Consider the following 57,671-nt stretch of genomic DNA (forward strand, 5'->3'; position numbering starts at 1 on the left):
AGACAATGACTTCTGAGAAGTACCGGCAGCATTTGACAACTCACCTACAAACGGGTTGTAGAGGTGGTCGTTGTAACCATAGTGATATTGCTCCTTGTAATTGTACTGCTCGTAACCTGCAAGAATAGCAATGTCATGCTTGCCGAATGCCTTGGCATAGTTGGCAAGATACTGCTGGTTGGTAGTGAAATAGCGGTAGGATGTAATTGCAACAGCTCCGTCAACGGAAGAACCTCCACCGAATGTGCTCTGAAGGTTACTGCGGCGGTTGGTTATGTTAGAAACACTGAAGTTTGCAGTAAGGTTAAGACCGTCGATGGGAGTCAGAACGGCTGCCCACTGACCTGTGAACACATCCTGGTATATCTTGTTCTGGTTGTATTCGTTGTCACGAACAGCATTACCTACAACTGCAGGACGCTTCTGGTTGGTCTGGTTGGAGTCATATACAATGCGGCCCTTGTCGGTCTTGATTGTTCCGTCGGCATTACGTACATAAAGAGGATAGATAGGAGCCATCATATTGCAGATGTAGAACACGTTGCCCGAGCTTGCCCATTCGTCTATAATGGCGGCCTTCTGGCTGTCGGTGTGAGTGAATCCGAGGTTAGTTGTGAACTTAATCCATGGCTTAGCCTGATACTCCACGTTTGTACGACCTGTATAACGGTTGTAGTCTGAGTTGTTTACGATACCACCATCGTTCAGATAACCAACGCTGGCAAAATAGCGCAGACGGTCGGAACTTCCTGATACAGAGAGGTTATACTCCTGACGGAATGAGTTGTGGAATGTCTCGTCATACCAGTTGTCGGCTGTATAGAAATATTCACCATCGCTATATCCCATCTTTGCGTTGGGGTTGAGCTTGAAGTTGGTACCGATGAGATTCTCTCCTTCAGGCACAGTGTAGATGTTGTAACCAAGACCACCGTTAGCCCCATTGAAGAGGTTGGCGTTGGCAAATGCGTATGCCTCCTCCATTGTCGAACCATTGTAGTACTTAGAGTTGAACATCGCACGATAATGTGTCTCGTAGTACTGAGCAGGATCGTCGATTACATCATACTGAGGAACAAGGCGTGAGTTAGAACCCCATTTAGCGTCGAAGGTAACCTGTGCATCCTGTCCGGCCTTTGCCTTCTTGGTTGTGATGATGACAACACCATTGGCACCACGTGCACCGTAGATGGCACTTGCCGAGGCATCCTTCAACACAGAGATTGACTCGATATCCTGAGGGTTGATGTTGGCAATTCCAGCCTCATAAGGTGCACCATCTACAATATAAAGAGGTGCAGAGCTTGCGCTCAGCGAACCGATACCACGAATACGGATAGTCGGGGCAGAACCAGGCTCGCCTGAAGATGTGGTTGCCTGAATACCAGCCACCTTACCTACAAGAGCACTTGTACCTGTTGAGCTAACATGGTTAGTAATGTCTGTCGTTTTGATTTCTGCTGCAGAACCTGTAAAAGCAGACTTTTTTGATGTACCATAAGCAACAACGATGATTTCGTCGAGCTTTTCGGCATCACTCTTAAGGATGATGCGCATGTTGGCGCGTGCACTTACCTCAATAGGTTCCATACCAATATATGAAACACTGAGGGTGTTCTTGCCTTTTGGGCAAGTGATGCTGAACTTACCGTTCGAGTCAGTTACGGTACCCGCATTGGTACCCACCACTTTAACAGTCGCACCGATTACTGGCTGTCCGTCCTCGTCGGAGATGACAGTACCCTTAACCTGCGTCTGTGCCACTGCCATTCCCACGCAAAGGAACAGAGTGGCAAAAAGCATTTTGATTCTTTTTTCCATAAAATCTCTCTCTTTTGACTTAAAAAAAATAAAATTCGGCGCAAATTTATACTAAATAAATTTAATAGCCAAACAATTTTATAAGAAAATGCAAAAAATAGTGCATTTCTTGTCATATTTCTACTATTTTCCATGAATTGACTCCATTTTTTTACACTTTTCGGGCACAAAGTAACAAATTTCAAATGATAGAAGAAAACAAAAATTTATAAAACGCGTGCGTGCGCGCGTAAGCGAAAGTGAATGGGTATTGTTATGGTATGTGGATAGCAGTAGTGTATGTTTGATAACAGTTGTTATAAAGTAATCACTATAGCCATCATAATTATGTTAGGGCAGGCTTTTGTTTTATATTCCGCACTGCGGTATGTACATTCCCCACTGCGGAACATATATTCCCCACTGCGGAATGTACATACCGCAGTGGGGAACATAACACAAACAGGGGCTTCACTTTAATTAATAATAGCCTTTGTGATAAATACAGAGTAGCCTTAGTGAAATAATCAGTTCAATCTGTTCAGTACATACAACAACAGTCATTCCTTTGTGCCAAGTCGATCTAATATCTGTTTCTGCATTTCCATTATAGCCTTTTGGTTCTTGAGTATCTGCTTTCGTTCGAAATCCTCTTGTTGTCGCTTTTTTCGTCCAAACACCTTGTCAGAAGCCTTCGAGATAGTCTTGTCTGACTCAATCTCGCGTATATAAGTGTCGATATACTCAGAATTGCGCCCCATAAGTGTTGCCAGTTCGGATATATTGGCTTTCGGGTCGCGCAGATAAAGAGTGGCAAAGGTGTGACGGCACGAATAATAGCTTGTGTTTTTGATGTCGATGGGATAGCGCTTCAGTTGGGTTTTGTTGAGCTTGCGCCACCATTGTTTCAGTTTGCGGCTTAGATCACAGTTGAGCCTGTTCACCTTATTATATATAAAAAACTCATCGTCACCAAAAGTGTCCATCAACGGCAATATGTGAACTTGCCCATTGTTGACAGCAGCCTCATGGACGAGTGTGAAGAGTCGGTAACGATTGGTGTGACTGTCGGGAATAATAATCTTCACCCCTTTCCCCGTTTTGCGTCGATTGGTCTCTATGACATACATAGTCTCGCCGGATACCTTGCGGGATGTCACCTGCTCCACCTTCAGCGAGAGCACATCCACAAGTGCAAGCCCCTGAAGATAATAACCAAGCATAAAGCACATGCGGAAGAAGGCATCGCTCTTGGTGTCGGTGAGCATGGCTCGTTGCCATTCGCCGTTCTTCCCTGAATCAAATGAATGCCAGAAGTCATTTTCACATACTGACATCTGATAATCCGTAAGAGCCTGATGATGATGATGGCGGTTGAGGCGACATCGAGTATCGACTAAATTGCACGGATTGACGTTGATTAAATACTGTTTATCGGCAAAATTGAACAGTGACTTAATTATGCAATACACCACATAGCCTGAGTTTCCGGAGTACTTTTCACCGAGCCATTTAACAAAGTTTAGTAGCATCTTTGCGTCAATTTCATCGATAAACACAGAGTCTGTGCCGACAAACTCTATAAAAAGCCTAAAAGCATAGTCATATAATTTTGATGTGCTCACTCTTCTCTGACGATATTTCATAAATTCGTCATAAACATAACCGATAGAGAATCTAACACTATCAGTCTTAGTAGGAATTCTACCTTTTTCTTCCATAATTATTAGTATTAGTTGTAAACATATTTCAAAGTTAAAAATATATGCCATACAAATATACTAATAAGTGACTGATATATTGGATGTTATAGTTATATTTATTTAGTATAAATTTGCGCCGAATTTTATTTTTTTTAAGTCAAAAGAGAGAGATTTTATGGAAAAAAGAATCAAAATGCTTTTTGCCACTCTGTTCCTTTGCATGGGAATGGCAGTGGCACAGACGCAGGTAACAGGTACCGTCATCTCTGACGAGGACGGCGAACCGGTTATCGGTGCGACGATTTTAGTGGTCGGTACTAATGTCGGAACTGTTACCGACACAAATGGAAAGTTCAAGATTGCCTGCCCGGAAGGCAAGAGTGTTCTTAGCATTTCGTTCGTTGGCATGGAGCCTATTGAGGTCAGTGCTCGCGCTAACATGCGCATCATCCTCAAGAGCGATTCAAAGGACCTCGACGAAATCGTGGTTGTTGCATACGGTACTGCGAAGAAGCAATCAATCACAGGTGCAGTATCATCAATTGATGCGAAGGACATCGAGAAACGTATCACGACATCGGTTACAGGCGCACTCGAAGGTTCTGCGCCAGGTGTTCAAGTAAACAACACTTACGGCGAGCCAGGCTCAGAACCGATAATCCGTATTCGTGGTATTGGCTCCATCAACGGCTCAAACACACCTCTTTATGTTGTTGACGGTGTAATATACAGCGGAAACATCTCAGACCTTAACCCCAACGACATACAGAGTATTTCTGTGTTGAAGGACGCTGCCAGTGCAGCACTTTATGGTAACCGTGCCGCAGCTGGTGTGGTTATTATCACAACAAAGGCTGGACGTTCTTCCGCAAACTCACAGATCAGCCTGAAAATCAATCAAGGTTTCTACGGCAGAGGTATAAAAGAGTATAGCCGTCTTGGTGTGACCGACTGGATGGAAAGTTCATGGAAAGCAATGAAAAACTATGCCATGACCGGTTCTCTCGCCCTTGATGAGGCTGCAGCCGCTCAGTATGCCACAGAGCACCTTGCCACTGATGTCATACAGAACAACATCTTCGACAAAGATGCAACTGAGCTATTCGACAATGGTGGAAAACTTATTGCAAACGTAAAGCCAGGTTATTCAGACCTTGACTGGGAGGACAACATCGAACGTACTGGCAGCCGTCAGGAATATAATCTTGACGGAAATTACACAAGCGATAAGCTCAGCGTATATTCTTCTTTGGGTTATCTGAAGGAAAACGGTTATGTAGTGGGCAGTGACTATGAGCGCTACACAGGAAGAATAAACAGTTCTTACACACCTAATAAGTGGATTACATCTGGTCTAAACATCAACGCAACGATTTCCAAGCGCCACTTTAATGACAGTGCCACAGGTTCATACTACTCAAACCCATTCTATGTGGCACGTTATATGGCTCCTGTGTATCCTTACTATATGCATAATGCAGACGGCAGCATACAGAAAGACGAATTTGGTGAGCCTGTTTGGGATACCACATCCCCATATCTTGACAACCGTAATATTGCATACGAGCTTCGCAAGGATAAGGATGAGTCGAGACGTAACGTAATTGATGCCACTGCATTCGCGACAATCAACTTGCCTTATGATTTTTCACTGACAGTTAAGGGCAACATGGCTCACAGGACAAACAACCGCACTAGCTATAACAACCCTGAAATTGGTGATGGAGCGACAAACAACGGACGTTTGACAGCCTATAGTTATGAGTATAGCAACTATACGATGCAGGAACTCCTTAATTGGGGTCATGATTACGGTTTGCACCATGTTGACGCACTTCTTGGTCATGAGAATTACAAATATGAGAGTAAAGCCACTTACGGAATGAACACAAACATGGCTGTTGACGACATCTTCGTAATGTCGAACTTCCTGACCAACTCTTATTTCCAGGGTTATGACAACGAATATGCCACAGAGTCATATATGGCACGTGCTCGCTACAACTTTGACCAAAAGTATTTCTTCGATGCCTCTTGGCGTCGTGATGGTTCCTCACGTTTCCACAAGGACAACCGCTGGGGTAACTTCTTCTCCGTTGGTGCAAGTTGGAATGCCAAGAAAGAGAATTTCCTGAAAGACGTCAAATGGATTGACCAGGCTCGCTTGCGTGCCTCATACGGTGAAGTAGGTAACGATGCAGGCGTGAGCTATTATGCTTATCAAGCCTTATACTACATTGACAAGAACGGTGGCAACCCTGCTCTTATGAAACAAAGTCTTGCTGCAAATGACATTAAATGGGAGACAACACAAACATTTGACATTGCCCTGGAAGGCCGTCTGTTTGACAGACTAAATTTCTCTATCGGATATTTTGACAAGCGCTCAAAAGACCTCCTTTTCGCTGTACGCCTACCACTGTCAGCCGGCTCGTTCGCATACAATGAGTATGACTACAATATGACCATCTATAAGAATATTGGTACTATCAGCAACCGAGGTTTCGAGATAGCGCTCGACTATGATATCTTCAAAGGAAAGAACTTCAGTTGGAACGTAGGAGCAGACGCCACATTCCTCAAGAACAAGATTATAACACTTCCTAATGGTGACAATATCCTGTCAGGATTGCATAATTACACAGAAGGCCGTTCTCTTTATGACTTCTACACCTATCACTTCGAAGGAGTTGACCAATTGACAGGTAACTCTCTCTACACCTTGGACCCTGAAAAGGAAGAGAGTGCTGCCGCTGCTGGCGAGTTAGTTGAAATTAACGGTAAGAAATATACAACAGACACGGCTTACGGACTTCGTGATTTCCACGAGACTGCTCTTCCTACTGTTTACGGCTCGTTCCACACTAATTTGACATGGAAGGGTCTGTCTGCTAACATTCTTTTCACATATAGCTTAGGAGGAAAGGTTTACGATGCGTCATACCAGTCGCTGATGTCAACCAATGCAATGTCAAGCGGTTCTGCCCTTCATGAGGACGTGCTGAATTCATGGAACGGCGTTCCCTCAGGTATTACGGAAACATCAGCAAATAGAATTGACACAAACGGAATCCCTGCGCTCAGCTATGACCGTAGCAGTTACAACAACAACAACTCTGACCGTTGGCTGACCAATGCATCTTACCTTGTATGTAAGAATATCAGCCTTTCCTACTCTCTTCCAAAATCGCTTGTTAGCGGTTGGAACTGTGGTATAACAGGTATTGCCATCAACGCAGGAGTAGAAAACCTCTTCACCTTAACGGCACGTCGCGGTATGAACCCACAGTTTAATTTCACTGGTGGCTCAGACGATACTTATGTGACCTCAAGAGTGTTTAACTTCGGAGTTACATTTAATTTCTAATAGTATAAAACAATAGAAAGAAAAGATTATGAAGACAAAAAACATATTGATTGCAGGATTGGTTGCCTCAACCGCTTTGGCAATGACGTCATGCGGTAGCGACTATCTTGAGACAAGCCCCTCTGAGTCGGTATCAACAGGACAGGCTGTCGGTTCAACGACCAACGCATACAAGGCGCTCAACGGAATAGCCAAGACCATGTCAACACAACAGTACGCATGGTCGCAGGGTTGCGCAGGCGAAGACCGCATCATATCTATTTATGAGAACTATCCAAGCCAGGACTATATCTACAACTATTATGCCGCAGGATGGGGACCAATTATGAATATACAGTATAACACGCGTAACAACACGGCATACGCAGCATATCCATGGTATTACTATTATACTATAATCGGTCAGGCAAACTCCATTATCTGCAACATCGACAATGCCACAGGCCCTGAATCGGAGAAGAATTTCGACAAGGCTTCAGCATTGACTTACCGTGCCTACGGATATGAGAAACTGCTACACTACTATTGCCCACGTTGGAAGGAGTCTGGTAATGGTTCTGCGGAAGGACTTCCACTTCGTGTAGATGAATCAACAGGTGACCTTGCACCTTCCACAATGGCAGAGGTATATCAGCAGATATACAAGGACTGTGAGGATGCAATAGCATTATTCCAGTCAAGTGACTTTAATCGCAGCAGTTCGGAAATTTGGATTGCCAACGAGAATGTAGCCCATGCGGTTTATGCCCGTGCAGCCCTAACTCGCGAGGACTATTCTACAGCACTTGCACAGGCAAAACTTGCACGTCAGGGTTATCCTCTGATGAGTAATGCGGAATATCAGTCAGGATTCTGCAAACCTACATCGGAATGGATTTTCGGTAGCTATGGCGACGCGACCGAGAACCTTTGGTACTGGAGCTATGGTACACAGTATTCGTGCAATGGTTACTATGCAAACAACACTCCCTGCGGCGGTGGAGCCATGTATAAGGGATTGTATGACCAGATTCCAAACAACGATGCACGCAAAGCTTTGTTCATTACGGAAGACAAATTCCCGGAATTTGACATTTACGACAAAGCCAACGTAAACCAAACCTATGCATCTGTCGTCTATGGAAACGATATGTGGAATGCCGTTTATTCATATATCAACCGGTTGTGGGCGTCGTCTGGTGCAAGCAGTATGGCTATGCCTTATCAGGCAGGAAACTTCTACCTTGGCGGTCAGATGAAATTCTACGTGTTCGACACTCCTGGAGTTGGCTACTTACCGTTCATTCGATCTTCTGAAATGGTTCTTATTGAAGCAGAAGCCAACTATTTCCTTGGCAACGCCTCTGCGGCACAGGCTTCGCTCGTAGAGCTTAATGCTACATCTGGACGCAACCCAGAATACACCTGTACACTTACAGGAGATGCTCTTTGGAATGAGATTATGAATTATCGTTGCTTTGAACTCTGGGGAGAAGGTTTTGGTTATAGCGACTACAAGCGTTGGGGTCGTGCCATAAGCCGCAAAACTCTCGCAAATGGTGGAAATGCTCATGCTGCAATTGCTATTGACATTCCTGCCTCAGCAAGCAACAGTTGGGTTTGGGCAGTACCACAGTACGAAACGGACTACAACAAGGGCTATTCTACAGGCAACGAGACAATGGAATAATAACAATAAGATTACTATTAAATAAAAAAGGTGCAGCCCCGATTGCCGAGGCTGCACCTTTTATATATCTTGACCCAATATCAAGGTAATTTTGCGCGAAATGGTATTTTTTATACCTCGCGGATTCAACTAGCAAGTGCAATATTTAGTATCCTTCATGCATAAATAATGTTAATCTCTTGGTTTCCACGAATTATTTCGTTATATTTGCACCTAATTTTCGAAATAACTTATAAGGAGAAAAGAAAATGAAATATTATGGTGCCAACCCAATGACAGACAAGTGATTGAGATTGATGACTCGCTATTGTCGGGTAATCCAAATATGGAATATATCATGCATCGACTGGTTTCAGCGGCAGCCGATCCCGAAGTAAGACAGAACATGAATGTTGAAGACGAGTTTTTCTCTGCCATTGAGGAAAGAGATACTGCAGTTATGTTTCGCGACAAGAGAATAGAAGAACAAAATAGAATTATTGCACAACAGGACAATTTAATAGAGCAGAAGGACAACTTGTTGGAGCAGAAGGAGATTGCTTTACAGGCTACAGTCAAGGCCTTAAAGGCAGCGGGCCTTCCTGTTGAGAAAATAGCGATGATAACAGGTCTTGAGGTAGTTTACATAAACTCTTTATAAATTAAGGTGGATTATATTAGAACCCATCTAAAGGGTTTTCTAAAAAAAATGTTTTTGACTAATTAGAATAATTGTTGAAATATGGTATTAAGCAGAATGTTTATTACGAGGTCTTTCGTATTGCTGGCATCAGTCCTTATGGCAACATCCAATGTATTTGCAAAATACAGGACTAATGCTGAAATGAAAAGAATTGCGGGACAGGTGCTCCTGCAAAATATTGACAAGGCGAAGCCAATGGGACGCACCATGGAACTCGAACTTGTTAAAACCAACGACCAGCTCGCTGTGTTCAATGCCGATGGCTATGGCTTTGTGGTTGTAAACCGCAACGACAATGGTCGCGACGTGTTGGCATACTCCTCGACGAACTACATGGAGAACAACATGCCAGCTGGATTCAGGTGGTGGCTCGACGCAACAGTGGAAGCACTTGCCAACGGATATACACGTGACTTTCAGGCTGATGTGTTAAAGGCAAACGCAACGGTAGAAAACTTCATTACTACAAATTGGAACCAATATGCCCCTTACAACGACAAATGCCCGGAAGTAAAGGGAGACTCTCGTAAAGTAAAGGCTCCAACTGGATGTACTGCAACATCCATGGCCCAGATACTTAATTATTATAAGTATCCTGCTAAGGGCAAAGGTAAGGGTGGATATTATTATGTAAATAGTGATGGTCATGGCACCGACACTGTAGAGGTTGAAGCTCCCATAGACGGCGTATACCAATATGATGTACTGAAGGACACATATACATCAGACGAAACCGAAAAAGATGCCATTTCAACCTTAATGTTTGATTGTGGCAAGTCTGCATATATGACTTATACCGCTAAAGAAAGCGGTTCAACGTATTATTGGGCAGTAAGAGGCATTGCCAACAATTTCCAGTATGACCCTTACGCACTTGAACTATACGAAAGAGTTTTTTTTGACGACGCAGAGTGGTATGATAAAGTTAAACGCGAATTAATCGATAAAAGGCCTGTAATGTATGCCGCATTGACAAAGAAAAATGGAGGTCACTCGTTTCTGTTTACTGGAATAAATACGGAAGGACTTGTATGGGTGAATTGGGGATGGTCAGGACTTTCTGACGGATGGTATGCCATCGACCAGCTAAAGCCGGATGCAAATTTGGATTTCTGTGTTTCACATCAGATGATAATCGGATTCAAACCGCAACCTGAACCAGATAAAGATGAAGAGAACAAGTCTTTTTGGGGTTTTAGCGAGGAAGAGAATTTTGCCATCCGGCGTGCAAATAAGGATGCAAAGATACAGCAATTTGTTTTATATAATTTTTGCTGGAGGGATTTCAACGGACGTTTCTATCTGGTAATTGAAAACCTGGATACAAACAAAGCGTATAGTGTATTCTTCTCTGAAACAAAAGAAAATGGAGTGGATAATTCCATACAACAGTATTATGGCTTGCGCTTTATACCGGGAAATACCATAAAGCAGTACTATAATAAAGCTACGTCTGAAACCATTCCGGCAGGAAACTATAGAGTCTCAATACAGACCCAATCATACGGAGAGAGCAATCTCCAGCCCGTACGTCGCTCGTCTAACAAGTCTCCGTATTCATGGTTCACTGTAGATGACAGCGGCAATTTCGAGGTAAGTAACGATCCGCCTTCGACAGGAATAAATGAAGTTATGGTTGACAGACAATATTCTGGAGCCTCATACACTCTTAAAGGCATAAAGATTAACTCTGATACGCCGATAATGTCGAAAGGACTGTTTATCAGAGAAAACAAAATATACGCAAAATAAATATCCTGTGCCCCTTGGACAATATACCCTGAAAGGTGAATGCATTTGACATATTTCACCTTTTCAGGGCTTTTTTGTGTAAAAACGTAAGCTTCCCAGCCGAGGGAAGCGCATTTTTTTTTCTTTCTAAGAGGTAAAAAATAGTCGAAAAGTTTGGTCGTTTAATGGAAAACACGTAATTTTGCAGCCATTAATACTTTGTATAATGGTTCTAAACTATATCTGGGTCGCATTCTTTGTAATCGCATTTATCATAGCGGTTGTAAAACTATTGTTCATGGGGGATTTTGAGGTGTTTCCCGCTATGATGGACTCAACGTTCGCATCCTCGAAAACAGCCTTTGAGATTTCTCTTGGACTTACAGGAGTACTCTCGCTTTGGCTTGGGATAATGAAAATTGGAGAAAAGGGTGGGGTGGTCAATGTATTGGCAAGACTCCTAAGCCCAATCTTCGTAAGGCTTTTCCCCAATATTCCCAAAGGTCATCCTGTAACAGGAAGTATATTCATGAACATTGCCGCAAACATGCTCGGTCTTGACAATGCTGCCACGCCTCTTGGATTAAAGGCGATGGAACAACTACAGGAACTGAACACGAAAAAGGACACGGCATCAAATCCCATGATTATGTTTCTTGTGCTCAATACGAGCGGTCTGACTCTTATACCGGTAAGCATTATGGTATACAGGGCTCAGATGGGTGCTGCACAGCCTACTGATATTTTCGTGCCTATATTGCTTGCCACTTTTTTTTCTACCTTGTCTGGTATTGTGATAACAAGTCTTTTCCAACGCATAAACCTCTTTAATCGCACTATATTGTTTACGCTTGGAGGGGCATGTGTGGCAGTGGCCGGCATAATTTGGGCGTTCAGCCAGATGGACAAATCTCAGGTGGATATAGTAAGCACTACAGTAGCAAACATACTGTTGATGCTGATTATCATAGGGTTTATTCTGTCGGGAGTTAGGCATAAGATAAATGTCTACGATGCCTTCATTGAAGGAGCGAAAGATGGTTTTCAGACAGCAGTGAGAATTATTCCGTATCTTGTGGCTATTCTTGTTGGCATTGGGGTCTTTCGGGCTTCAGGTGCAATGGATATGCTGATTGAAGGAATAAAATGGTCGGTGTCGGCTGTTGGTGGTGATACGGAGTTTGTGGGTGCCTTGCCTACTGCATTGATGAAACCCTTGTCTGGAAGCGGCGCAAGGGGGATGATGGTTGATGCCATGACGACATACGGGGCCGATTCTTTTGTAGGTCGGTTGAGCTGTGTGTTCCAAGGCTCTACCGATACCACTTTTTACATACTGGCAGTATATTTTGGCAGTGTTGGCATTAGGTATACCAGGCATGCCGTGGCTTGCGGATTGCTTGCCGACCTTGCCGGAATAATAGCCGCAGTTGCAATTTGTTATATGTTCTTTTAAGTATATATCTCGATTATGGCAGGTTTGAAATCATTGGCCAAGGAAACGGCTATTTATGGATTGAGCAGTATAGTGGGACGTTTTCTTAACTATCTGCTCGTACCGCTTTATACAGCGAAGATTTCCGCTGAAAGCGGTGGTTATGGTGTCATAACCAACATGTATGCCTATACGGCACTAATGCTAGTGCTTTTGACGTTTGGAATGGAAACCACCTTTTTCCGTTTTTCCAATAAAGAGGGAGAGGACCCTTCGAAGGTCTTTTCAGCTACGCTTACTGCGGTGGGGACTGTAGCTATGGTCTTCGTCTGTCTCGTCTTTGCATTCATCACTCCGTTGTCTTCTGCCATGGGGTATGCCTCTCATCCTTCTTTTGTGTGGGTTATGGCGGTTACGGTGGCGATAGACGCTTTCCAGTGCATACCATTCGCTTATCTTAGATATAAGAAAAGGGCGGTGAAATTTGCCGTTTTGAAACTTTTGTTCATTGTCATGAACATAATGCTCAATCTCGTTTATTTCGTGGTGCTGCCTTCTCTTTATAAATCGTATCCCGATATTGTCGGAAATATATATAGTACAACCGTGGGGCCAGGCTATGCTTTCTATATAAACCTCTTTTGTACGGCTTCCATCACATTCTGTTTCTATAAGGAACTGAAGACTTTCCGTCTTTCCTTCGACAGAAAGATGCTCGGACGAATGCTTAGCTACAGCTGGCCGATTCTGGTGTTGGGAATTGCAGGAATACTAAATCAGACCGCAGACAAGATACTCTTTCCCTATATATATAAAGGAGGTGATGCCCATGAACAACTTGGCATATATGGAGCCGCATCGAAGATAGCCATGATAATGGCCATGATAACCCAGGCCTTCCGTTACGCCTATGAGCCGTTTGTGTTTGGAAAGTCTAAAGACAAAGACAACAAGGAAACATACTCGTTGGCTATGAAGTATTTTTTAATCTTCACATTGTTGGCTTTCCTTGTAGTGGTAGGATATCTCGACGTGTTGAAACACTTGATAGGCAGTGACTATTGGGAGGGGCTGAAAGTGGTACCCATAGTGATGGCGGCAGAGATAATGATGGGAGTGTATTTCAACCTGTCGTTCTGGTATAAACTGATAGACAAGACTATATGGGGAGCATGGTTCTCTGGTGCGGGATGCCTTGTCCTTATAGTCATCAATGTGGTGTTTGTTCCACAATATGGATATATGGCATGTGCATGGGCTGGTTTCGCGGGATACGCTACTGCAATGTTGTTCAGCTATCTTGTAGGACAGAAGTACTATCCTATAGACTATCATCTTGGACATATCGCAAAATACATTGTGTTGGCTGTTGTGGTATTTGCCATGATAACATATGTAAACTCATCGTTAGACACATTGCCAGCAGTTGCCATTAACACAGTACTAATAGCGTTTTACGTCCTTTTCATCGTGAAAAATGATTTTCCCGTGTCTGCAATTTTAAAGAAAATAAAGAAATAAATATATAAGTAATATGAAAAAGACTTCAATCATTTTAGCAACAATGCTTGCCGCCACTCCTGTTATGGCCGATGAAGGCATGTGGACTCTTTACGACTTGCCTAAGGCTGCTTTTGAGCAGATGCAGTCAGAAGGCTTTACTATGCCTTACGCTGACCTCTACCAGTCTGACAATGCAATAAAGAATTGTGTGGTAAACTTTTCCGGATATTGCTCCGGTGTGGTAGTTTCGCCAGACGGACTAGTGTTTACTAACCACCATTGTGGTTTCGAGGCCATACGCTCCCATTCAACAGTTGAGCATGACTATATGCTAAATGGCTTCTATGCAAAAAGCTTTGAGGAAGAACTGCCAAATGAGAATATGTTTGTCAGCTTTATGGTTGAACAGAAGGACGTGACCGATTATCTCGACAAAAAAGGCATTAACAAGATTTTGCCATCGCAGCAACGCCATTTCTTGGATTCTATCGAAAATGTAATGTCGAAGGAAGTGAAAGCCAAGGATTCAACATTGAGACTTGAGATTAAGCCTTTCTTTGAGGGCAACAAGTATTATGCCACAACATATCGCGATTTCACCGACCTAAGACTGGTATTTACCATTCCTAAGTCAATGGGAAAGTTCGGAGGTGAAACCGACAACTGGATGTGGCCACGCCAGACATGTGACTATTCCGTATTCCGTATTTATGCAGACCCTAAAACTAACGGACCTGCGAAATACAGTAAAGATAATGTGCCCTATAAGCCAAAGCATTGGGCACCCGTTTCACTAAAGGGATATAAAGATGGCGACTTTGCAATGACCATAGGTTTTCCTGGCAGTACAAGCCGATATATATCATCTTTTGGCATTCGTGAACGTCGTGACGCTCGTAACGCGCCAATGGCACAAGTGAGAGGAGTAAAACAAGATGTGATGATACGTCACATGCGTGCTAATGAGGCTGTACGTATTAAGTATGACACTAAATTTGCACAAAGTTCAAACTACTGGAAGAATTCTTTGGGAATGAACAAATGTATCGATTCTACCGGACTGATAAGACAAAAGGCTGAATTTGAAAAACGTATTAGACAATATCAGGATACTACAGGATTCCTAAAAGGAAAACTCGATTTTGCCAAGATGGAGCAGATGTATGACAAGCGTTTGGAATATGCTAAGGCGGCAATGTATTTCCGTGAGACTTTCATTCGTACTAACGAACTTGCTTCCCGTGCATTGAAATATCATAATGGAATGCAAGTCGAAGGTCCTGCAGGCAAACCAAAGAAACAGTATGTTGTGTTTAAGGACAATAGCAACGAATGGGACGAGGCTCTCGATAAGGAAGTTTATGCAGTGCTATTGAAAAACTATCGCGAGCATGTATCAGCTGATTTTCTTCCGGATTTCTATAAAACCATCGATGAGAAGTTTGCCGGCGATTGCGCTGCCTATGTCAACTATGTTTGGGACAAGAGCCTTTTGATGAAGAGTGGTACGAAATTGTTTATCAATAAGGGTGCTGTGAAAAAAGACCTTGGAATTGCCATGGGACTTGATATAACAGAAATGATGTCGAAATTGGCAGTACCTATGCAGGATTTAAACGATTCCATCGCAATTCAGGAACGCTATTTGTGTGCTGCAAAGATAAGAATGGAAGAAGACCTGCCACATTATAGCGATGCAAACTTTACAATGAGACTAAGCTATGGCCAGGTTGGAGGATACGATCTTGGTGGTACTCCATCAGGATATTACACCACGGCAGAAAGTATTGTTGAAAAAATGAAGAAGAGCGACTCGGTTATCGAATATTATGCTGAGCCCATAATGCATGAACTAATGGGGGCTGCTGATTTCGGGAAATATACTGATGAGACAACAGGAAAACTGCAGCTTTGCTTCCTTACTAACAATGACATTACTGGTGGCAACAGTGGCTCGCCGATGTTTAACGGCAAAGGCGAACTTATTGGTCTTGCCTTCGACGGCAATTGGGACAGCCTTTCAAGCGACATCTTCTTCGACAAGAAACTTGCACGCTGCATTGGTGTAGACATCCGGTATGTTTTATATCTTATGGACAAGTGGGGACATGCCGACCGCTTGATTAAAGAGATAGGAGCAAAATAACAATATATATTTATTTCCGCAGGATGGAAAAGAAACTCCATCCTGCGGCTTTTTAACCTAAACCTAAATAAAAAACAAGCTATGAAAAGAGTATTATCCCTATCGTTGATTTTGTTGGTGTCGTTAGTAGTATTTGCTCAGTCATCGCGAATTTCTCTCGATGGATTGTGGCATTTCGCGCTTGATCCAGATTCCGTAGGACGTGAAAAAGGCTATGCCACAACCCAACTTACAGAAACCGTAATGTTGCCAGGTACAACAGACACCAATAAGAAAGGAATAAAGAATAATAACCAAAGCGAAACAACACATCTTACAAGACATTTTTCCTATTTCGGAAAAGCATGGTATCAGAGAAAAGTGAATATACCCACGGCATGGAAGAAGCAGCAGATAATGCTTTTCCTCGAAAGAACAAAGCCGACAATACTATTTATTGACGGTAAGGAAGTGGGAAGATGCGATGATATCTCAGTTCCTCAGGTTTATGATCTTACAGGTAAACTCACTTCCGGAATTCATACAATAACTCTTATGGTGGACAATGGAAACAGTGTGCCGAAGCAGTTGCTTGGAAGTTCTCATGCTTATACAGAGGACACCCAAACAAACTGGAATGGTATTATCGGAAAAATGTATCTTGAGGCATCAGAATCTCCTGTGGTTATCAGAAGCATAAAAACTCATACTATAGCATCAGAAAACAAAGTCCATGTTGAATTGACTATGTCTGGTAATCAAAAACAGAAGTTCGTTGTAAAATCAACAGTGTGCGGGAAGAATGCTATTTGTCCTCCTGTGGAACATGATGGTTATTCCAAAAAGGTAGTGAATGCTGACGGAACAATCACTCTGACATATACTGTTGAATTGGGTAAAAAGGCGATGAAATGGAGTGAATGGACACCAAACAATCTTTATACTTTGAAAGTGACAGTTGAGGCCAGCGGTAAGACTTGTGAGAAGGAAACAGTTTTTGGACTCTGTGACTTTAGGGCAAAAGAACATCATTTCACTGTAAACGGCAGGACTACTTTCCTCCGCGGCAAACACGATGCCTGTGTTTTCCCGACTACCGGACATGTAGCAATGGATTACGACGATTGGTATCGCTATCTGTCTATCTGCCGTCAATACGGCATTAACCATGTACGTTTTCATTCATGGTGTCCACCTGAAGCATGTTTCGATGCCGCCGATGAATTAGGCATTTATCTTCAGCCAGAACTACCTATCTGGGGTGGCTTTGACGAAAAAGACCTTTGGCTAACCAATTATCTGCGTGACGAGGGCAGAAAGATTATCGCTGCATACGGCAATCATCCTTCATTTGTCATGATGGGTCTTGGCAATGAATTGTGGGGTAGCACAGAACTAATGGCAGATTATGTAACTGATTTCCGAAGTCGTGATGATATTGGATATGGTTGTCGCCGTCTCTATACCTTTGGCTCAAATATGTATTTGGGATATAAAGGAGTGCTCGATGGAATGGATTATTTTACAACTTGTCGCATAGGTGGAGAAGCCTGGGGCGATTATAACACTCATGTACGTGGTTCTTTCTCATTCTGCGATGCCTTTGATGGCGGCCTTGTTAATCATGAATATCCAAATACTACCACCAATTTCGAAAAGGCAATCAATGGCACATCAGTACCCATTATAAGTCATGAAACAGGCCAGTTTCAGACATATCCTGATTTTGATGAAATAGATAAATACCGAGGTGTGTTATTCCCATATAATATGATGATTTTCAGAGATCGCCTTATGAAGGCTGGAATGGCCAGTCAGGCAAAGGATTTTCACACCGCTTCTGGTAAATGGTCTGTAGAATTGTACAAAGCAGACATAGAGATGGACCTACGAACAAAGAATATGGCAGGTTTCCAGCTTTTGGATATACAAGACTATCCGGGCCAAGGCTCTGCTTATGTAGGCATCTTGGATGCTTTTATGGATTCAAAGGATTTGGTAACACCAAGTCGTTGGCGAGAGTGGTGTAATGATGTGGTTCCTTTGGCTGAACTACCCCGCTTTACCTATTCTGAAGGTGATACCATAAGATGGAACACTCTTGTCGCAAGTTATACTGCAAATGAGGATGTATTAAAAGGAAAACCGATAAAATGGGAGATTTTTGATGCAGAAAGGACATTGAAAGCTCATGGAAGTGAAGTGTTGAGCTATACAGGTAATGGTGTCAGTCACGTTTCTTCCAATACATTTGTTGCAGCTCTTTCTGATTCAAATAAACCAGAACAATTAACCTTAGTTCTCTCAATAGACGGAACAGAGTATAAAAATACATATTCTTTATGGGTTTACCCTGCTGACACTGTTTCTGTATCCAATATTACCAAGAACATAATTACCACCGATACACTTTCTCCACACATATTAAAACAACTACAAGACGGAGCTAAGGTGTTGTTTATGCCTCGAAAGTCCATGTATGCTAACCAAACTGTAGGAGGGCTTGTTCAGACCGATTACTGGAATTATCGTATGTTCAAGACAATAAGCGAGAACAATAAAAAACCAGTCTCTCCCGGCACGTTAGGATTGCTTGTCAACGATTTGTCTCATCCTATCTTCATTAATTTCCCGACACAGATGCATAGCAATTGGCAATGGGCATCAATAGTACATGAAAGCCGTCCTCTTATTATGGACACTATGCGTGAAGGATATCGTCCTTTAGTACAAGTTATTGACAATGTAGAGCGTAATCACCGCCTTGGACTATTATTTGAGTTTATGGTAGGAAAAGGTAAGATTGTCGTGTGTATGAGCGACCTTAGTAAACAACAACAATATCCAGAGTGTAAGCAACTCTATAATTCGATACTTCAATATATGAATAGCGACCGGTTCGTTCCTAAGGATACTCTTCCAGCTTCTTCGTTACAATCACTTTTTGAGTCGGAACATAGTAGCAGGAAAGTTCAAGAATTGCGAAATATTTCGTATGATTAACGGTTATTGTTGCTTTATTGTTACATTTTTGTTGTTTTTTGTATTTTTCTGTGGCAAAAATTTTATTTATTCAGATAAATGTTATACTTTTGCACAGAATTGAAAAATTGAGTGAATGGAAACGATCAATAAGGAAACCATAAACATCGACAAAATCCTGCAAGACAAGATGGGCGGCAAGGCAAAGTTCGTACCGCGCCCTCTTGTTTCATGGCTAAAGAAAATACTCCATCAGGATGAGGTGAACAGATATCTTTGGGAAAGCAGACATCTTTCAGGTACTGAATGGTTGGAAGAGTGCGTAAGGTATCTTGACATGAGTATAGAGCTTGTTGGGGAGGAAAATCTTCCTGACAAGAATGATGGAAAACTATATACTTTTGTTAGTAATCATCCGCTCGGAGGGGAAGATGGTGTTGCATTAGGAGCAATTATTGGCCGTCGTTATGACGGTCGTTTCCGTTATCTCGTAAACGATATACTGATGAATCTGCCAGGTTTGGCTCCTGTGTGTATACCTATAAACAAGACTGGAAACCAGAGCCGTAATTTCCCCGCAATGGTAGAGGCTGGTTTTAAGAGTGATAATCACATGCTAATGTTTCCTGCAGGCATATGCTCGAGGCGCCGTGATAATGAAATAAGAGACATTGAATGGAAGAAGACTTTTATCACAAAAAGTGTAGAGTACCAGCGCGATATTGTGCCAATTCATTTTGGAGGGCAGAATTCAGATTTCTTCTATCGCTTGGCAAACTTTTCCGACAAGTATGTGAAGAAAGTGAATATCGCAATGCTCTTCCTTGTGGATGAAATGTATAAAAATGCACATAAGCACTTTAGGGTAGCTTTTGGAAAACCTATTCCATGGCAAACCTTTGACAAGAGCCGGACGCCGGCACAGTGGGCACAGTATGTTCAAGACATAGTATATAAACTATAGAAAAAACGAATTTTCAACTCCAAAGCAAATAGAAATGGAACAAGAGATTATCAAACCGGTGGATAAGGAACTGTTAAAAAAAGAACTTACTCCCGAACGCCAACTCCGAATGACTAATAAAAGCCATAACGAGATCTATATTGTTGATGTACATAATGCACCAAATGTCTTACAAGAAATAGGTAGACTCAGGGAAATCGTCTTTCGTGAGGCTGGCGGTGGTACAGGTAAGCCTGTAGATCTTGATGAGTTTGACACTTGTGAGAACTGTTACAAACAATTGATAGTTTGGAATCCGGAAGAAGAGGAAATCATTGGTGGTTATAGATATCTTTTGGGAAGTGATGTAGAGTTTGACTCCAATGGCCAGCCTATTCTTGCCACAAGCCACATGTTTTATTTCTCCGAAAAGTTTATTAAGGACTATCTGCCTTGGACCATTGAACTAGGAAGAAGCTTTGTGTCGTTGGAGTACCAGAATACTAATAAAAATGGTTCAAAGAGCCTCTTTGCTCTTGATAATCTATGGGACGGCCTTGGTGCTTTGACTGTTATCCAGCCTGATGTGAAATATTTCTTCGGAAAGATGACAATGTATCCTTCTTATATCCGTAAGGGACGCGATATGATACTTTATTTCCTCAAGAAGCATTTTGATGACAAGGAAAGGCTTATTGTACCGATGAAACCGCTGGTTATTGAGGCTGACCCTAATGATTTAGAGAAGCTGTTCTGTGAGGAATCATTTAAGGAAGACTATCGTATACTGAACCGTGAGATACGCAAGCTTGGATATAATATTCCACCTCTTGTGAATGCATACATGAGTCTTAGTCCTACAATGAAACTTTTCGGTACGGCGATAAACTATGGCTTTGGCGATGTGGAAGAAACTGGTATCCTGATTGCGGTCGACGAGATTCTTGAGCAGAAACGTGTGCGGCATATTGACTCTTTTATCAAGGAACATCCAGAGGCCTTAAAGATAACAAGCGGGGCAAATAAGGTAATTTATAAGGATAAAAGTGAATAGAGGGGTCAGACAATAGGTAGACTTATGCCGTTGATCTTCTGATATACGTCAAGGGCATAAACATCAGTCATGCCGCTGATGTAGTCGATTACGGCCATCACCCTTGTCTCAAGGTCTGGTGAGTCAATTTCGTATTGGTTGCTCACTCGGCAAATGAGTTGTTTGGACAGGAAACGGTCAGGGTGCACCACTGCCTCAATCATTTGTTCCATCAGTGTGTTCATAATCTTATAACCAGCCAGTTCAACGTCAAGCACGGGCTTGCTGTGGTATATTTTTTTCCACGACATGTCCATGCATTGTTTGTATGCTTCTCTCTGTCGTGGATTGATAGCATCTATCAGTGAGCCTTGGAAAGTTCCGCTTAGAATGGACTCCTCGTTGTTGATAAATGCCTGGGCACACTCTTGCTCCAATATGCCAATTGCGCAGGCTCTCATGTAAACAATCTGCTCGTTAAGGTCGGTTATGTTCTCGTCAATAATCCTTTTTTCTATTCCATCTTGTGTCTTTTCGTCAAAGAACGACAGCAATAGTCTCTTGGTTTCTTCGTATGATAATATTTTCAGCTTATGAGAGTCTTCAATGTCCATTATCTCATAGCAAATGTCATCGGCAGCTTCTACAAGGTAAACCAGCGGATGTCGTGAGTATTTTAGTGGTTCTCCTTCTTCCGACAATCTGATTAGTCCAATGTCGTCCGCAATGCGCTTGAAAAGGTCCTTTTCAGAATTGAAAAAACCGAATTTGCCCTTCCCGCCTGAATATGCCGAAGAGTATGGATATTTTACTATAGCTGCCAATGTAGAGTAGGTCATTACGAAACCACCTTGCCTACGGCCCTTGTAACGATGTGCCAATAGGCGGAATGCGTTGGCGTTTCCTTCAAAATGTGTGATGTCGTTCCATAAATCCTCGCTCACCATGTCTTTGAGGAAGTTACCGGCTCCTTCGGTAAAGAAAGTCTGGATAGCTTTCTCACCGGAATGTCCGAAAGGGGGATTGCCCATATCATGGGCAAGACATGCAGTAGCCACTATCTGCCCTATCTCTTCAAATAAAGTTCCCCGCAGTTCCGGATGTTTCCGTGTGATGGCTCGTGCCACGTCACACCCTAACGACATTCCCACGCTTGCCACCTCTAAGCTGTGTGTCAACCTATTGTGGACGAAGATGCTTCCCGGCAGGGGGAATACTTGGGTCTTGTTCTGAAGACGTCTGAATGGGGCGGAAAAAATCAGACGGTCGTAGTCTCTTTTAAACTCCGTCCGCTCGTCTTGGCGTTGTGGATGGAAATGCTCCTGTCCAAGCCTTTTATTCGTAATAAGTTGCTTCCAATTCATCATACAAGTGCAAAAGTAGCTTTTTTTTATTAAAAAAACCACTTTTTATGAACAAAAATTATGTTTTTTGGATTTAAATAACTAAATTTGCGCCATTATAAGCGAATACTTAGAAAAAAGATGCATTATAATCATGGAAATTAAAGTTATAAACAAGGGCCGGCAGCCATTACCCGAATACGCCACTCCACTCAGTGCCGGATTGGATCTGAGGGCGAATATAAATGTGCCTGTCACTTTGCATCCAATGGAACGCAGGCTAATAGGGACAGGGCTATATATGGCTCTTCCTCCAGGGTTTGAGGCTCAAGTGAGGCCGCGTAGCGGATTGGCACTAAAACATGGTATCACAGTGCTTAACACCCCTGGCACTATTGATGCTGACTATCGGGGCGAGATAAAGGTTCTATTGGTAAATTTGTCAAACGAGCCTTTTGTCATCAACGAAGGCGAGAGAATAGCTCAAATGGTAGTGGCAAAACATGAACAAGCTGACTTTACACTTGTCTCGGAACTCGATGAGACTGAGCGTGGTGATGGCGGATATGGACATACAGGTGTGAAATAATGTTCTGCCAAAGTGTTACATGTATCAGACAATGTCAATAAATATATAAATTGAACTTTAGATTGTTTTTCATTCCATCGTATAGAAACATCGCGCTTGGAGCGATTGTGGTTCTTGCAGGTCTAAAAATGCTTGCAGGCGATATGTCATATGCTTACGTGCAAAAGACAGATAACGAATGCGTCATGGGTATGGGTCCAGATACTACTGCCATATATGACAGGTTGTTCCTTGACGCCGTCTTGGCACGCCAGAAAGGAAACGACACCGAGGCATTTGAACTGTTTAGGAGTTGTACGGAAATAAACCCGAAGGCAGCGGAAGCCCAATTCTATCTTGCGCAGTATTATCTGAATCTTAACGACAAGGTCAAAGCAATGGCTTGTTTCAGGAATGCCGCGACATTAGAACCCGATAATAGCACCTTCACAGAGACTTTGGCAAAGATGTATGTCTCGTCGGCACATTACAAGGATGCAATAGATGTATATGAGAAACTGTTTGCGGCCGACGACTCACGTATAGATGTGCTCGACATGTTGTTCAGACTCTACCAGATAGAAAATAATCTTGATATGGCATTGCAGACACTTGAACGCATGGAAGTGCTCGAAGATAAGAATGAGCAGCTCACACTCGCAAAAATTGAGATACTTACATCACAAGGCAAGAAAGAGATCGCTATCTCTGAGACAAAACAGCTCGCAGAGCGTTATCCTGGCGACCTGAACTATAAGGGACTATATGGCGACATACTATTACAGAACGACGAGGATGAGGCCGCCTTGAAGGTGTTTAACGAAATCCTTACAGAAGAACCCAACAATAATAGGGCTCAATTGTCGCTAAGGTCATATTTCATGAAGCATCAAGCATTGGAAAAGGCTGACAGCATGACAATGCGCATATTGTTAAACAAGAACACTTCGGCGGAAGATCGTGAATATATGTTGCGACAACTCATATCCGAGGAAGGCAATGGCAATGTTGACAGCATTAAGATACTGGCTTCGTTTAACGCCATACAGCAGTCGGAATGCCGCTCGCCTGAAACGGGATTGTTACAGGCGGCATATATGTCGATGAAAAATATGGCAAAAGATTCAGTCGCAAGGGTGCTTGAGGACGTTCTCGCCATTGCTCCCGATAATGCCTCCGCCAGCTTGCAACTCATAGGACAGGCTTGGGAAGCTGACGACATGGACCGCGTGCTGAAACTTGCTACCAGTTCAAGCCAGTATAATCCAGAAGAGATGGCGTTTTACTATTTTGAAGGTATGGCGCTGTTTAGGAAAGATGACAATGACGGAGCATTGAATGCGTTTCGCAAGGGCGTCTCGGTGATAACAGATAAAAGCAATCCCGATATAGTGTCAGATTTCTACTCTGTCATGGGTGACCTTTATTACCAAAAAGGCATGCAACATGAGGCATACGCTGCATATGATTCCTGTCTGCAGTGGAAACCGGATAATATGGGTTGTCTTAACAACTATGCCTATTACCTTAGCGAGACAGGCGGTGACCTTGAGAAAGCTGAGGCCATGAGCTACAAGACAGTGAAGGCTGAACCCAAAAATGCCACATACCTTGATACCTATGCATGGGTGCTCTTCGGCTTAGGGCGTTACACGGAAGCAAAGGTGTATATAGAACAAGCTCTTCAGAACGATACGGAATCATCAAGTCATGTGCTCTTCGAACATGCCGGCGATATATGTATACATGCCGGATATACAGATAAGGCTCTGGAATACTGGAAAGAGGCTTTGAAACTAAATCCAGGTGACAAAACATTACATAAAAAGATAAAACATAAAAAATATTTTAGACAATGAGAATCTCCAGCTTCTTAAAGGTAGCCGTTGTGGCTATGCCGATGGCGCTCGCGTCATGTAAATCAACCAAGAACGTTGTGACAGAACCAAAACCTGTCACACAGGAAATGTTGCAGACAAAGGAAATACTGCAAAAAGTTAATGAGAACTCGCAGAATTCAAAGTTTATCACTTCTAAAATCAGATTCCAGGTGCAGATAGGTAATCAAGACCTTTCGCTTACAGGTAACCTTAAGATGAAACGAGACGATGTCATTCGTCTGCAGCTTATGGCTTTCGGATTTGTGGAGGCTGCGCGATTGGAATTCACCAAGGACTATGTGCTTCTCATGGACCGTATCAACAAACAATATCTGAGAGCTTCTTACGAACAGGTAGACTTCCTGCGCAACAGCGGACTGAATTTCTATTCGCTTCAGGCCTTGTTCTGGAACGAACTCTTCCAACCAGGTCAGGCACAACTTAACAACGAACTTCTCGAGAAGTTCCAGACAAATATTGGCGGCGACGATGTCATCATTTCCATGGGAGAGGGCAACATGAACTATAAGTGGCTTGCAAACCAGAGCGATGGCAAAATACGTATGGCAAATATTCTCTACAAGGATAGGATACATGGAAATAGCCAGCTCAACTGGGACTATTCAGATTTCAAGACATTTGATGTCAAGTCATTCCCGATGGAAAATAAAATAATCTTCACCTCTAACAACAAAGAAGTGAAGATAAACATGACATTAAACTATGTAGGCACAGACTCTGATTGGGAAACAAGAACATCGATATCAAGCAAATATAAGGAAGTTTCAGTCGATGACATCCTACGACGCCTTATGTCACTTTGATGTATCAGACCTGAATTAAGAAGATGAGAAAATTTCACATATTCTTGATATTGTTTGCGCTGGTGATTGCATCGCCGGCGCAAACCAGGAAAACCACGTCGTCTAAGAAGACACAAACAACATCGCAAAAGAAAGCAACATCTCAAAAGAAAACAACATCACGAAAGAAAACTTCGTCAAAGAAAACATCAAAGAAAAGCTCTGCCGATGACGTGGCAACTCCTTCTATCAAGGGACTCAAAAACGAGCGCGAACAGATAAAAAAGCAGATTGCAGCACAAAAGCAAAAGCTACGCAACAACGAGCGTGATGTAAAAAAGCGTTTGCAGAATCTTATGGTCATCAATACCGAGATAGCTGACAAACGAAAAACCATCGACACCATACGCCGCGACATAAATATACTCGATGGAAACATTGGAGTACTTGGAGATCAGCTTGTGCAACTTGAAAAGGAACTTAACGACCGTAAGACTAAGTTTGTGAAGTCAATGCGTTATATGCATCGTAATCGTTCCGTGCAGAACCAGCTGATGTTTATCTTTTCAGCAAAGAATTTCTCGCAGATGTACCGACGTATGAGGTTCATGCGCGAGTATGCCTCATACCAGCGCGTACAGGGCGAGATGGTTAAGGCCAAACAAGCCGAGCTTACAAAGAAGCAACAGGAACTGGCTTCTGCGAAGAAAGAGAAAAACACCTTATTATATAAAGGTGAGCAGGAACGTCGCACATTGGAGTCAAAACAGGAAGAACAACAAAGTGTGGTGACTTCGTTGCAGAAGGAACAGAAAACCATCAAGGGCATTATAGACAAACAGATGCAGCGCGATAAAGCCTTAAACGCTGAGATAGACCGACTTGTAGCTATTGAGGTGGAGAAAGCCCGTCAGCGTGCCATTGCAGAGGCAAAACGCAAGGCTGAAGCTGCCCGAAAGGCGGCTGAGGCGGAAAGGAAACGTAAGGAGGAGGAATTGGCACGCAAAAAGGCTGCCGCTGAGGCCGCAGCGCGGGAAAACGCACGCCGAATAGCACTGGCAAAGGAACGTGAAGAGAGACTGAAACGTGAGGCTGAGGCTGCATCGAAGAAAACCGAAGAGGAAAGAAAACTCGCCGAGGATGCTGCACGGGAGGCTAAACGTGTCCGAGAGGAGACTGAACGCAGGGCTGCGGAAGATGAAAGGCGACATGAACGCGAAGTAGCTGAGGCAAAGAAGGCAAAGGAAGAAGCTCCAAAGATGACCATGGCCTCAGAAGATTTGCGTATCAGTGGTAGCTTTGAAAGCAACCGCGGACGTCTGCCCATGCCTGTTGCAGGTAATTATCGTATAGTGAGCCATTTCGGACAATATAATGTCGATGGACTTAAAAACGTGCGTCTTGACAATAAGGGTATCAACATCCTTGGTTCGCCGGGGGCCGTTGTGAGAAGCATATATGATGGTGAGGTAAGTGCAGTGTTCAGTCTTGGAGGTACAACGGGTGTCATGGTACGACACGGAAGTTATATCTCTGTATATTGCAACCTAGGGTCAGTGAGTGTAAGAAAGGGACAAAAAGTGTCAACACGTCAAGCTCTTGGTACCGTAGGGCGTGATAATATACTCCAGTTCCAGCTTCGTCGTGAACGCTCAAAACTCAATCCTGAGTCGTGGCTTGGAAGATAACTCCTTTATCCCCTTAATATTTCTACATATTTGTATATGGCGTCAGATATCTCGCTCAGGCAGATGTATTCCTCGGCAGTATGAGAGCGAGAGGAGTTGCCTGGGCCGAGTTTCATCGATAGCCATGGCATAAGGGCTTGGTCGCTGAGCGTGGGCGAACCAAATGGTTTCATGCCCATTTCGAGACATTTCTGTACAAGCGGATGATCGATGGGTATTGATGACGATGACAGGCGGAACGAACGTGCCTTCAGCTCGCTCTTCAGATGTTTTTGCAGATAGGCAAACAGAAACTCGTTTCGGTAGCGCTCGTTGGTGCGCACATCGATGGTGAACTCACATGTGTCGGGTATCACGTTGTGTTGTGTACCAGCGTGTGCAACCGTTACTGTCATTTTGGTGTCGCCCAAAAGCGGACTCTTATTACGAAATTTGTGGTTTCTTATCCATTCTATGTCGTCTATTGCAATATATATGGCGTTCAAACCCTCGTTACGAGCCGCATGTCCCGACTTGCCATGAGCCACTGCGTCTATCACCATCAGTCCTTTCTCCGCAATGGCGGGTTGCATAGACGTTGGTTCTCCAACTATAGCCACGTCAATCTTCGGCAGCAAGGGAATAACCCTACTTATGCCGTCTTTCCCCGACACTTCTTCCTCTGCCGAAGCCAAGTATACAAGGTTGTATGGTGAGTTCAGGTCTTTCAAGATCCTGAAAGCCTGGAGAAGCGAGACGAGCCCGCCACCACAGTCGTTGCTACCCAAACCAAATAGCTTATCATCCTCTATTGCAGGTGTGAATGGGTCGTGCTGCCATGATGAAGCTGGTTTCACGGTGTCTATATGTGCATTGAGAAGCAGTGTGGGCTTGTTGTTGTCAAAGGGTTCGTGCATGCTCCAGATGTTGTTACCCTCACGATGAGTCGTAAGCCCCTTTCCTATCATGAATGCCTCAAGCTTGTCAGCAGCCTTTGCCTCTTCACGACTTATTGAAGGTATAGTAATAAGCTCCTTAAGCAGTCCTACCGCTTCGGAAACCATAATTTCTATTGTTGGATAATTGTCCTCTGTCATATTTATAAATAGGTTTGTCTGTTTATTTGCTGCAAAAATAGTAAAAATAGTGGAGAATATGTAATTTTTCGACTATTTTCTTTGCGTTTTGCCATAAATAATGTACTTTTGCATCAATTAAAACAATATAGTGATGAAAATAAACAGTCATCTTTCGGTATTGGTCCACGACCAAGCCAAAAATTACGGCGACCGTGAAGCCCTTATTTATCAAGACTTCGGAAGCGAGCAGTGGAAAAGTCACTCTTGGAACGATTTCTCACACAATGTCAAGGTAGTGTCAAACGCAATGCTAAACATTGGTGTGAGAGTACAGGAAAATATTGGAGTTTTTTCACAAAATTGTCCACAGTACCTTTTCTGTGATTATGGTGCGTGGGGAATACGTGCCGTTACTATACCATTCTATGCCACTAGCAGCGAGCAGCAAATACAGTATATCATAAACGACTCGAAGATACGTTTTCTCTTCGTTGGCGAGCAGGAACAGTATGAAAAGGCCCATAGGGTACTCGCTCTATGTCCAACACTTCAGCGCATTATCGTCTTTGACAAGAATGTGAAACTTAAACCCCTTGACCCTAATACATTGTATTTTGACGATTTTTTTAAACTTGGAGAAGGGTTACCGCGTCAGAGTGAAGTTGAACAGAGATGTAAGGAAGCAACGTTTGACGACATTGCCAACATCCTTTACACCAGTGGAACCACAGGCGAGAGTAAAGGAGTAATACTTACAGTTGGGCAGTATCATGCTGCCTTGGAGGCAAATCAGAAATGTGTTAATGTGAATGAAGATGACCGTGTGCTTAATTTCCTTCCCTTTGCGCATATTTTCGAAAAGGCATGGGCCGTGCTTTCTGTTACTGTCGGTGCGCGTCTGATTGTCAATAACGACCCGAAACGTGTACAACAATCTATGCGCGAAACCAATCCGACTTGTATGTCCGCAGTGCCACGTTTCTGGGAAAAAGTGTATGCGGGAGTGAATGAGAAGATTGAAAAGGCAGGCTCGTTGCAAAAAAGAATATTCAAGAATGCACTTGCTGTTGGCCGTAAATACAATATAGAGTACCTTAGCCACGGCAAGCGCCCACCATTGCCTTTGAGGTTGAAATATGACGTGATAAACAAAATACTTTTCGCTAAGGTTCGAAAGGAGTTGGGACTTATCCATCCTAATATTTTCCCTACGGCAGGAGCCGCAATATCCAGTCACGTGGAGGAATTTGTACATTCCATCGGCATAAACATGATATCAGGATATGGTCTTACAGAGAGTCTTGCCACCGTGTCGTGTAACCATCTTGACAAACCATATTCCGTAGGTTCTGTGGGATATGTTATCGACGGACTCGACGTTAAGATTTCTGAAGACGGGGAGGTGCTGCTTAAAGGCCCCACCATCTTCAAGGGATATTACAACCGAGAGGATATCACTGCCGCCTCTTTTACTCCTGACGGGTATTTCAAGACGGGCGATGCCGGTTACATGAAGAAAGGCGAACTCTTCCTTACGGAACGTATTAAAGACCTTTTCAAGACTTCAAATGGAAAGTACATTGCACCACAGATGATTGAGACAAGGCTGATGGTTGACAAATTTATTGATCAGATTGCCGTCATTGCCGACGAAAGGAAGTTTGTTTCCGCGCTCATTGTGCCAGAATACAGGATTCTTGAGGAATGGGCAAATGCCAATGGTATAGAATATGCTTCAATGGCAGAACTGTGTTCAGACAAGCGTGTGATAGACATGCTTAAGGAACGTATTGACACTCTTCAGCAACAGTTGGCTTATTATGAGCAGGTGAAGAAGTTTACACTGCTGCCTGAACCGTTTTCTATGGAAAAAGGTGAACTTACCAACACCCTGAAACTCAAGCGGCGTGTGGTAAACGAGCACTATAGGAAAGAGATAGACCGAATGTACGAGGAATGATTATTTTTACAAACAACCATCCAATAGTATTATAGCATAATGATTACACAAGATCAATTGAAAGATGTCGTGGAGCGCACAGAGTCGCTCTATAGGTATCTCGAGATAGACAAGAAGAAGATAGAATTTGAAGAAGAAGACCTTCGCACCCAAGCTCCCGATTTCTGGGACGACCCGAAACGCGCCGAGGAACAGATGAAGAAGGTAAAAACAATAAAAAAGTGGCTTGACGGCTATAAGGAGGTGAAGACTCTTGCCGACGAGCTTGAGTTGGCCTTTGACTTCTATAAGGACGAGATGGTCACTGAGGAAGAGGTAGATGAAGACTACCAAAAAGCTATCAAGGCCATTGAGGATCTTGAACTCATGAACATGTTGAGGCAGAAGGAAGACCCGATGGACTGTGTGATGAAAATCAACAGCGGAGCTGGAGGTACCGAGAGTCAGGACTGGGCTTCGATGCTTATGCGTATGTATCAGCGTTGGGCTGAGGCTCATGGGCATAAGGTCACTATTAGCAACCTTCAGGATGGTGATGAGGCTGGCATCAAGAGTGTCACTATGGAGATTGAGGGTGGTGAATATGCATACGGTTATCTGAAGAGTGAGAATGGTGTTCACCGTTTGGTGCGTGTTTCACCATTCAATGCGCAAGGTAAGCGAATGACAAGCTTTGCCAGCGTGTTCGTCTCGCCACTTGTTGACGATACTATCGAGGTGTATGTCGACCCGTCAAAGGTGAGCTGGGACTTGTTCCGAAGTGGAGGAGCTGGCGGACAGAACGTAAACAAGGTGGAAACTGGTGTGAGACTCAGGTATCAATATGTTGATCCCGATACTGGTGAGGAAGAAGAGATTCTCATCGAGAACACAGAGAGTCGCAAACAGCTTGAAAACCGAAACAACGCCATGCGACTGCTGAAGTCACAGCTCTACGATCGAGCTATGAAGAAACGTCTTGAGGCACAGGCGAAGATTGAGGCTGGAAAGAAAAAGATAGAGTGGGGTAGTCAGATACGTAGTTACGTGTTTGACGACCGAAGGGTGAAAGACCACCGTACCAATTACCAGACCACAGATGTCGATGGCGTTATGGATGGTAAGATAGATGGTTTCATCAAGGCTTATCTTATGGAGTTCCCAGTTAATGAAGAAGAGTAAGTATACATCATTAGACATTAGAATAATAATAACTTAAAACTTAATATCATTATGAGCAAGAACAAAAAAGATCAGGCACGCCGTGCTGCTTATCAGGCACGACAGGAAAAGGAAGGCAAGAGGGTTGTAAACTGGATCTTTGGAATCCTCGTGGCACTCGCATTGTGCTTTATTGCCTATTCCGTTTATATTGTAATGTAACAAGATGAGCGGACTCGAAATCGAAAGAAAATTTCTCGTCGCCAACGATAGTTATAAGTCGTTGGCGACTTCGTCTGCACACATCAAGCAGGGATACATCTGTAGTGAGCGTGGTAGGACGGTGCGTGTGAGGCTTCGCGACAGCAAAGCCTTTCTCACCATCAAGGGACCTTCTCTCGATGGTGGGCTTAGCCGTTATGAGTTTGAAAAGGAAATCACTCCCGACGAGGCAGAACATCTCTTTCTCCTTTGCGAGCGAGGCATTATAGATAAGCGTCGATACCTTGTGCCCTCAGGGCCGCATATGTTTGAAGTGGACGAGTTCTATGGCGACAATGCGGGTCTTGTGGTTGCTGAAGTGGAGTTGTCGTCTGTCGATGAAACCTTCGAAAAACCCAGTTTCATCGGGAAAGAAGTGACTGGCGACCGCAGATATTACAATTCCCAACTCTCACAACGGCCGTATGTAATGTGGAGAGAGGAGTGAGAAATGTGTTGGGGGAAACTTAAATTTTTCCTCGGTTGTATGAGTATACGAAACCGATAATGGCAGCAAGGGCCACTCCTAAACTGTTGGCGGCAAGGTCAAGCCAGTCTCCGCTACGGCAGCCACCTGTACAGTATTCCTGTAGTAACTCAATTATTCCGCTTGTAACTATTGGGGCTGCAATGGCCATGATTGCCATTTTCTTCATGTCAACCTTTGTGTGATTTATAAGATATTCTACCCAAATTACTATGCCAGTAAATCCATACATCACGATGTGTGTCCACTTGTCAATGAATGGAATATCTCCCATTGGAGTCTCAGGGACGTTCATAAATGAAAGAAAAAATATCATAGCCCAACAAGCTAATGAAACTGGGTATTTCCTTGGGCTAAAACTTAAAAATCTTACAAATTGTATCTGTTTTTGCATATTTCTTTATGTTTTGAGTGCAAAATTAAGAAATTATTTATACTTTTGCAAGCAAATTAAAGAAAAATATTAATGGCACAGTTAGAAAGAGCAAATTTTGGAAGCAAATTAGGTATTATACTTGCAACGGCGGGTTCAGCGGTTGGCCTTGGCAATGTATGGCGTTTCCCATATATGGCAGGTGAGAATGGAGGAGCCGTGTTTATCATTCTTTATGTCATTTGTGTATTGTTGCTTGGTCTTCCATGTATGATAAGTGAATTTATTATCGGTCGGCATGCAAGGTCAAATACTGCGCGGGCATATAGAAAGATGTCTAATGGGGGACCTTGGACTGTTATTGGATATCTAAGTGTTCTGACCGGCTTTCTGATTACGGGCTATTATGCTGTAGTGTCCGGATGGTGTCTTCAGTATATCTATGCATCTTTATTAGGTCGTCTTCATGGTGATCCACAATATATAAGGCAGTATTTTTCCACATTTTCCACCGATGCTTGGAAACCTGTTCTTTGGACAGTGATCATTCTTGTCATGACACATGTAATCGTTCGCCACGGCATTCGAGATGGTATAGAACGTGCCTCGAAAATGCTCATGCCTACGCTGTTTATCCTTCTCCTTGTCATTGTGGTGGCCTCATGTCTTTTGCCAGGTGCTGGAGCAGGCATCGAGTTTCTTTTCAACCCCGATTTCTCCAAGCTTACTCCCGACGTGTTTCTTGGAGCCCTTGGTCAGTCATTCTATTCCCTTAGCATTGGTATGGGTTGCATTTGCACTTTTGCTTCGTACTACAGTCGACATACCAATCTTTCCAATACTGCCATTCAGATAGGCATCATTGATTCTGTTGTGGCAGTGCTTGCCGGTTTGATGATATTTCCGGCAGCTTTCAGTGTTGGCGTAAGTCCCGACTCGGGTCCTTCGCTCATCTTTATCACTCTTCCCAATGTTTTCAACCAGGCATTTTCTACCATGCCCATAGTGGGATATGTTGTGGCATTAATGTTCTATTCGCTGCTGTCTTTGGCAGCTCTTACTTCGCTCATCTCCCTACATGAAGTAAGCACAGCTTTTTTTCAGGAGGAGCTACATGTCACCCGTAACATGGCGGCTCTTATTGTTACCGTGAGTTGTTGTCTGATGGGCACTTTCTGTTCTCTGTCACTTGGTGGCGTGGAGAGTCTTTCGTTTCTCGGAAAGACGTTGTTTGATATTTTCGATTTTGTTACCGGACAGGTGTTTCTTCCATTGTGTGGTTTCTTCACATGTCTGTTTGTAGGCTGGTTTATGCCTCATAAGGTGGTTAGGGACGAGTTCACCAACAATGGCACACTTCGCGGACGTTTCTTTTCCGTATATTTGTTTTTCATAAAATATGTTTGTCCGTTGTTCATTCTCTTAATCTTTATGCACCAGTTTGGGGTGATATGAGTGAGGAGTGAGAATAGTAAAAGTATATATTATGCGCGATAGTTTTGGTTCAAAAATTGGTCTTGTCTTGGCTACGGCTGGTTCTGCTGTCGGTCTTGGCAATGTGTGGCGTTTCCCGTTTATGGCTGGTCAGAATGGTGGTGCCGCATTTATTATCATCTATATTTTTTTCATTGTCATACTCGGTGTGCCTGGTATGGTGAGCGAATTTATTGTGGGGCGTCATGCAGGAACCAATGCCGCTCGTGCTTATTCTCGTCTGTCAACTGGTCGTCAGTGGAAACATGTAGGAGTTATGGGCATTGTCACTTCTACCATCATTTTGGGTTTCTATGCTGTAGTGGCAGGTTGGTGTCTCAATTACCTCTTTGTATCCATTGGAGGTGATATAGGGGGCGATGCGTCGTCAGTTAGGCAGTATTTCGTTCAGTTCTCTTCAAGTCCTGTTAGTCCAGTCCTGTGGGGATTGACGTTTATAGTCCTCACCCATCTTGTAATTGTTCGTGGCATACGCAGTGGCATTGAGAAGTTCTCAAAGCTGATGATGCCTACAATGTTTGTTCTCTTGATTGTACTTGTGGTAGCCTCTTGCATGCTTCCAGGCTCTATGAAAGGAGTGACGTTTCTTCTCAACCCCAACTTCTCTAAGGTTGACGGTCATGTGTTCCTTGCCGCCCTTGGTCAGGCATTTTTTTCACTTAGTCTTGGTACAGCATGCCTTTGTACCTATTCATCATATTTCAGCCGTAGCACCAATCTTGTCCGTTCAGCTGTTCAGATAGCATTCATTGATACATTGGTTGCCATTCTTGCCGGTCTGATGATATTTCCAGCCGCATTTAGTGTGGGTATTAATCCTGACTCTGGCCCGTCGCTCATTTTCATCACCCTTCCTTGTGTGTTTCATGAAGCCTTTGCCGGCATGCCGGTTTTAGGTTATGTCACGTCAATCTTGTTTTATGCGCTATTGTCGTTGGCTGCTCTTACGTCCACCATTTCCATGCATGAGATAGGTACTGCCTTTTTTCATGAGGAATTGAATAAGTCGAGAAAGACAGCGGCATGCTATGTGTCTGCCTTAGCCGCCGTCATCTGCATCGTCAGTTCTTTTTCGGTGGGTTATATGCCAGGATTGCAATTGTTTGGGATGAGTATGATGGACTGTTTTGATAAGCTTACCGCCCAACTGCTTCTGCCTTTGGGCGGTTTCCTCACTTGCATATATATAGGTTGGTTTGCCTCCTTCCCTCGTGTATACGAAGAGTTCACCAACGATTCCACCGTCAACCGTTCTCTTTTCCGTGTATATCTCTTCCTTGTTCGCTATGTCTGTCCTACATTCATTTTAGCCATTTTTCTCGACCAGTTTGGGCTGTTGTGAGAGGGTTGAAGGAAGAGATATCACTTAATGAGGGAAAGTTGAGTTTGTTATCAAAACAGCAGGGGCAGGTATTCTGTGAGGTATATTCTCCAGTTGCGCCAGATGTGTCCGCCGTCGTTCTCGTAGTAAGTGAAGGGATAGTTTTTCTCTGTGAGCTTTTTCCTGAAATCAACGTTGTCCTTGTAAAGGAAGTCGGTATTGCCAATGCCAATCCAGAAGAGATGTGGCTTTGAGGCGAAGAGGTTGGCAAGTTTCTTGTCGAGGTCGTTATAGATATACTCGTTTTCGCCGCCTGACTGCTGTTTGCCTATGGCAGCCGAGAAAAGTCCGACATATCCGAAAGTATTTGGATTGTTTATAGATATGTAAAGTGAGTGGAACCCTCCCATTGATAGTCCGGCAATGGCACGATGGTCTCTGTCGGCAAGAGTGCGGTAGCGTGAGTCTACAAATTTCACTACGTCGGGGAATGATACCTCGAATGAGCCTTCCATGGTCTTTGGAAGTCCTAAAGCGGGGACGATGAATCCTTCTGACGTCTGGCCGGGAGCTGCCTCTTGAGATATGTTTCCGTTTGTCATTACCACAATCATTGGCTTGGCCTTCCCCTGTGCTATGAGGTTGTCGAGAATCTGCGATGCCCTTCCAAGGTCCATCCATGCCTCTTCGTCGCCACCAATGCCGTGAAGCAGGTATAATACAGGATATTTCTCCATGCTTGTTTCATATCCGGCTGGAGTATATATTGTCATGCGTCGTGTCAGTCCAGCCTTCTTGTCTTCATACCACACTTTCGACACGGTCCCGTGGTTTACTTTGTTCACCTTGTAAAGTTCAGCCCTTTCGCCTCCCACTATAAAGATGTTTGAGATATTGGCAATGTCGCGCACGGTGTAAACGTTTAGCCTGTCGTTCACTGTTGCTCCGTCCACCAGCATGTTGTATGTATACAGTTCAGGCTTCAGTGGAGTGGCTGTAGTGAAAGTCCATACTCCGTCGGCTCCTTTTACGAGGTCAGCCGTTCCTGGTGCGTCATATTTGCCCATTGGCGTGTCGATGGTCTTGGTGGGCAGGAAATCGCCTGTTATTTGTACTTTCTGTGCCTCAGGAGCCACACATCTGAATGTCACGGTATTGTCTTTGTTGATTTCCGGCGATACCGGCATTTTCCCTCCAAACAGGGCCTGCTGTGCCATGGCGTTAGTACCCGCGATGCACAGTGCGATTAATACATGATAAAGTTTTCTCATAAAAGTGTCATTTGGTTCTGTTGTTCAATAATTTTTGTTTATTCCGCGCAAAGATAGTGAAAATACACAAAATACGCAACCTTGTGTAACACAACCTTGTGTATTTTGTGTATTTTTAACGTAGTCGGTAGTTTATCTTTAAATAATGTAGAGTGTAGAGTCCTAACGACATCTGTCTGAAATCTATAAATAAATGAGAGAAGAATGCCTACAGCTTTCCTTCTTCGTGGTAGGAGTAGTATCGGCCGTCGGTGATGATGAGATGGTCGAGGAAGAAGATGCGCATGAGCTTTGAGGCTTCTTTTATGCGTTGGGTTAGACGGTCGTCGTCGCCGCTGGGACGCGGATTGTTGCTCGGATGGTTGTGACAAAGGGCAAGTACAGTGGCATTGGAAAGCAGTGCTTGCTTCATGATTACACGCACGTCGACGGCTGTCTCGCTTATTCCTCCGTGGGAGATGCGCAATTTCTTTATGAGCCGGAAGTTCTGGTTCATGAGCAGAATCCAGGCTTCCTCCACGTCGAGGTCCTGCATGATCGGATGCATGTGCTCGTAGATGGCCATGGCAGAGCTTAGGTCTGGACGTTCTTCCGCCTTTTCCAGTTGCCGGCGCTTGCCAAACTCGCAGGCTGCAAGTATGGTAATGGCCTTTGCTGGTCCCACGCCTTTGTATTCACACAATTCGGCAATGGTTTTCTTTCCGAGTGTGTTTAGGTTGTTGTTGCAGTCGCCTAACAGGCGTTTCATAAGTGCCACTGCACTTTCCTCTTGCGATCCGGAGCCAATGAGGATGGCGAGCAATTCTGCGTTGCTGAGGGCTTCTGCCCCCAGGCGTTCGAGTTTTTCCCGGGGCATGTCAGCCTCATCCCAGTCTTTTATGGTAAGTCGTCTTTCCATGTGTCTGTCTTATAATTATTCGTAGAACGACTTTTCGAAAGCCTGGAATATGTCTTTTTTCAGCACACAGCGTTTCCACCATGCCTCTATGAATCCAAATCCGTAGCCCATAAGTTGCACGAAGGCTGCTCCAATGGAGATGAATCCGATGGGCAGTGAGCGGTTTATTATGGCGGAGTGGGTGAAGATGAGCAGTGAGTAAAGTATGATGGGGGCTAACGATGCAATCACGAACCAGTACCAAGAGTAGAAGTGTTCGGGATTGCCGTATACCATCATGATTCGTCCGAAGCATGCCATAAGGAATAGTAGGATGACTCCTACGGTGAATACCATTGGCAGCATATGTACCAGCTTTAGAGAGTCGGGGTATAGCTTATAAAGGTTTATTCTCGCTATTCCGCTGTTGTACACCTGTCGGAAGAACTTCTTCATGTCGGTGCGTCTTTTGTGCCACACCCATGCATCGGGAAACAGGCGGCAGTGGTATCCGGCCTTGAATATACGTATAGAGAAGTCTATGTCTTCTCCGAATCGCATTTTCGAGAATCCTCCGAGGCGGAGGTATACATCACGTCTGATGCCCATGTTGAACGAGCGCGGATAGAATTTGTCGAGTTTCTTTTTGCCTCCCCTAATGCCGCCGGTGGTGAAAAAGCTCGTCATGGAGTAGTTGATGGCTTTTTGCGTTTCGCTGAATGACTCGTGAGCCTGGTCTGGTCCTCCGAAAGCGTCGCAAGGTTTTTTGCGCAGCTCGTCGTCCACGGCCTTCAAGTAGTTTTCAGGCAGTACCACATCGGAGTCGAGTACAATGAGGTATTCTCCCTTTGCCCGTTCTGCTCCATAGTTTCTGCTTTGTCCAGGTCCAGAGTTTTTCTTTGCAAAATATTTTAGGTCGAGTTTCCCGTGATATTTATCACATACGTCTTTGCATGTTTTTTCCGAGCCGTCTTCCACGACCACTACCTCAAAGTCTCTCACTGTCTGCTGGCAGAGGCTCTCAAGTAGCTCGTCGACTTCGTCGGGACGGTTGAATACAGGGACAATGATGGAGTAGGTCATAGTATATAAATGAAGAATGAAGAATGAAGAATGAAGAGTGAAGAATGGGCTACGCACAGTCTGCGTTTATCTTATTCTTCACTCTTCATTCTTCATTTTTCATTTTTAATATTTTATTCCTTTACTCTTTGGAGATAGCTTCCGTCACGAGTGTCAACCTGAATGAGGTCGCCTTCGTTGATGAAGAGAGGAACGCGTATTTCAACACCTGTTTCCAGTGTGGCAGGCTTTGTGGCATTGGTAGCGGTGTCACCTTTCAGTCCTGGTTCGCTATGTGTAACGCGGAGGTAAGTTTTTACAGGCATTTCTGCATAGAGGATAGTGCCGTCGGTGGTATCGGTTACAACTTCCACGATGTCGCTTTCCTTCATGAACTCGTGTCCGATAACGAGGTCGTTGGCAATAGGAATCTGCTCAAAAGTCTCCTGATTCATGAAGATACGTCCTGTAGCATCCTCATAGAGATACTGGTATGGGCGACGCTCAATGATTACATCTTCCAGTTTGAATCCAACCTGGAATGTACGGTCGAGTACGCGTCCGTCGGTCACGTTCTTCAGTTTGGTGTTCATTACGGTGTTACCTTTACCTGGCTTTCTGTGCTGGAAATCGATGCAAACCCAGATGCCGCCATCCATACGGATTGCTGTTCCTTTCTTAATGTCTTGTGAATTAATCATATACTTTATATAACTATTATATTTTGAATTTACGGTCCAAAATTACGCATTTTTTGCGTTTTCGGGTGCAAAGTTACTGATTTTCTCGAAAAAAACATAAAAGTTTTAGCTAAAATTCATTTATTTCTTGGTTATTTCGAAAATTATGAGTACTTTTGCAGCCCAAAAGGATAGAAATAACAAAAAATTAAATAGTTTATAGCAATGAAAAGAACATTTCAGCCACACAACAGAAGAAGAGTGAACAAGCACGGCTTCCGCGAGAGAATGGCTACAAAGAACGGACGTCGAGTATTGGCTTCTCGTCGTGCCAAGGGCCGTAAGAAGTTAACCGTTTCTGACGAGCATCACGGAAAGTAATTTCCCTTTATCCGTCAGAGCTACTGACGTTGAATCGAAAAAAAAGGCGAGGAGCGATCCCCGCCTTCTTTTTTTATTGCCATATCCAGAGGCTCAAGTCGCTCCACGCTCCTCACTCGCCGCTCCTCTCTCCACATTTCTCACTACTCTCTCATCTATAAATATAATAAGGTGTAAAGTTGCTATGAATAAACAGAGCGTAACACTTCAAGCGACTTCAATTCGGGAAAATCTGGTAGGTGGAGGCGATAGTATGCTACGAGAACATCAAGGAGTCTGTTGCGCTGAGAGCGTGTGAGATGAAAGAGGTGCATGGTGCGGTAGTTCATTCTCATCATGGTACTTACTATTGCCGATTCTCTGATGTCGAGGAAATCGTGGTGGGGAGGAATGGTATTGACGAACGTGCTGCCTATGAGGTCGAAGAAGCAGCCTTCGGTATAATGGTCAAGGTTGGGCATGAAGCCTAAGAACAGCGTTAGTCGCAGCAAGAACACTATATGGAAATTGGCAACGTTATTGTCGGTAAGGTCAAACCATTTTATGCTGTCAGAAATGAAATTGAAGAGAGAGGCATTGTCTTGTTCTCCTTTTAAGGCATGATAGAGGAAATCGGAAATAAACAATGCGACGGTAGCTTTCTCAGGCCTGAACGGTATGGAAGTGAAAGCGTAAGACATGGAAGCCTCCCTCAGTTTCTGTAGCCCCTGTCGCTGTTTCATGTCGGCTTCGATGTCAAGCAGTGTGAGCGGTGTGAAAATACTTTTCGGAAATTTCGATTTTTTTCCTGTAGAAACGTTTACCGCCACTGCCATCCTTCCCATGTCGAGTGTGAAGAGGTCGACAATGAGACGGTTGTCGGTGTACTTAAACGAATTCAGCACCACTGCCTTTGTCTTTATTAGCATAACGATTTATCTTGGTTTTTGCTGCAAAGATAGGTAAAAAACGACATTTTAGAGCAGCGTAAGCAGAAAAATAAGATAAAAAATGAATTTTTTCGAGAAAATATTTGGAGGAATGAAATAAAAGCCGTAACTTTGCACCCGCAAAACGAGACACGGTCCCTTCGTCTATCGGTTAGGACGAGAGATTTTCATTCTCTAAAGAGGAGTTCGACTCTCCTAGGGACTACAAAATAAAAAAAGAATAAATAACAAGATGGCAAATCACAAATCATCAATTAAGAGAATCCGTCAGGACAAGAAGAGGACTCTGCATAACAAGTATTATGCAAAGACGATGCGCAACGCCGTTCGCAAGTTGCGTGCTATCACAGACAAGGAAGAGGCTGTGAAGTTGTATCCGAGTGTACAGAAGATGTTGGACAAGTTGTCTAAGACAAACATCATCCACAAGAACAAGGCAGCGAACATCAAGTCAAGCCTTGCTTTGCACATCAACAAGCTGGGATAATCAAAACTACAACAAGAATACAAGACAGGTTGCTTTCAATTGAAGGCAACCTGTTTTTGTATGTCGTGACATTAACTCATTTTTATAAAAAAAGACCTTAAATATTTCTCTATTTCAGAATTTTATTGTAACTTTGCGCAATAATTTTGACTAACATTAAAATGGCAGAAGACATAATCAAAGAAAGCAATTATTCCGCGAGTAATATACAGGTGCTCGAGGGACTTGAGGCCGTGCGAAAGCGCCCGGCGATGTATATCGGAGACATCAGCGAGAAGGGTCTGCACCATCTTGTAAATGAAACCGTAGACAACTCTATCGACGAGGCAATGGCTGGATATTGCACACATATCGAAGTGACCATAAACCAGGACGAGTCGATTACCGTACAGGACAACGGACGAGGAATACCAGTGGACGAACACGAAAAGCTTCACAAGTCGGCATTGGAGGTCGTCATGACTGTATTGCATGCCGGAGGAAAGTTCGACAAAGGATCCTATAAAGTCAGCGGCGGATTGCATGGAGTTGGCGTGAGTTGCGTCAACGCTCTTTCTTCCCGCATGATGTCCCAAGTGTTCCGCGACGGAAAAATATACCAGCAGGAATATGAGAAGGGAAAGCCGCTATATCCAGTGAAGATTGTTGGAGAGACAGAACTCAGAGGAACAAGGCAGCAGTTTTGGCCTGACCCAACTGTGTTCACCACCACTACATACAAATACGATATCATAGCAAAGCGTATGCGTGAATTGGCATATCTGAACGCAGGTATAACCATCACGCTTACCGACCTTCGTCCCGACGAAGAGGGTAATACAAGGCAGGAAGTGTTCCATGCCAAGGACGGACTGAAAGAATTTGTGCGCTATGTCGACCGTCATCGCACACACCTCTTCGACGATGTCATATATCTCAAGACCGAGAAACAAGGAGTGCCCATCGAAGTGGCGGTGATGTACAACACCGACTACAGCGAGAATATCCACTCATACGTAAACAACATCAACACCATAGAGGGCGGAACTCATCTTGTAGGCTTCCGTATGGCGCTCACCCGTACGTTGAAGAAATATGCCGATGCCGATCCTGTAATATCAAAGCAGATAGAGAAGGCAAAAATAGAGATTGCAGGAGAAGATTTCCGCGAAGGACTGACTGCTGTAATATCCATTAAGGTGGCTGAGCCACAGTTTGAGGGTCAGACAAAGACAAAGCTCGGCAACTCGGAGGTGACAGGAGCCGTGCAGCAGGCAGTGGGAGAGGCTCTCACATACTATCTAGAAGAACACCCGAAAGAAGCAAAGCAGATTTGCGACAAGGTGATTTTGGCTGCCACTGCGCGTATTGCTGCACGCAAAGCAAGGGAAAGCGTGCAGAGAAAGAATCCAATGACGGGAGGCGGACTGCCAGGAAAACTTGCCGACTGCTCAAACAAGGACCCCAAAGAATGCGAGATTTTCCTCGTGGAGGGAGACTCTGCCGGTGGCTCGGCAAAACAGGGACGCGACCGATACACGCAGGCTATACTACCTCTGCGCGGAAAGATTCTCAATGTTGAGAAGGTGATGTGGCATAAGGTGTTTGAAAGTGAGTCGGTGATGAACATCATACAGAGCATTGGCGTAAGGTTCGGTGTTGAAGGTGAAGGCGACAAGGAAGCCAACATTGACAAGCTGCGTTACGACAAGATAATAATCATGACCGACGCCGATGTCGATGGCTCACACATCGACACGCTCATCATGACACTCTTTTACCGCTTCATGCCAAAAGTCATACAGGAGGGGCATCTATATATCGCCACACCTCCGCTCTACCTCTGCACATATAAGAATCAGGCAAAGGAATACTGCTATACAGACCAGCAGCGTCAAGCCTTCCTCGACAAATGGGGTAATGGAGTAGAAGATGGCAAGACCATTCACACACAGCGATACAAAGGTCTTGGAGAGATGAATCCAGAGCAACTCTGGGAAACCACAATGAATCCACAGACACGACTCCTCAAGCAGGTGACAATAGAAAATGCTGCGGAAGCAGACGAGATATTCTCTATGCTCATGGGCGACGATGTCGAGCCACGAAGAGAGTTTATAGAGAAGAACGCAACATACGCTAATATTGATGCGTAGAAGACTAAGGAGTGAGGAAAGAGGAGTGGGGAGAGAGAAGTGAGATTTTCCTCACATCTCTTTCCCCCTTTATCTTCAAAAAGATCCCTATCACTAACAAAACATAACATTTTATGAAACAGATTACACTTTTGCTGACATTGCTTCTTGGCATAAATGCCACCGCGCAGAATCTACCCTTGAAACTTTGGTATGACAGCCCTGCTGAGTTTTTTGAAGAGTCGTTGCCTATTGGTAACGGAAAGATAGGGGCTCTCATTTATGGCGGCGTAGACGAAAACGTCATTTACCTTAACGATATCACAATGTGGACAGGAAAACCTGTAAACAGAAACGATGACGCAGGAGCTTCAAAATGGATTCCTGAAATAAGAAAAGCTCTATTCAATGAAGACTATGCGCTTGCTGACTCACTGCAGCTGAATGTGCAAGGACATAACTCCCAGTTCTACCAACCGCTGCTCACTATGCTCATCGAAGACCTCAACTGTAGGGCAAACAGGACAGAGCCGGTGGTTAAGGCTACTGACTACTATCGTGAGTTAGATCTTAATCAAGCCATTTGCCGCGACCGCTATGAAAAAGACGGAGTGACATATGAGCGTGAATACTTCGCCTCCCATCCAGATCGTCTCATAGCCATAAGACTAAAGTCAAGCGTTCCGGGGAAGCTGAATTTCAGAGTGTCGCTCACAGGACAAACTCCACACAAGGCAAAAGCATCTTCACAACAAATCACAGTCACCGGTCATGCCACTGGCGACGAGATGCATTCCATACACTTCTGCTCAATACTGAAGGCAGCCGCTCAAGGGGGAAACGTGCATGCCGCCGACTCCACCATAACCATTACCGGAGCCAACACCGCAACATTGTATTTTGTAAACCAAACAAGTTTCAACGGGAGCCGCAACCATCCAGTGAAACAAGGAGCCGACTATCTGGCAAATGCTGCCGACGACGCATGGCATCTCGTGAACTTCACCTACGAACAATTGCGCAACCGCCATTTGGCTGACTATTGTGAGCTTTTCAGTCGCTTCAGACTCAAACTTGGCAATCCGTCCTACGATGAAAACCGTACTACAGCCAAGCAACTGCTGGACTATACTGACAATAAAGGAGGCAATCCGTATCTTGAGACTCTCTATACTCAATATGGCAGATACCTGCTGATATGTAGTTCACGAACCCCATCCGTTCCAGCCAATCTTCAAGGTCTTTGGACACCACACCTCTACTCACCATGGCGAGGCAACTATACAGTGAACATCAACCTCGAGGAGAACTACTGGCCCGCAGAAGTGTCAAACTTGCCAGAGATGACCATGCCACTCGACGGATTCATCAAGGCTCTTGCCGAAAACGGGAAGTACACTGCACTGAACTATTATGGCATAACACAAGGATGGTGTTCAAGCCACAATAGTGACATTTGGGCAATGACAAACCCCGTGGGAGAGAAAAACGAGAAGCCGGAATGGGCTAACTGGAATATGGGAGGAGCATGGCTCGTAAATGCCCTGTGGGACCACTATCAGTATACCCAGGACAAAGAATACCTCAAGGAAGTGGCATATCCACTAATGCGAGGAGCCGCAGAGTTTTGCATCGCATGGCTCATAGAAAACCCAAAGCAACCTGGAGAACTGATTACGGCACCTTCGACATCGCCCGAAAATGAATATAAAACCACAGAAGGCTATCACGGAATGACATGTTATGGAGGTACTGCCGACCTTGCCATCATGCGGGAACTATTCAAGAACACCATCGCCGCGGCAGAAGTGCTTGGCATTGACGCTGACTTCAGTAATAAGCTCGAAGAGACCACGGCCAAGTTGCATCCATATACCATTGGAAGCCGCGGAAATCTTCAGGAGTGGTATTATGACTGGGAGGATTGGGACTGGCAGCACCGCCATCAGTCACACCTTATTGGACTTTATCCAGGAACCCACATTACCGCAGCAAATCCAGAGCTAATGGCAGCATGCCAGAAGTCGCTTGAGATTAAGGGCGACTACACCACAGGATGGAGCACCGGATGGCGCATTAATCTTTGGGCAAGGCTTGGAAAGGCAGAACAGGCATACCACATATTCCAGAAACTCCTCACCTATGTTAGTCCAGATAAATACAATGGCACCGACCGCCGACGCTCAGGAGGCACATATCCCAACCTCTTTGATGCACATCCACCATTCCAGATTGACGGAAACTTTGGTGGCACTGCCGGTGTGTGCGAGATGCTGCTTCAGGGCGACGGCAACACCATCACGCTGCTTCCAGCACTGCCACAACAGTGGAATGAGGGCGAAGTGAGCGGAATACGTGCTCGTGGAGGACATGAGATAAGCATGGTATGGAGTGGAGGTAAGGTCACTCAGCTCTCGATAAAGTCGGTTAATGACGGAAAGCTTGTCGTTAACTTCAACGGAGAGTCGAAGACCATAAAGACGAAGGGAGGACAGAAGGTAGTGATACTATGATAAAGACTTTCATCATAGCATTTCTCACATTATTATTTACAACATCGGCAAGAGCCACCGGATGGTCACACCAATGGATCAATGCCGGCGATTCTTGCCGAGAGTCTCAGATATGGTTTGTGAAGTTGCTCAGTCTGCAGAAAATAGTGAGTCGGGCGTTTGTTGATGCAGCAAGCAATGGAAGAATCCAAATATATGCCAATGGCTATAACGTTACGACAAGTGTGCTATCTCCTTATCACGACACCGACAAGACACTTGGAAGCTTGCATTGCGAAGTCACTCCATTCATTACCGATACCATTTGCCACCTGAAGGTGTGGTATTCACCCTTTCTCGCCGACTATCCAGATAGACAACTTTCGCTAACCATCTATGGCACCTACACCGATGGTACCACCTTCGCATTTGCCTGCGACGACTCATGGTCGTGGACGTCAGTAGATGCCACCACTTCCATTAACACCACCGAAACAGAGACCATAGCCCCCATAGACATGTCGTTGCTTTATACCGACTTGCCCATGCCCCAGCTTCTTCCAGTCGCCATAAACCATACAAGAGATGCCATATCCCATTTTGAGCCTCAATACATACGCCACATCCACCAGTGCCAGCTAGTAGATTCCACAGCCACCTCGCTCACCTATCTTGCCCCAAGGCCTTTTAAGGGTTGGACAAGGGTTACGATGCGCGGAATGAGACGTGGAGTCACTGTTTCGATTGATGGACTTAACTACATTTGTAGCGGAAATACCGACGAACAGGCATGTAGAAGGTTTACCATACAACGAGATAAAAAGCAGACAGTGAAGATACTGTCGACAAGCGGAATAAGTAAGAGTAATATCATGTCAGTAGAGGCCATAGAGATATGGTGAGAAGAAATAATGTATACAAAAAAGCGGCGGCAAGTGAGTTTATCTCGCTTGCCGCCGTTTGGTCGGGATGAGGCGACTCGAACGCCCGACCCCTACGTCCCGAACGTAGTGCGCTACCAACTGCGCTACATCCCGCCATTTTTTCAATGCGGCTGCAAAGGTACACAATTTTTTTGAAACTCGTGCATGATTTGCGAAAAAAAAACTCTTTCTTTGCAATTTAGTTCTTCTTTACCTTTCTTTCATATACTCATAGAAGCGTATGAAGATGGTATAGTAAGAAGGAAACGATCAAAGCAGTTCTGGCAGTTGAAAGAGTTTTATGCCATTGCTGCCTTTAATTAGGATGAAATAGCCAGAAGGCTTATTTGCTTCCAAGGCTGCTTTCACCTCTTCGATGTCGTTAAATTTTCTGAACCGACAGTTTGTCTTCTTAAACTCCTCTCCCACAAGCCATACATTGTCAAGGCCAGACTCAGAAAGGAAGTCGGCTATCTTTTGGTGTTCCACGGCGCTGGATTCCCCAAGTTCCCTCATGTCGCCCAATATAGCCATCTTGGGAGACACTTCCATGTCGCGGAAGTTTTTCAGTGCCGCCATCATGCTTGTAGGGTTAGCGTTATATGCATCCACAATGAGGTGGTTGCAGGCTGTCTCTGTAAGTTGCGAGCGGTTATTGCTTGGTGTGTAGCTGGAGAGGGCGGTGTCAATCTGTTCAGGTGTCACACCAAATTCAAGTCCGATACATGCCGCAGCAAGCATGTTCATGATATTGTAGCTGCCAATGAGATGAGTTTGCACCACATGCCATTCGTTGCCATCGGTCCACCTGAATTTTAGAAGCGGAGCGCACGACACAACCTGTCCCCTTACCTTAAGCCTATGGTTTTCGACAGTGCCGTATTCCACAAGCTCCAATCCTGTGGCTATGTCCATAAGATGCCGGTTGCCAGCGTCAATAAATACCTTTGAGTTTTTGTTCTCACGCAAGAAGTCGTACAACTCTCCTTTTGTGCTTACCACTCCCTCAAACGAACCGAAGCCTTGAAGGTGAGCCATTCCCACATTAGTGATTATCCCATATTGAGGCTCCACAATGTCCACGAGCGTCTTTATGTCCCCAGGATGACTTGCGCCCATTTCCACTACTGCAATCTCATGCTCTTTACTCAGTCTGAACAATGTTTTAGGCACCCCCACGTCGTTGTTGAAGTTACCTTGGGTAAACAGCACGTTATACCTTTGTGACAGTACAGCCGAAACGAGTTCCTTTGTGGTAGTCTTTCCGTTGGTGCCGGTAATACCAATCACTGGAATGTTAAATCGTCTTCTATGCTCTCTTGCCAATAGTTGGAATGTTTTCAGGCAGTTATCAACAAGGATGTAGCGTTTGTCGCCTTCCACGTAATATTCCTTTTCGTCAACCACAACGAAGGCGCATCCTTTTTCAATAGCCGCCGCCGCAAATTTGTTTCCATCGAACGATTCTCCCTTCAGCGCGATAAATATGGAGCCCTTTGGACAGTCGCGGCTATCAGTTGTAATCACAGGATGGCTTTTGTAAATATCATAAAGTTCTGTAATCTCCATTTTTTTTCTTCAAATTTTCTGCAAAGGTAGCTCAAATAGTGATAAGAACAAAACAAAATGCCTTTAAAAAATCCAAAAACTATCATATTTATTTGGTTCTTTGCATAACTTGTACTACATTTGCATACAATTAAACATTAATCGAATTTATGTATCAAACAATAAATGTCAATGGCCGCTTGATAGACCTTTCCACCCCTCATGTGATGGGTATTCTGAATGTCACTCCCGACTCATTTTATGCAGGCAGTCGTAAGCAGACGGAGAAAGAAATAGCAGAACGTACAAATCAGATTATTTCCGAGGGAGGCACAATGATAGACATCGGCGCCTTTTCAACACGCCCTGGCGCACCGCAGGTGAGTGAGTCTGAAGAGATGGAGAGGTTGCGTCGTGGCTTGCAGATAGTACGTCGCGAACAGCCTGACGCAGTGTTGTCGGTAGACACCTTCCGTCCCGATGTGGCTCGTATGGCTGTTGAGGAATATGGCGTTGGCATGGTCAACGATGTGTCGGAAGGAGGCATAACAGGAGTTGTCAATACTCCTTTGGAGCAGGACGAAGGGCCTTATCCCTCCATATTCCGCATGGTGGCACGTCTTGGCGTTCCATACATTCTTATGTCTGTAAAGAACAATCTTGAAGCCATGATACCCGCTTTTGCCAAGGAAGTCAATCAACTGCATGAGTTAGGGGTGAAAGACATAATCCTCGACCCGGGATTTGGTTTTGGAAAGAGCTTAGACGAAAACTATGCCCTTCTTGCAAAAATGGAACAGTTGCAGTCGCTCGACTTGCCTTTGCTGGTAGGTGTGTCTCGCAAGTCGATGATATTCAGGCTTCTTGACACCGATCCTTCAGGTTCGCTCAACGGGACATCTGTAATACATACGATAGCGGTAGAGAAGGGAGCCAACATTCTTCGTGTACACGACGTGAAGGAAGCTGTGGAAGTAGTGAAAATAGTAAACAAGATAATGTAGGTATGTTTTTCGAATTTGGATTGAAGGATATCATAGATATAGTCCTGGTAGCATTGATGCTGTTCTATATTTACCGGCTTATGAAAGAGTCGAGTTCGCTCAACGTCTTCATAGGCATCATGATGTTTGTGGTGCTTTGGCTTTTTGTGTCTGAGATATTGGAGATGCGACTGTTGGGTAGCATCATGGACCAGCTGGTGAGTGTAGGAGTTATAGGTTTGATAGTGTTGTTTCAAGAAGACATACGCAAGTTCCTCTTCAATCTAGGCGCGCATCAGCGCATGAAGGTGTTTATGGAGATTTTTTCCAATAGCAAGGATAAGAAGAAGACTCACGACAAGGAATCAATAGTGCCGATTGTGTTGGCCTGTATGAATATGTCGAAGAAGAAGGTAGGTGCCTTGATAGTCATAGAGCGTCTTTCACCCCTTGACGAAATAGTGAAGACAGGCGACCTGATAGATGCGAATATCAACCAGCGTCTGATAGAAAACATCTTTTTCAAGAACTCTCCACTTCACGATGGCGCGATGATAATAGCTCAGAAACGCATCAAGGCTGCCGGATGTATACTTCCGGTGTCTCACGACATGAACATACCAAAGGAACTTGGCTTGCGTCATCGTGCCGCAATGGGCATGTCGCAGGATAGCGACTCTGTGGTGATAGTGGTGTCAGAAGAAACTGGCTCTATCTCGGTGGCGATTAAGGGGCAGTTCCAGCTTCGCTTGTCGGCAGAGAAATTGGAGAGTATACTTACCAAGGAACTAAACTGACCTCTGTATGTCTACAATGAAGAAGTTTGAGGAGATAGACTATGTGCGCAGCGTGTTGATGGCTATAGTGATATTGGTTCACATAGTCAATTTCGGTACGCTTTATCCTATGTTCAAACAAAGCATGTTCACTTTCTTCATGCCTGCTTTTCTCATTATCACGGGTTATCTTGTCAACATAGAGAAGTCTGTCGGTGGGTTTTTGAAATATTTCCTTCGTCTTGTCTTGCCTTACGTTATCATGGTGACGTCGTTTTCTGTCCTGTCGGTTTTCTTGCCGGTGAGAGATGGTCTCACTTCGCTATCGCTCGAGGCAGTGTGCGAGAGGGTGTTTGTAAGGTCTATCGGTCCTTATTGGTTTTTTTATGATATGATAGTGTGTGGTACGGCTTATTACGTTGTTTTTCGTCTTTTCCCGTCCCTTTCTAAAGTGTCTCGTCTGTCGCTATTTGCTTTTTCCCTTTATTTGCTTGCTTTTTTTCTGCCTCTTCTCACTCCTGCTGACGCTACGTTATTTTTCATGGGGGCAGTACTGCGTCAGAATGAAGTGTCCTTTGTAAAGGCTTTTCCGGCTTCTGTCTTCTCCTTGTTGCCATTTCTTGTGTTAATATTTCAGCCTGAGCTGTGGCATAAGTGGATATGTCTTGTCTTGCCGTTTTTTGCGGTGTCGTTTTTGTTGTGGTGTCATGGCAAGACGCCTGAGCGGTTTCGTGTGGTGATGTGCTACTTTGGCCGCAACACTCTTCCGGTTTATATCTTCCATCCCATATTTACCATGATGTCAAAATTCTATCTTCCATTGTTTTCCTTCGACAGAAGTGGAATCGTTCATGCCGTGGTGACTATAGTTGTATGTTTTGTAGGAAGCATAATGATAGCAAAAACTCTCGACAAGTCCGGTCTGTCGAGAGTATTTGGGGTAGTGAAGCTGTTAAGATAACAGTATTGAGTTTTATTATTTACGAAAGCTTGATGTCAAGAGTAGTAGCTAGGCCGCCTTCGCTTGTCTCTTTGTAAAGAGAAGGAATGTCGTGACCAGTCTGTTTCATCACGTTTATCACCTTGTCGTAAGACACACGGTGGATTCCGTCGGAGAACGAAGCGTAGATATTGCTGTCGAGTGCACGAGCAGCGGCGAAAGCGTTACGTTCGATACAAGGTATTTGTACCAGTCCGCAAACGGGGTCGCAAGTCATACCCAAGTGATGTTCGAGTCCCATTTCGGCAGCATATTCAATTTGCGACGGACTACCACCAAAAAGTTGGCACGCTGCAGCCGAAGCCATGGCGCAGGCCACTCCCACCTCTCCTTGGCATCCCACATCGGCACCCGATATTGAAGCGTTAGTCTTGGCCACATTGCCCACGATGCCCGCTGTAGCTATTGCATGTATTATCTTTTCGTCGCTGAAATGATGTCCGCGTGAGAGATGGTAGAGCACCGCAGGCAGCACACCACACGAACCACATGTGGGAGCAGTGACAATAATGCCTCCCGAGGCATTCTCTTCGCTCACGGCAAGGGCATAGCTATATACAAGACCTCTGGTTTGCAGATTGCGCTGATATCCCGATGCCTTGACGTAGTAAGTGCTGGCCTTTCTTGAAAGGTTCAGAGGTCCAGGAAGTCGTCCTTCGGTGTTGATGCCACGTTCCACCGCATCCTGCATGGCCTTCCACACCTTCATCAGGTAGTCCCAAATATCAGGCCCTTCTGTTATGTCCACATATTCCCAGTAGTTTCTTCCGTTGTCGTAGCACCATTTCATTATCTCCGTCATGGTGTTCATGTCATAAACGTCGTGCTCCACATGGTTGCCTGCGTCTTTCCCTTCCGAGAGAGCACCGCCGCCAACGCTATATACGGTCCATTCCTCCATTGTCTTGCCCTCCTCATCTTTCGAAACGAAGCGCATGCCGTTAGGGTGAAAAGGAAGGAATATTGTTGGTTCCCACAATAAATTCACCTTTGCCACTGGCGATAGAATATCGAGAATGGCACTATCTGTCTGGTGACCTTTACCTGTCGCTGCAAGACTGCCGTAAAGTGTCACTTCAAATTCTTTTGCTTTTTTATTCCGTTCGAGGAAAATCTTTGCTGCCATTTGTGGGCCCATGGTATGGCTGCTCGATGGCCCTTTTCCTATTCTGAATAATTCTTTTAATGATTTCATAACTTATGTCCAGTGTGAGAATATGGTCATCATCTTGTCTACTCTTCCTTAAACACCAATGACAGTTGAGTGTCGCCCAAGAGGTTGAAAGTGCGTCGGTGGTAGGGAGTGGCTCCATGTGTTTTTATGGCCTCGCGATGCTTCTTTGTAGGATATCCCTTATTTCCTTTCCAGTCATATTGAGGGTATTCTGCATCAAGTTGGCGCATGTAGTCGTCGCGGTATGTCTTGGCAAGAATGCTAGCGGCTGCTATCGACAGATATTTCCCGTCGCCTTTCACTATGGTGGAGTAGGGTATGTCGCGATAAGGTTTGAAGCGGTTGCCGTCTACAATCACTGCCTCGGGCCTCACCTTAAGTTGGTCGAGGGCTCTGTGCATTGCAAGAATGGAAGCGTTGAGAATATTCACTTTGTCAATCTCCTCTGGAGTGACAATACCTACTGCCCATGCCACGGCCTCTTTTTGGATAACCTCTCTCAATGCATATCTGCTTTTTTCAGAGAGTTGTTTAGAGTCGTTGAGAAGTTCGTTGTGATAGCCTGGAGGCAATATCACTGCCGCAGCGAAGACACTGCCAGCAAGACATCCTCGTCCCGCTTCGTCGCATCCCGCTTCGGTCATTCCCTCGTAGAAACAGTTTTTCAGCATAACCTTCTTTTCTAAAACATTTTCACCACTCTCTCTATGCCGTTGGCCAGCACGTCAATCTCCTCCTTTGTGTTGTATAAGGCAAATGAAGCCCTTACTGTGCCTTGTATGCCGAGGCGATCCATCAGCGGTTGTGCGCAATGGTGACCAGTCCTGACGGCGATGCCAAGTCTGTCGAGTAGTGTGCCCATGTCGAGATGGTGGATGTTTCCCACGAGAAACGACACCACGGCATCTTTACCCTTCACAGTGCCAAACAGTCTCATTCCGTCGATAGCTTCCAGTCTTTTCATACAGTATTCCGTAAGCTCCTGCTCGTGGCGAGAGATGTTGTCGATGCCGATGTTCTCAATATATTTTATGGCCGTTGCCAGTCCGTGTGTAGCCACATAGTCAGGTGTGCCAGCCTCAAACTTGAATGGCAGGCGCTCGAAAGTGGTTTTTTCGAAGCTCACACTTTCAATCATTTCGCCACCACCCTGATAAGGAGGCAGTTTGTCGAGCCACTGTTCCTTTCCATATAGCACACCGATGCCAGTAGGTCCATACATCTTATGTCCGCTGAACACAAAAAAGTCGCAGTCGATGTCTTGTACGTCTACACGGAAGTGAGGTGTCGACTGAGCTCCGTCAATCATGGCAGGCACGCCATGGTCGTGAGCAATTTTCACGATCTGTTTCACTGGGTTGACCGTGCCAAGCACGTTGCTCACATGAGCAACACTAACCAATTTTGTGTGCTCGTTGAACATTTTCTCGTATTCCTTAATGTCTAGTTTCCCCGTTTCGTCCATAGGGATAACCCTTATGGCAATGCCCTTTTTTGCCGCCTGCAGTTGCCAAGGCACTATGTTGGAGTGGTGTTCCATAACCGACACAATCACCTCGTCGCCCTCCTTCATCATCTCCTCTGTAAACGATGCAGCCACGAGGTTGAGACCCTCGGTTGTGCCTCTGGTGAAGATGATTTCCGATGTCGATGGTGCGTTGATGAATCTTCTCACTGTTTCTCTAGCCTCCTCATGTAGGTCGGTAGCCTGTTGTGAGAGATAATGCACACCTCGGTGAACGTTGGCGTTGACGTTGAGATATTCCTCTCTCATGGCGTCGAGCACACACAAAGGCTTTTGTGTAGTGGCTGCATTGTCGAGATATACCAGCGGTTTGTTGTACACCATTCTCGACAAAATTGGAAAATCTTCCCTTATCTTTTGAATATCAAACATGAGTCATAAATTATCTATAACACATAAAACTACCCAAACCTACTTACATAGCTTGCAACCCTCACACTTGCTGAGTTCACCTCTGAACCTTTTCTCCACGAGATGGTGCAGGCGGTCGCGTAGAGGTTCGAGCTTTATTGTGTCGATCACCTCATTGACGAATGCGAATTCCAACAACAGCTTAGCTTCTTTTTCCGATATTCCCCTTTGTCTCATGTAGAACATGGCAGCGTCGTTGAGTTGTCCCACAGTAGAGCCGTGGCTGCATTTCACGTCGTCGGCATAAATCTCCAGCATGGGTTGAGTATACATGCGAGCTTCTCGTGTAGCACAGATGTTCTGGTTGCGTTCTTCGGAAGTGGTCTTTTGAGCTCCCTGACGCACGAGCACCTTTCCTGCGAAAGCTCCAATAGCCTTTCCATCGAGCACGTATTTGTACAGTTCCTTGCTGTCGCAGTGTGGAGCGATATGCTCGATGAGTGTGTTGTTGTCCACCACTTGGTTCTTGTCGGCAATGGCACATCCGTTCAGCACACACTCTGCCCCTTCGCCACTTAGCAACAGGTCTGTACGGTTTCTTGTCACTCCATTATGCAGGGTGATGATGTTATGATTCACTCTGCTATTAGCTTTTTGGTCGATATACAAGTTGCTCACCCTTACGTTTTTCTCGTGTGTCTCTTCCATGCAGTAGAGGTCGAGCGAAGCGTTTTCTTCCACGAATGCCTCAATCACCTGTGTAGCGAGGAAGTGTCGGTCGTCGGCGGCATGGTCGCAGAAGAGCAGTTTTATTTCAGCCCCTTTTTCTACGACGATGAGAACACGCCTGTTAACCATTAGGTCGACATCCGACCTAAGAATGTTTATCACCTGCACAGCCCGTTCTACCCTAACGTTTTTCGGTACATATACGAGCAGACCATCTTGAGCGAGCATAGTGTTCAGGGCTGTGATGCCATCGTCGGATGTTTTAGCTAGTTTTGCATAATACATTCCGACGAGTTCCGGATTATTTTCGGCAACCTCTTTTAGCGACCCTATTATCACACCCTCCGGCAGTTGCGCCTTTGGTGAGTTTTTGGCGTAGAAAGCGTCGTTTACAACGAAATAAAGCGACGTGCTGAGGTTAGGCACATCGCATCTGAATGCGTTGTAAGGGTTGACAGGAATGTCGAGTCGTTTAAGGTTCAAGCCATAGTCAGGTTCGAAGAGTTTCTTCATGTCGGTATACTTATATCTCTCTATTTTTTTCGATGGAATACCGAGTCTTTTGAAATCTTCGAAAGCAATGTCTCTCGCATTGTTCATCACGTCTGCGCTATGTTCCCTAATCAAAGGTCGACACTGTTCGTATAGTTCAATATATTGATTTTTCATTTAAAACAATCTTCCACTATTCATTTAAAGCGCTTTCTGCCTTTATCCAATCATAACCTCTTTCCTGTATTTCCTTGGCAAGTTCAGGACCGGCAGTCTTCACTATGCGTCCTTTGTATAGCACGTGTACGACGTCTGGCTTTATCATGTCGAGAAGTCGGTCGTAGTGTGTGATGACTATGGTGCTGGTGTCAGGCATGTGTAGCTTGTTCACACCTTCTGCCACAATTCTCATGGCGTCGACGTCGAGTCCTGAGTCGGTTTCGTCAAGAATAGCCAGTTTCGGTTCGAGCATTGCCATTTGGAAAATTTCGTTTCTTTTTTTCTCTCCGCCGCTGAATCCCTCGTTCACCGACCTGTTAGCGAGTTTGGAGTCGAGTTCTACGATAGCTCTTTTTTGTTTCATGAGTTTTAGGAACTCGGCAGCAGGCAGAGGTTCTTTACCTTGATACTTCCGTTTTTCGTTTATGGCGGCTCTCATGAAGTTGGTCATCGACACCCCAGGTATCTCCACTGGATATTGGAAAGAGAGGAAGAGGCCTTCGTGAGCTCTCTCTTCGGGTTTCATGTCGAGCAAGTTTTTCCCGTTGAAGAAAGCGGTGCCGGCAGTCACTTCATAAAGAGGGTTTCCGACGAGCACAGCCGAGAGAGTAGACTTTCCCGAGCCGTTAGGTCCCATGATGGCATGAGTTTCGCCGTCACGAATTGTGAGGTTGATACCTCTTAGTATTTCTTTGTCGCCTATTTTGGCGCATAAATCTCTTACTTCTAACATTTTTTTTTAATTTATTTATTCAAGTTTCGCATGGGCTCAACTCCTGTCTCCATACTCCTCAACCTACAGTTCCCTCTAACGACACGTTCAAGAGTTTCTGTGCTTCTACGGCAAACTCCATCGGCAGTTTGTTGAGCACCTCTTTTGCGTATCCGTTTACAATCAGTCCTACAGCCTGTTCTGTTGGTATGCCACGTTGGTTGCAGTAGAAGAGTTGGTCTTCGCTTATTTTGCTTGTTGTGGCCTCGTGTTCCACTATGGCCGTGTCGTTGTGTATGTCCATGTATGGGAAGGTGTGGGCGCCGCAAAGGCTGCCCAAGAGCAGTGAGTCGCACGACGAGTAATTTCGTGCGTTGTCGGCATTGGCTGTAGCTCTCACCAGTCCTCTGTATGAGTTTTGGCTGTGTCCTGCCGATATTCCCTTTGAGATGATGGTGCTTTTGGTGTTTTTACCCATGTGTATCATCTTCGTTCCCGTGTCAGCTTCTTGGTAGTTGTTGGTCACTGCCACACTGTAAAATTCTGCTTGTGAATAGTCGCCGCGAAGCACACACGACGGATATTTCCATGTGATGGCAGATCCAGTTTCAACTTGGGTCCACGAGAGTTTGCTGTTATTTCCTCTGAGGTCGCCTCTCTTGGTAACGAGGTTCAGCACACCACCGTTTCCGTTCTCGTCGCCAGGATACCAGTTTTGCACTGTAGAGTATTTCACTTCCGCGTTGTTCATCACCACAATCTCCACAATAGCGGCGTGTAGTTGGTTCTCGTCTCTCATGGGAGCGGTACATCCCTCGAGATACGACACGTAAGCATCGTCGTCGGCAATGATGAGTGTTCTTTCAAACTGTCCAGTGTTTCGGGCGTTGATTCGGAAGTAGCTGCTCAGTTCCATTGGGCATCTGACACCCTTAGGAATATAAACGAACGAGCCGTCGCTGAACACTGCGCTGTTTAGGGCAGCGAAGAAGTTGTCGGTGTATGGCACCACAGTTCCGAGATATTGCCTCACGATATCGGGATGGTCTTTTATGGCATCTCCAATAGAGCAGAAAATGATACCTTTTTCGGCGAGTTTTTCCTTGAATGTAGTTTTAACCGACACAGAGTCCATGATTGCATCCACAGCCACTCCGCTCAGAGCGAGTCTTTCCTCGAGAGGAATGCCTAACTTGTCGAATGTTTTCATGAGTTCAGGGTCGATATCCCTTTTCTCCTGCTTTTTCTTCATGGCCATAGGGTCAGCATAGTACGAAATAGCCTGATAGTCAATAGGGGGCACATTGACGTGTCCCCATTTAGGTTCCTCCATTTTTGTCCAATGTCGGAAAGCTTTCAGACGGAAATCGAGCATCCATTCCGGCTCATCTTTCTTTTGTGATATGAGCCTTACGACGTCCTCGTTCAGTCCTTTTTCTATTATTTCAGTATGAACGTCGGTGGTGAAGCCATATTCATATTTCTGCTCCGCCACTCGACGTACAAAAGCATTTTTTTCAGTCATTTTTCAAATTACAACTTTTGCTCCACTTCAATTTCAGTGAAGGTCTCAATGATGTCACCTTGCTGTATGTCG

46 protein-coding genes and 2 tRNA genes (2 of these 48 cut by a window edge) are annotated in these 57,671 nt (G+C 44.6%); 29 read left to right on the top strand and 19 right to left on the bottom strand.

All coding sequences use genetic code 11. From position 1 onward, the window contains the following. Together CIK98_RS04410 and CIK98_RS04415 are read right to left on the bottom strand one after the other, a co-directional pair. Positions 1-1,821 carry the 5' portion of a TonB-dependent receptor gene (locus CIK98_RS04410; RefSeq protein ID WP_094383071.1) on the bottom strand. The gene continues 1,431 nt to the left of window position 1, outside the view, so the window shows 1,821 of its 3,252 coding nt (coding positions 1-1,821); it begins with the start codon at positions 1,819-1,821; its stop codon lies beyond the left edge, outside the window. Between the two features lie 539 nt (positions 1,822-2,360). Then, the gene (locus CIK98_RS04415) at positions 2,361-3,521 is read right to left on the bottom strand and encodes a phage integrase SAM-like domain-containing protein (protein WP_094383072.1); all 1,161 of its coding nucleotides are present in this window, start codon (positions 3,519-3,521) and stop codon (positions 2,361-2,363) included. 157 nt (positions 3,522-3,678) lie between these two features. Here CIK98_RS04415 and CIK98_RS04420 point away from each other — a divergent pair, with 157 nt between their 5' ends. From CIK98_RS04420 to CIK98_RS04465, 10 genes are all read left to right on the top strand, one after another. After that, on the top strand, positions 3,679-6,870 hold the full coding sequence (locus CIK98_RS04420; RefSeq protein WP_094383073.1) for a SusC/RagA family TonB-linked outer membrane protein: 3,192 nt from the start codon (positions 3,679-3,681) through the stop codon (positions 6,868-6,870). A gap of 28 nt (positions 6,871-6,898) precedes the next feature. Further along, positions 6,899-8,539 (top strand): RagB/SusD family nutrient uptake outer membrane protein, encoded by a 1,641-nt coding sequence (locus CIK98_RS04425; protein WP_094383074.1) that lies wholly within the window; start codon positions 6,899-6,901, stop codon positions 8,537-8,539. Between the two features lie 283 nt (positions 8,540-8,822). Continuing rightward, on the top strand, positions 8,823-9,179 hold the full coding sequence (locus CIK98_RS04430; RefSeq protein ID WP_172409816.1) for a hypothetical protein: 357 nt from the start codon (positions 8,823-8,825) through the stop codon (positions 9,177-9,179). Between the two features lie 138 nt (positions 9,180-9,317). Continuing rightward, positions 9,318-10,973: a C10 family peptidase gene (locus CIK98_RS04435; protein ID WP_172409817.1), complete on the top strand. Its 1,656-nt coding sequence runs from the start codon at positions 9,318-9,320 to the stop codon at positions 10,971-10,973. 205 nt (positions 10,974-11,178) lie between these two features. Next, positions 11,179-12,408 (top strand): nucleoside recognition domain-containing protein, encoded by a 1,230-nt coding sequence (locus CIK98_RS04440; RefSeq protein WP_094383077.1) that lies wholly within the window; start codon positions 11,179-11,181, stop codon positions 12,406-12,408. A 15-nt stretch (positions 12,409-12,423) separates the two neighbouring features. After that, positions 12,424-13,908 carry a lipopolysaccharide biosynthesis protein gene (locus CIK98_RS04445; protein WP_094383078.1) on the top strand — a complete coding sequence of 495 codons (1,485 nt, stop codon included), beginning with the start codon at positions 12,424-12,426 and terminating at the stop codon, positions 13,906-13,908. 13 nt (positions 13,909-13,921) lie between these two features. Next, complete coding sequence (locus CIK98_RS04450) at positions 13,922-16,036, top strand: S46 family peptidase (protein ID WP_094383079.1); 2,115 nt, start codon at positions 13,922-13,924, stop codon at positions 16,034-16,036. Positions 16,037-16,117: 81 nt separating this feature from the next. Next, on the top strand, positions 16,118-19,018 hold the full coding sequence (locus CIK98_RS04455; protein WP_094383080.1) for a sugar-binding domain-containing protein: 2,901 nt from the start codon (positions 16,118-16,120) through the stop codon (positions 19,016-19,018). Positions 19,019-19,133: 115 nt separating this feature from the next. Then, the gene (locus CIK98_RS04460) at positions 19,134-19,961 is read left to right on the top strand and encodes a glycerol acyltransferase (RefSeq protein ID WP_094383081.1); all 828 of its coding nucleotides are present in this window, start codon (positions 19,134-19,136) and stop codon (positions 19,959-19,961) included. A 34-nt stretch (positions 19,962-19,995) separates the two neighbouring features. Beyond that, positions 19,996-20,994, top strand: a complete 999-nt coding sequence (locus tag CIK98_RS04465) for a GNAT family N-acetyltransferase (RefSeq protein ID WP_094383082.1) — start codon at positions 19,996-19,998, stop codon at positions 20,992-20,994. Positions 20,995-20,999: 5 nt separating this feature from the next. Here the strand turns inward: CIK98_RS04465 and dgt are convergent, their stop codons facing one another. Beyond that, positions 21,000-22,337: a dGTP triphosphohydrolase gene (gene dgt, locus CIK98_RS04470; protein ID WP_094383175.1), complete on the bottom strand. Its 1,338-nt coding sequence runs from the start codon at positions 22,335-22,337 to the stop codon at positions 21,000-21,002. 133 nt (positions 22,338-22,470) lie between these two features. Here dgt and dut point away from each other — a divergent pair, with 133 nt between their 5' ends. Genes dut through CIK98_RS04490 form a run of 4 tightly spaced genes read left to right on the top strand, consistent with a single transcriptional unit; the run spans position 22,471 to position 27,255 of the window. Further along, entirely contained in the window at positions 22,471-22,905 is a 435-nt protein-coding gene (gene dut / locus CIK98_RS04475; RefSeq protein ID WP_094383083.1) for a dUTP diphosphatase, read from the top strand. A gap of 50 nt (positions 22,906-22,955) precedes the next feature. Continuing rightward, complete coding sequence (locus CIK98_RS04480; protein WP_141210407.1) at positions 22,956-24,743, top strand: tetratricopeptide repeat protein; 1,788 nt, start codon at positions 22,956-22,958, stop codon at positions 24,741-24,743. Then, entirely contained in the window at positions 24,740-25,588 is an 849-nt protein-coding gene (locus CIK98_RS04485; protein ID WP_094383085.1) for a DUF4292 domain-containing protein, read from the top strand. Before CIK98_RS04480 ends, CIK98_RS04485 begins: the two co-directional genes overlap by 4 nt. A 23-nt stretch (positions 25,589-25,611) precedes the next feature. Beyond that, positions 25,612-27,255 (top strand): peptidoglycan DD-metalloendopeptidase family protein, encoded by a 1,644-nt coding sequence (locus tag CIK98_RS04490; RefSeq protein WP_094383086.1) that lies wholly within the window; start codon positions 25,612-25,614, stop codon positions 27,253-27,255. A 5-nt stretch (positions 27,256-27,260) separates the two neighbouring features. Here the strand turns inward: CIK98_RS04490 and CIK98_RS04495 are convergent, their stop codons facing one another. Then, complete coding sequence (locus tag CIK98_RS04495; protein ID WP_253249644.1) at positions 27,261-28,331, bottom strand: M20 family metallo-hydrolase; 1,071 nt, start codon at positions 28,329-28,331, stop codon at positions 27,261-27,263. Between the two features lie 133 nt (positions 28,332-28,464). On the opposite strand from CIK98_RS04495, the gene CIK98_RS04500 reads away from it, so the two are divergent. Genes CIK98_RS04500 through CIK98_RS04510 form a run of 4 tightly spaced genes read left to right on the top strand, consistent with a single transcriptional unit; the run spans position 28,465 to position 32,122 of the window. Beyond that, the gene (locus CIK98_RS04500; protein ID WP_094383087.1) at positions 28,465-30,273 is read left to right on the top strand and encodes a long-chain fatty acid--CoA ligase; all 1,809 of its coding nucleotides are present in this window, start codon (positions 28,465-28,467) and stop codon (positions 30,271-30,273) included. 39 nt (positions 30,274-30,312) lie between these two features. Continuing rightward, positions 30,313-31,434 carry a peptide chain release factor 2 gene (gene prfB, locus CIK98_RS04505; protein ID WP_094383088.1) on the top strand — a complete coding sequence of 374 codons (1,122 nt, stop codon included), beginning with the start codon at positions 30,313-30,315 and terminating at the stop codon, positions 31,432-31,434. Between the two features lie 51 nt (positions 31,435-31,485). Continuing rightward, on the top strand, positions 31,486-31,635 hold the full coding sequence (locus CIK98_RS17955; protein ID WP_172409818.1) for a hypothetical protein: 150 nt from the start codon (positions 31,486-31,488) through the stop codon (positions 31,633-31,635). Between the two features lie 4 nt (positions 31,636-31,639). Next, on the top strand, positions 31,640-32,122 hold the full coding sequence (locus tag CIK98_RS04510; protein ID WP_094383089.1) for a CYTH domain-containing protein: 483 nt from the start codon (positions 31,640-31,642) through the stop codon (positions 32,120-32,122). Between the two features lie 19 nt (positions 32,123-32,141). Here the strand turns inward: CIK98_RS04510 and CIK98_RS04515 are convergent, their stop codons facing one another. Then, positions 32,142-32,477: a VanZ family protein gene (locus CIK98_RS04515; RefSeq protein WP_253249645.1), complete on the bottom strand. Its 336-nt coding sequence runs from the start codon at positions 32,475-32,477 to the stop codon at positions 32,142-32,144. A 150-nt stretch (positions 32,478-32,627) separates the two neighbouring features. Here CIK98_RS04515 and CIK98_RS04520 point away from each other — a divergent pair, with 150 nt between their 5' ends. Together CIK98_RS04520 and CIK98_RS04525 are read left to right on the top strand one after the other, a co-directional pair. Beyond that, positions 32,628-33,989: a sodium-dependent transporter gene (locus tag CIK98_RS04520; protein WP_094383091.1), complete on the top strand. Its 1,362-nt coding sequence runs from the start codon at positions 32,628-32,630 to the stop codon at positions 33,987-33,989. Positions 33,990-34,020: 31 nt separating this feature from the next. Next, a complete protein-coding gene (locus CIK98_RS04525; RefSeq protein WP_094383092.1) occupies positions 34,021-35,370 on the top strand; it encodes a sodium-dependent transporter in 1,350 nt (449 codons plus the stop codon). Positions 35,371-35,420: 50 nt separating this feature from the next. On the opposite strand, the gene CIK98_RS04530 is transcribed toward CIK98_RS04525, so the two are convergent. The 4 genes from CIK98_RS04530 to efp form a co-directional block, all read right to left on the bottom strand. Further along, a complete protein-coding gene (locus CIK98_RS04530) occupies positions 35,421-36,620 on the bottom strand; it encodes an esterase (RefSeq protein ID WP_094383093.1) in 1,200 nt (399 codons plus the stop codon). A 208-nt stretch (positions 36,621-36,828) separates the two neighbouring features. Next, positions 36,829-37,518 (bottom strand): DNA repair protein RadC, encoded by a 690-nt coding sequence (gene radC, locus CIK98_RS04535; RefSeq protein ID WP_094383094.1) that lies wholly within the window; start codon positions 37,516-37,518, stop codon positions 36,829-36,831. A gap of 15 nt (positions 37,519-37,533) precedes the next feature. After that, positions 37,534-38,580, bottom strand: a complete 1,047-nt coding sequence (locus CIK98_RS04540; RefSeq protein ID WP_094383095.1) for a glycosyltransferase family 2 protein — start codon at positions 38,578-38,580, stop codon at positions 37,534-37,536. 113 nt (positions 38,581-38,693) lie between these two features. Continuing rightward, positions 38,694-39,260 (bottom strand): elongation factor P, encoded by a 567-nt coding sequence (efp, locus tag CIK98_RS04545; protein WP_094383096.1) that lies wholly within the window; start codon positions 39,258-39,260, stop codon positions 38,694-38,696. A 204-nt stretch (positions 39,261-39,464) separates the two neighbouring features. Between efp and rpmH the strand changes: the two genes are divergently transcribed. After that, entirely contained in the window at positions 39,465-39,620 is a 156-nt protein-coding gene (rpmH, locus tag CIK98_RS04550) for a 50S ribosomal protein L34 (RefSeq protein ID WP_004336902.1), read from the top strand. Positions 39,621-39,802: 182 nt separating this feature from the next. On the opposite strand, the gene recO is transcribed toward rpmH, so the two are convergent. Then, positions 39,803-40,528 (bottom strand): DNA repair protein RecO, encoded by a 726-nt coding sequence (recO, locus tag CIK98_RS04555; RefSeq protein ID WP_094383097.1) that lies wholly within the window; start codon positions 40,526-40,528, stop codon positions 39,803-39,805. 154 nt (positions 40,529-40,682) lie between these two features. On the opposite strand from recO, the gene CIK98_RS17960 reads away from it, so the two are divergent. From CIK98_RS17960 to CIK98_RS04575, 5 genes are all read left to right on the top strand, one after another. Further along, positions 40,683-40,754 (top strand) — tRNA-Glu (locus CIK98_RS17960). Positions 40,755-40,781: 27 nt separating this feature from the next. Beyond that, positions 40,782-41,036 carry a 30S ribosomal protein S20 gene (rpsT, locus tag CIK98_RS04560; RefSeq protein ID WP_094383098.1) on the top strand — a complete coding sequence of 85 codons (255 nt, stop codon included), beginning with the start codon at positions 40,782-40,784 and terminating at the stop codon, positions 41,034-41,036. A gap of 161 nt (positions 41,037-41,197) precedes the next feature. Beyond that, a complete protein-coding gene (gyrB, locus tag CIK98_RS04565; protein WP_094383099.1) occupies positions 41,198-43,171 on the top strand; it encodes a DNA topoisomerase (ATP-hydrolyzing) subunit B in 1,974 nt (657 codons plus the stop codon). A 113-nt stretch (positions 43,172-43,284) separates the two neighbouring features. Continuing rightward, positions 43,285-45,663: a glycoside hydrolase N-terminal domain-containing protein gene (locus CIK98_RS04570; RefSeq protein ID WP_094383100.1), complete on the top strand. Its 2,379-nt coding sequence runs from the start codon at positions 43,285-43,287 to the stop codon at positions 45,661-45,663. Continuing rightward, positions 45,660-46,544, top strand: a complete 885-nt coding sequence (locus tag CIK98_RS04575) for a hypothetical protein (RefSeq protein ID WP_094383101.1) — start codon at positions 45,660-45,662, stop codon at positions 46,542-46,544. The genes CIK98_RS04570 and CIK98_RS04575 overlap by 4 nt, the downstream gene beginning before the upstream one ends. Positions 46,545-46,603: 59 nt before the next feature. Here the strand turns inward: CIK98_RS04575 and CIK98_RS04580 are convergent. Beyond that, a tRNA-Pro gene (locus CIK98_RS04580) sits at positions 46,604-46,679 on the bottom strand. 156 nt (positions 46,680-46,835) lie between these two features. Beyond that, positions 46,836-48,134, bottom strand: a complete 1,299-nt coding sequence (gene murF / locus CIK98_RS04585; protein ID WP_094383102.1) for a UDP-N-acetylmuramoyl-tripeptide--D-alanyl-D-alanine ligase — start codon at positions 48,132-48,134, stop codon at positions 46,836-46,838. A 149-nt stretch (positions 48,135-48,283) separates the two neighbouring features. Between murF and folP the strand changes: the two genes are divergently transcribed. Genes folP through CIK98_RS04600 form a run of 3 tightly spaced genes read left to right on the top strand, consistent with a single transcriptional unit; the run spans position 48,284 to position 50,833 of the window. Beyond that, positions 48,284-49,117 (top strand): dihydropteroate synthase, encoded by an 834-nt coding sequence (gene folP, locus CIK98_RS04590; RefSeq protein WP_094383103.1) that lies wholly within the window; start codon positions 48,284-48,286, stop codon positions 49,115-49,117. A gap of 2 nt (positions 49,118-49,119) precedes the next feature. Then, positions 49,120-49,893 carry a diadenylate cyclase CdaA gene (cdaA, locus tag CIK98_RS04595; protein WP_094383104.1) on the top strand — a complete coding sequence of 258 codons (774 nt, stop codon included), beginning with the start codon at positions 49,120-49,122 and terminating at the stop codon, positions 49,891-49,893. 7 nt (positions 49,894-49,900) lie between these two features. Beyond that, complete coding sequence (locus CIK98_RS04600) at positions 49,901-50,833, top strand: acyltransferase (RefSeq protein ID WP_094383105.1); 933 nt, start codon at positions 49,901-49,903, stop codon at positions 50,831-50,833. Positions 50,834-50,852: 19 nt separating this feature from the next. Here CIK98_RS04600 and CIK98_RS04605 read toward each other — a convergent pair whose 3' ends face one another. The 7 genes in view from CIK98_RS04605 to infB are tightly spaced (at most 58 nt apart) and all read right to left on the bottom strand, a layout consistent with a single transcriptional unit that may run on beyond the window. Then, positions 50,853-52,067, bottom strand: coding sequence for an L-serine ammonia-lyase (locus CIK98_RS04605; protein WP_094383106.1), 1,215 nt, complete (start codon positions 52,065-52,067; stop codon positions 50,853-50,855). Between the two features lie 38 nt (positions 52,068-52,105). Next, the gene (locus CIK98_RS04610; RefSeq protein WP_094383107.1) at positions 52,106-52,717 is read right to left on the bottom strand and encodes a ribonuclease HII; all 612 of its coding nucleotides are present in this window, start codon (positions 52,715-52,717) and stop codon (positions 52,106-52,108) included. 11 nt (positions 52,718-52,728) lie between these two features. Then, positions 52,729-53,943 (bottom strand): aminotransferase class V-fold PLP-dependent enzyme, encoded by a 1,215-nt coding sequence (locus CIK98_RS04615; RefSeq protein ID WP_094383108.1) that lies wholly within the window; start codon positions 53,941-53,943, stop codon positions 52,729-52,731. A 39-nt stretch (positions 53,944-53,982) separates the two neighbouring features. Beyond that, positions 53,983-55,320: a Fe-S cluster assembly protein SufD gene (gene sufD / locus CIK98_RS04620; protein ID WP_094383109.1), complete on the bottom strand. Its 1,338-nt coding sequence runs from the start codon at positions 55,318-55,320 to the stop codon at positions 53,983-53,985. Positions 55,321-55,336: 16 nt separating this feature from the next. Next, positions 55,337-56,095 carry a Fe-S cluster assembly ATPase SufC gene (gene sufC / locus CIK98_RS04625; protein WP_094383110.1) on the bottom strand — a complete coding sequence of 253 codons (759 nt, stop codon included), beginning with the start codon at positions 56,093-56,095 and terminating at the stop codon, positions 55,337-55,339. 58 nt (positions 56,096-56,153) lie between these two features. Then, positions 56,154-57,599, bottom strand: a complete 1,446-nt coding sequence (gene sufB / locus CIK98_RS04630) for a Fe-S cluster assembly protein SufB (protein WP_094383111.1) — start codon at positions 57,597-57,599, stop codon at positions 56,154-56,156. 8 nt (positions 57,600-57,607) lie between these two features. Further along, a protein-coding gene (infB, locus tag CIK98_RS04635; protein ID WP_371683240.1) for a translation initiation factor IF-2 crosses the window boundary here: on the bottom strand, positions 57,608-57,671 show its final stretch. It continues 2,999 nt past the right edge of the window; only the last 64 of its 3,063 coding nucleotides appear in the window; its start codon lies off the right edge, out of view; it ends in the stop codon at positions 57,608-57,610.

It is taken from the genome of Prevotella sp. P2-180 (assembly GCF_002251435.1).
In the GTDB taxonomy this organism is placed as follows: domain Bacteria; phylum Bacteroidota; class Bacteroidia; order Bacteroidales; family Bacteroidaceae; genus Prevotella.

What these genes read in the sequence shown, in the direction of transcription:
- CIK98_RS04415 (WP_094383072.1), bottom strand. Translation starts at nt 3,521, where the DNA reads ATGGAAGAAAAAGGTAGAATTCCTACTAAGACTGATAGTGTTAGATTC.
- CIK98_RS04420 (WP_094383073.1), top strand. Translation starts at nt 3,679, where the DNA reads ATGGAAAAAAGAATCAAAATGCTTTTTGCCACTCTGTTCCTTTGCATG.
- CIK98_RS04425 (WP_094383074.1), top strand. Translation starts at nt 6,899, where the DNA reads ATGAAGACAAAAAACATATTGATTGCAGGATTGGTTGCCTCAACCGCT.
- CIK98_RS04435 (WP_172409817.1), top strand. Translation starts at nt 9,318, where the DNA reads ATGGCAACATCCAATGTATTTGCAAAATACAGGACTAATGCTGAAATG.
- CIK98_RS04440 (WP_094383077.1), top strand. Translation starts at nt 11,179, where the DNA reads ATGGTTCTAAACTATATCTGGGTCGCATTCTTTGTAATCGCATTTATC.
- CIK98_RS04445 (WP_094383078.1), top strand. Translation starts at nt 12,424, where the DNA reads ATGGCAGGTTTGAAATCATTGGCCAAGGAAACGGCTATTTATGGATTG.
- CIK98_RS04450 (WP_094383079.1), top strand. Translation starts at nt 13,922, where the DNA reads ATGAAAAAGACTTCAATCATTTTAGCAACAATGCTTGCCGCCACTCCT.
- CIK98_RS04455 (WP_094383080.1), top strand. Translation starts at nt 16,118, where the DNA reads ATGAAAAGAGTATTATCCCTATCGTTGATTTTGTTGGTGTCGTTAGTA.
- CIK98_RS04460 (WP_094383081.1), top strand. Translation starts at nt 19,134, where the DNA reads ATGGAAACGATCAATAAGGAAACCATAAACATCGACAAAATCCTGCAA.
- CIK98_RS04465 (WP_094383082.1), top strand. Translation starts at nt 19,996, where the DNA reads ATGGAACAAGAGATTATCAAACCGGTGGATAAGGAACTGTTAAAAAAA.
- dgt (WP_094383175.1), bottom strand. Translation starts at nt 22,337, where the DNA reads ATGAATTGGAAGCAACTTATTACGAATAAAAGGCTTGGACAGGAGCAT.
- dut (WP_094383083.1), top strand. Translation starts at nt 22,471, where the DNA reads ATGGAAATTAAAGTTATAAACAAGGGCCGGCAGCCATTACCCGAATAC.
- CIK98_RS04485 (WP_094383085.1), top strand. Translation starts at nt 24,740, where the DNA reads ATGAGAATCTCCAGCTTCTTAAAGGTAGCCGTTGTGGCTATGCCGATG.
- CIK98_RS04490 (WP_094383086.1), top strand. Translation starts at nt 25,612, where the DNA reads ATGAGAAAATTTCACATATTCTTGATATTGTTTGCGCTGGTGATTGCA.
- CIK98_RS04495 (WP_253249644.1), bottom strand. Translation starts at nt 28,331, where the DNA reads ATGACAGAGGACAATTATCCAACAATAGAAATTATGGTTTCCGAAGCG.
- CIK98_RS04500 (WP_094383087.1), top strand. Translation starts at nt 28,465, where the DNA reads ATGAAAATAAACAGTCATCTTTCGGTATTGGTCCACGACCAAGCCAAA.
- prfB (WP_094383088.1), top strand. Translation starts at nt 30,313, where the DNA reads ATGATTACACAAGATCAATTGAAAGATGTCGTGGAGCGCACAGAGTCG.
- CIK98_RS17955 (WP_172409818.1), top strand. Translation starts at nt 31,486, where the DNA reads ATGAGCAAGAACAAAAAAGATCAGGCACGCCGTGCTGCTTATCAGGCA.
- CIK98_RS04510 (WP_094383089.1), top strand. Translation starts at nt 31,640, where the DNA reads ATGAGCGGACTCGAAATCGAAAGAAAATTTCTCGTCGCCAACGATAGT.
- CIK98_RS04515 (WP_253249645.1), bottom strand. Translation starts at nt 32,477, where the DNA reads ATGATATTTTTTCTTTCATTTATGAACGTCCCTGAGACTCCAATGGGA.
- CIK98_RS04520 (WP_094383091.1), top strand. Translation starts at nt 32,628, where the DNA reads ATGGCACAGTTAGAAAGAGCAAATTTTGGAAGCAAATTAGGTATTATA.
- CIK98_RS04525 (WP_094383092.1), top strand. Translation starts at nt 34,021, where the DNA reads ATGCGCGATAGTTTTGGTTCAAAAATTGGTCTTGTCTTGGCTACGGCT.
- CIK98_RS04530 (WP_094383093.1), bottom strand. Translation starts at nt 36,620, where the DNA reads ATGAGAAAACTTTATCATGTATTAATCGCACTGTGCATCGCGGGTACT.
- radC (WP_094383094.1), bottom strand. Translation starts at nt 37,518, where the DNA reads ATGGAAAGACGACTTACCATAAAAGACTGGGATGAGGCTGACATGCCC.
- CIK98_RS04540 (WP_094383095.1), bottom strand. Translation starts at nt 38,580, where the DNA reads ATGACCTACTCCATCATTGTCCCTGTATTCAACCGTCCCGACGAAGTC.
- efp (WP_094383096.1), bottom strand. Translation starts at nt 39,260, where the DNA reads ATGATTAATTCACAAGACATTAAGAAAGGAACAGCAATCCGTATGGAT.
- rpmH (WP_004336902.1), top strand. Translation starts at nt 39,465, where the DNA reads ATGAAAAGAACATTTCAGCCACACAACAGAAGAAGAGTGAACAAGCAC.
- recO (WP_094383097.1), bottom strand. Translation starts at nt 40,528, where the DNA reads ATGCTAATAAAGACAAAGGCAGTGGTGCTGAATTCGTTTAAGTACACC.
- rpsT (WP_094383098.1), top strand. Translation starts at nt 40,782, where the DNA reads ATGGCAAATCACAAATCATCAATTAAGAGAATCCGTCAGGACAAGAAG.
- gyrB (WP_094383099.1), top strand. Translation starts at nt 41,198, where the DNA reads ATGGCAGAAGACATAATCAAAGAAAGCAATTATTCCGCGAGTAATATA.
- CIK98_RS04570 (WP_094383100.1), top strand. Translation starts at nt 43,285, where the DNA reads ATGAAACAGATTACACTTTTGCTGACATTGCTTCTTGGCATAAATGCC.
- CIK98_RS04575 (WP_094383101.1), top strand. Translation starts at nt 45,660, where the DNA reads ATGATAAAGACTTTCATCATAGCATTTCTCACATTATTATTTACAACA.
- murF (WP_094383102.1), bottom strand. Translation starts at nt 48,134, where the DNA reads ATGGAGATTACAGAACTTTATGATATTTACAAAAGCCATCCTGTGATT.
- folP (WP_094383103.1), top strand. Translation starts at nt 48,284, where the DNA reads ATGTATCAAACAATAAATGTCAATGGCCGCTTGATAGACCTTTCCACC.
- cdaA (WP_094383104.1), top strand. Translation starts at nt 49,120, where the DNA reads ATGTTTTTCGAATTTGGATTGAAGGATATCATAGATATAGTCCTGGTA.
- CIK98_RS04600 (WP_094383105.1), top strand. Translation starts at nt 49,901, where the DNA reads ATGTCTACAATGAAGAAGTTTGAGGAGATAGACTATGTGCGCAGCGTG.
- CIK98_RS04605 (WP_094383106.1), bottom strand. Translation starts at nt 52,067, where the DNA reads ATGAAATCATTAAAAGAATTATTCAGAATAGGAAAAGGGCCATCGAGC.
- CIK98_RS04610 (WP_094383107.1), bottom strand. Translation starts at nt 52,717, where the DNA reads ATGCTGAAAAACTGTTTCTACGAGGGAATGACCGAAGCGGGATGCGAC.
- CIK98_RS04615 (WP_094383108.1), bottom strand. Translation starts at nt 53,943, where the DNA reads ATGTTTGATATTCAAAAGATAAGGGAAGATTTTCCAATTTTGTCGAGA.
- sufD (WP_094383109.1), bottom strand. Translation starts at nt 55,320, where the DNA reads ATGAAAAATCAATATATTGAACTATACGAACAGTGTCGACCTTTGATT.
- sufC (WP_094383110.1), bottom strand. Translation starts at nt 56,095, where the DNA reads ATGTTAGAAGTAAGAGATTTATGCGCCAAAATAGGCGACAAAGAAATA.
- sufB (WP_094383111.1), bottom strand. Translation starts at nt 57,599, where the DNA reads ATGACTGAAAAAAATGCTTTTGTACGTCGAGTGGCGGAGCAGAAATAT.